At 62.2% G+C, this 54588-nt stretch carries 61 protein-coding genes and 2 pseudogenes (2 of these 63 only partly in view); 32 read left to right on the forward strand and 31 right to left on the reverse strand.

The annotated features are described in order from the left end of the window. Window positions 1-273, forward strand: the 3' portion of a protein-coding gene (locus tag BN1800_RS24560; protein ID WP_087001538.1) for an SRPBCC family protein. Its footprint begins 204 nt before the window's first position; only the last 273 of its 477 coding nucleotides appear in the window; its start codon lies off the left edge, out of view; its stop codon occupies window positions 271-273. Here the strand turns inward: BN1800_RS24560 and BN1800_RS24565 are convergent. The 4 genes from BN1800_RS24565 to BN1800_RS24580 all read right to left on the reverse strand — a co-directional run bounded on the left by BN1800_RS24565 (window position 270) and on the right by BN1800_RS24580 (window position 4206). Further along, window positions 270-1088, reverse strand: coding sequence for an ATP-binding cassette domain-containing protein (locus BN1800_RS24565; protein ID WP_087001539.1), 819 nt, complete (start codon window positions 1086-1088; stop codon window positions 270-272). The two genes, BN1800_RS24560 and BN1800_RS24565, sit on opposite strands and share 4 nt — an antisense overlap. Before the next feature lie 10 nt (window positions 1089-1098). Continuing rightward, complete coding sequence (locus tag BN1800_RS24570; protein ID WP_087001540.1) at window positions 1099-1935, reverse strand: ABC transporter permease subunit; 837 nt, start codon at window positions 1933-1935, stop codon at window positions 1099-1101. A 25-nt stretch (window positions 1936-1960) separates the two neighbouring features. Then, complete coding sequence (locus tag BN1800_RS24575) at window positions 1961-3208, reverse strand: FMNH2-dependent alkanesulfonate monooxygenase (RefSeq protein WP_087001541.1); 1248 nt, start codon at window positions 3206-3208, stop codon at window positions 1961-1963. 32 nt (window positions 3209-3240) lie between these two features. Next, the gene (locus BN1800_RS24580) at window positions 3241-4206 is read right to left on the reverse strand and encodes an aliphatic sulfonate ABC transporter substrate-binding protein (protein ID WP_087001542.1); all 966 of its coding nucleotides are present in this window, start codon (window positions 4204-4206) and stop codon (window positions 3241-3243) included. A 274-nt stretch (window positions 4207-4480) separates the two neighbouring features. Between BN1800_RS24580 and BN1800_RS44420 the strand changes: the two are divergent. Both BN1800_RS44420 and BN1800_RS24590 read left to right on the forward strand, forming a co-directional pair. After that, window positions 4481-5426, forward strand: a pseudogene (locus BN1800_RS44420) (NAD(P)-dependent oxidoreductase). After that, on the forward strand, window positions 5423-6106 hold the full coding sequence (locus BN1800_RS24590) for a DNA alkylation repair protein (protein WP_087001543.1): 684 nt from the start codon (window positions 5423-5425) through the stop codon (window positions 6104-6106). The pseudogene BN1800_RS44420 and the gene BN1800_RS24590 overlap by 4 nt, the downstream one beginning before the upstream one ends. A 185-nt stretch (window positions 6107-6291) precedes the next feature. On the opposite strand, the gene BN1800_RS24595 is transcribed toward BN1800_RS24590, so the two are convergent. From BN1800_RS24595 to BN1800_RS24605, 3 genes are all read right to left on the reverse strand, one after another. Then, the gene (locus tag BN1800_RS24595; RefSeq protein WP_027511876.1) at window positions 6292-6780 is read right to left on the reverse strand and encodes an Lrp/AsnC family transcriptional regulator; all 489 of its coding nucleotides are present in this window, start codon (window positions 6778-6780) and stop codon (window positions 6292-6294) included. Window positions 6781-6848: 68 nt separating this feature from the next. Beyond that, the gene (locus BN1800_RS24600) at window positions 6849-7484 is read right to left on the reverse strand and encodes a uracil-DNA glycosylase family protein (protein ID WP_084606568.1); all 636 of its coding nucleotides are present in this window, start codon (window positions 7482-7484) and stop codon (window positions 6849-6851) included. Further along, a complete protein-coding gene (locus BN1800_RS24605; protein ID WP_027511878.1) occupies window positions 7475-8029 on the reverse strand; it encodes a thermonuclease family protein in 555 nt (184 codons plus the stop codon). The genes BN1800_RS24600 and BN1800_RS24605 overlap by 10 nt, the downstream gene beginning before the upstream one ends. A 105-nt stretch (window positions 8030-8134) precedes the next feature. On the opposite strand from BN1800_RS24605, the gene BN1800_RS24610 reads away from it, so the two are divergent. Both BN1800_RS24610 and BN1800_RS42720 read left to right on the forward strand, forming a co-directional pair. Next, window positions 8135-9670, forward strand: coding sequence for a sensor histidine kinase (locus tag BN1800_RS24610; protein WP_087001573.1), 1536 nt, complete (start codon window positions 8135-8137; stop codon window positions 9668-9670). Between the two features lie 334 nt (window positions 9671-10004). Beyond that, entirely contained in the window at window positions 10005-10229 is a 225-nt protein-coding gene (locus BN1800_RS42720; RefSeq protein ID WP_244564620.1) for a hypothetical protein, read from the forward strand. Window positions 10230-10284: 55 nt separating this feature from the next. Here the strand turns inward: BN1800_RS42720 and BN1800_RS24620 are convergent, their stop codons facing one another. Then, on the reverse strand, window positions 10285-11640 hold the full coding sequence (locus tag BN1800_RS24620) for an ATP-binding protein (protein WP_027511880.1): 1356 nt from the start codon (window positions 11638-11640) through the stop codon (window positions 10285-10287). Further along, window positions 11637-12296, reverse strand: a complete 660-nt coding sequence (locus tag BN1800_RS24625) for a response regulator (protein WP_027511881.1) — start codon at window positions 12294-12296, stop codon at window positions 11637-11639. Before BN1800_RS24625 ends, BN1800_RS24620 begins: the two co-directional genes overlap by 4 nt. A gap of 213 nt (window positions 12297-12509) precedes the next feature. On the opposite strand from BN1800_RS24625, the gene cmoA reads away from it, so the two are divergent. Together cmoA and BN1800_RS24635 are read left to right on the forward strand one after the other, a co-directional pair. Beyond that, window positions 12510-13286: a carboxy-S-adenosyl-L-methionine synthase CmoA gene (gene cmoA, locus BN1800_RS24630; RefSeq protein ID WP_087001544.1), complete on the forward strand. Its 777-nt coding sequence runs from the start codon at window positions 12510-12512 to the stop codon at window positions 13284-13286. A 97-nt stretch (window positions 13287-13383) separates the two neighbouring features. Then, the gene (locus BN1800_RS24635; protein ID WP_342210315.1) at window positions 13384-14055 is read left to right on the forward strand and encodes a methyltransferase family protein; all 672 of its coding nucleotides are present in this window, start codon (window positions 13384-13386) and stop codon (window positions 14053-14055) included. Window positions 14056-14187: 132 nt separating this feature from the next. Here BN1800_RS24635 and BN1800_RS24640 read toward each other — a convergent pair whose 3' ends face one another. From BN1800_RS24640 to cobT, 3 genes are all read right to left on the reverse strand, one after another. After that, the gene (locus tag BN1800_RS24640; RefSeq protein WP_087001546.1) at window positions 14188-14778 is read right to left on the reverse strand and encodes a cation efflux transmembrane domain-containing protein; all 591 of its coding nucleotides are present in this window, start codon (window positions 14776-14778) and stop codon (window positions 14188-14190) included. A gap of 127 nt (window positions 14779-14905) precedes the next feature. Next, entirely contained in the window at window positions 14906-15298 is a 393-nt protein-coding gene (locus BN1800_RS24645) for a diacylglycerol kinase (RefSeq protein WP_027511885.1), read from the reverse strand. A 121-nt stretch (window positions 15299-15419) separates the two neighbouring features. Then, window positions 15420-16436, reverse strand: a complete 1017-nt coding sequence (gene cobT, locus BN1800_RS24650) for a nicotinate-nucleotide--dimethylbenzimidazole phosphoribosyltransferase (RefSeq protein WP_027511886.1) — start codon at window positions 16434-16436, stop codon at window positions 15420-15422. Between the two features lie 157 nt (window positions 16437-16593). On the opposite strand from cobT, the gene BN1800_RS24655 reads away from it, so the two are divergent. The 11 genes from BN1800_RS24655 to BN1800_RS24705 all read left to right on the forward strand — a co-directional run bounded on the left by BN1800_RS24655 (window position 16594) and on the right by BN1800_RS24705 (window position 21963). After that, the gene (locus BN1800_RS24655) at window positions 16594-17376 is read left to right on the forward strand and encodes an adenosylcobinamide-GDP ribazoletransferase (protein ID WP_087001574.1); all 783 of its coding nucleotides are present in this window, start codon (window positions 16594-16596) and stop codon (window positions 17374-17376) included. Window positions 17377-17394: 18 nt separating this feature from the next. Further along, complete coding sequence (locus tag BN1800_RS24660; RefSeq protein ID WP_027511888.1) at window positions 17395-17604, forward strand: DUF1289 domain-containing protein; 210 nt, start codon at window positions 17395-17397, stop codon at window positions 17602-17604. Beyond that, window positions 17601-18302, forward strand: a complete 702-nt coding sequence (locus BN1800_RS24665) for a TIGR02281 family clan AA aspartic protease (RefSeq protein WP_027511889.1) — start codon at window positions 17601-17603, stop codon at window positions 18300-18302. Before BN1800_RS24660 ends, BN1800_RS24665 begins: the two co-directional genes overlap by 4 nt. A 191-nt stretch (window positions 18303-18493) precedes the next feature. Then, window positions 18494-18817: an ArsR/SmtB family transcription factor gene (locus BN1800_RS24670; RefSeq protein WP_087001547.1), complete on the forward strand. Its 324-nt coding sequence runs from the start codon at window positions 18494-18496 to the stop codon at window positions 18815-18817. Beyond that, window positions 18814-19245: an SRPBCC family protein gene (locus tag BN1800_RS24675; protein WP_087001548.1), complete on the forward strand. Its 432-nt coding sequence runs from the start codon at window positions 18814-18816 to the stop codon at window positions 19243-19245. Before BN1800_RS24670 ends, BN1800_RS24675 begins: the two co-directional genes overlap by 4 nt. A gap of 9 nt (window positions 19246-19254) precedes the next feature. Next, window positions 19255-19701 carry an SRPBCC family protein gene (locus BN1800_RS24680; protein ID WP_087001549.1) on the forward strand — a complete coding sequence of 149 codons (447 nt, stop codon included), beginning with the start codon at window positions 19255-19257 and terminating at the stop codon, window positions 19699-19701. Further along, window positions 19698-19925, forward strand: coding sequence for a hypothetical protein (locus BN1800_RS24685; RefSeq protein WP_027511893.1), 228 nt, complete (start codon window positions 19698-19700; stop codon window positions 19923-19925). The genes BN1800_RS24680 and BN1800_RS24685 overlap by 4 nt, the downstream gene beginning before the upstream one ends. Window positions 19926-19930: 5 nt before the next feature. Next, window positions 19931-20398, forward strand: coding sequence for a DUF1801 domain-containing protein (locus BN1800_RS24690; protein WP_087001550.1), 468 nt, complete (start codon window positions 19931-19933; stop codon window positions 20396-20398). A gap of 338 nt (window positions 20399-20736) precedes the next feature. Continuing rightward, window positions 20737-21165: a DUF1801 domain-containing protein gene (locus tag BN1800_RS24695; RefSeq protein ID WP_027511895.1), complete on the forward strand. Its 429-nt coding sequence runs from the start codon at window positions 20737-20739 to the stop codon at window positions 21163-21165. Window positions 21166-21264: 99 nt separating this feature from the next. After that, window positions 21265-21474 (forward strand): hypothetical protein, encoded by a 210-nt coding sequence (locus BN1800_RS24700; protein WP_037142889.1) that lies wholly within the window; start codon window positions 21265-21267, stop codon window positions 21472-21474. A gap of 36 nt (window positions 21475-21510) precedes the next feature. Then, window positions 21511-21963: a hypothetical protein gene (locus BN1800_RS24705; RefSeq protein WP_027511897.1), complete on the forward strand. Its 453-nt coding sequence runs from the start codon at window positions 21511-21513 to the stop codon at window positions 21961-21963. A 302-nt stretch (window positions 21964-22265) separates the two neighbouring features. Here the strand turns inward: BN1800_RS24705 and BN1800_RS24715 are convergent, their stop codons facing one another. From BN1800_RS24715 to BN1800_RS24735, 5 genes and pseudogenes are all read right to left on the reverse strand, one after another. Continuing rightward, the gene (locus BN1800_RS24715; RefSeq protein ID WP_027511899.1) at window positions 22266-23027 is read right to left on the reverse strand and encodes an ABC transporter permease; all 762 of its coding nucleotides are present in this window, start codon (window positions 23025-23027) and stop codon (window positions 22266-22268) included. Continuing rightward, the gene (locus BN1800_RS24720; RefSeq protein ID WP_027511900.1) at window positions 23024-23950 is read right to left on the reverse strand and encodes an ABC transporter ATP-binding protein; all 927 of its coding nucleotides are present in this window, start codon (window positions 23948-23950) and stop codon (window positions 23024-23026) included. The genes BN1800_RS24715 and BN1800_RS24720 overlap by 4 nt, the downstream gene beginning before the upstream one ends. A gap of 249 nt (window positions 23951-24199) precedes the next feature. Further along, a pseudogene (locus tag BN1800_RS24725) lies at window positions 24200-24397 on the reverse strand (sulfite exporter TauE/SafE family protein); the annotation flags it as partial. Window positions 24398-24740: 343 nt separating this feature from the next. Further along, window positions 24741-25091, reverse strand: coding sequence for a VOC family protein (locus BN1800_RS24730; protein ID WP_087001551.1), 351 nt, complete (start codon window positions 25089-25091; stop codon window positions 24741-24743). Window positions 25092-25201: 110 nt separating this feature from the next. Next, on the reverse strand, window positions 25202-25594 hold the full coding sequence (locus BN1800_RS24735; RefSeq protein WP_087001552.1) for a VOC family protein: 393 nt from the start codon (window positions 25592-25594) through the stop codon (window positions 25202-25204). 376 nt (window positions 25595-25970) lie between these two features. Between BN1800_RS24735 and BN1800_RS24740 the strand changes: the two genes are divergently transcribed. Then, window positions 25971-26462 (forward strand): methyltransferase family protein, encoded by a 492-nt coding sequence (locus tag BN1800_RS24740; RefSeq protein WP_244564621.1) that lies wholly within the window; start codon window positions 25971-25973, stop codon window positions 26460-26462. Window positions 26463-26601: 139 nt separating this feature from the next. Continuing rightward, window positions 26602-27045, forward strand: coding sequence for an SRPBCC family protein (locus tag BN1800_RS24745; RefSeq protein WP_027511905.1), 444 nt, complete (start codon window positions 26602-26604; stop codon window positions 27043-27045). A 342-nt stretch (window positions 27046-27387) separates the two neighbouring features. Here BN1800_RS24745 and BN1800_RS24755 read toward each other — a convergent pair whose 3' ends face one another. Both BN1800_RS24755 and BN1800_RS24760 read right to left on the reverse strand, forming a co-directional pair. After that, on the reverse strand, window positions 27388-28671 hold the full coding sequence (locus BN1800_RS24755) for an extensin-like domain-containing protein (RefSeq protein ID WP_087001554.1): 1284 nt from the start codon (window positions 28669-28671) through the stop codon (window positions 27388-27390). Window positions 28672-28781: 110 nt separating this feature from the next. Beyond that, window positions 28782-30596, reverse strand: coding sequence for a methyl-accepting chemotaxis protein (locus tag BN1800_RS24760; protein WP_087001555.1), 1815 nt, complete (start codon window positions 30594-30596; stop codon window positions 28782-28784). 294 nt (window positions 30597-30890) lie between these two features. Here BN1800_RS24760 and BN1800_RS24765 point away from each other — a divergent pair, with 294 nt between their 5' ends. From BN1800_RS24765 to BN1800_RS24775, 3 genes are all read left to right on the forward strand, one after another. Further along, window positions 30891-31277 (forward strand): acyl-CoA thioesterase, encoded by a 387-nt coding sequence (locus BN1800_RS24765; RefSeq protein ID WP_027511909.1) that lies wholly within the window; start codon window positions 30891-30893, stop codon window positions 31275-31277. 4 nt (window positions 31278-31281) lie between these two features. Further along, window positions 31282-31869 (forward strand): hypothetical protein, encoded by a 588-nt coding sequence (locus BN1800_RS24770; RefSeq protein WP_087001556.1) that lies wholly within the window; start codon window positions 31282-31284, stop codon window positions 31867-31869. A 212-nt stretch (window positions 31870-32081) separates the two neighbouring features. Continuing rightward, the gene (locus BN1800_RS24775; RefSeq protein ID WP_027511911.1) at window positions 32082-32555 is read left to right on the forward strand and encodes a VOC family protein; all 474 of its coding nucleotides are present in this window, start codon (window positions 32082-32084) and stop codon (window positions 32553-32555) included. 170 nt (window positions 32556-32725) lie between these two features. Here BN1800_RS24775 and BN1800_RS24780 read toward each other — a convergent pair whose 3' ends face one another. The 6 genes from BN1800_RS24780 to BN1800_RS24805 form a co-directional block, all read right to left on the reverse strand. After that, window positions 32726-33898, reverse strand: a complete 1173-nt coding sequence (locus BN1800_RS24780) for a DUF1501 domain-containing protein (protein WP_087001557.1) — start codon at window positions 33896-33898, stop codon at window positions 32726-32728. Between the two features lie 9 nt (window positions 33899-33907). Continuing rightward, window positions 33908-35431, reverse strand: a complete 1524-nt coding sequence (locus BN1800_RS24785; RefSeq protein ID WP_087001558.1) for a DUF1800 domain-containing protein — start codon at window positions 35429-35431, stop codon at window positions 33908-33910. A 130-nt stretch (window positions 35432-35561) separates the two neighbouring features. Beyond that, window positions 35562-35915, reverse strand: a complete 354-nt coding sequence (locus tag BN1800_RS24790) for a DMT family protein (protein ID WP_027511914.1) — start codon at window positions 35913-35915, stop codon at window positions 35562-35564. Window positions 35916-36068: 153 nt separating this feature from the next. Next, on the reverse strand, window positions 36069-36452 hold the full coding sequence (locus BN1800_RS24795) for a YciI family protein (RefSeq protein ID WP_027511915.1): 384 nt from the start codon (window positions 36450-36452) through the stop codon (window positions 36069-36071). Window positions 36453-36925: 473 nt separating this feature from the next. After that, on the reverse strand, window positions 36926-38092 hold the full coding sequence (locus tag BN1800_RS24800) for a GGDEF domain-containing protein (protein ID WP_087001559.1): 1167 nt from the start codon (window positions 38090-38092) through the stop codon (window positions 36926-36928). Between the two features lie 145 nt (window positions 38093-38237). Beyond that, on the reverse strand, window positions 38238-39488 hold the full coding sequence (locus BN1800_RS24805) for an MFS transporter (RefSeq protein ID WP_087001576.1): 1251 nt from the start codon (window positions 39486-39488) through the stop codon (window positions 38238-38240). 385 nt (window positions 39489-39873) lie between these two features. Here BN1800_RS24805 and BN1800_RS24810 point away from each other — a divergent pair, with 385 nt between their 5' ends. The 4 genes from BN1800_RS24810 to BN1800_RS24825 all read left to right on the forward strand — a co-directional run bounded on the left by BN1800_RS24810 (window position 39874) and on the right by BN1800_RS24825 (window position 44636). Next, entirely contained in the window at window positions 39874-40695 is an 822-nt protein-coding gene (locus tag BN1800_RS24810) for a helix-turn-helix domain-containing protein (protein WP_244564622.1), read from the forward strand. Between the two features lie 147 nt (window positions 40696-40842). Beyond that, a complete protein-coding gene (locus BN1800_RS24815) occupies window positions 40843-41451 on the forward strand; it encodes a (2Fe-2S)-binding protein (RefSeq protein ID WP_087001561.1) in 609 nt (202 codons plus the stop codon). A gap of 3 nt (window positions 41452-41454) precedes the next feature. Next, window positions 41455-42432 (forward strand): FAD binding domain-containing protein, encoded by a 978-nt coding sequence (locus BN1800_RS24820; protein ID WP_087001562.1) that lies wholly within the window; start codon window positions 41455-41457, stop codon window positions 42430-42432. Further along, window positions 42429-44636 (forward strand): xanthine dehydrogenase family protein molybdopterin-binding subunit, encoded by a 2208-nt coding sequence (locus BN1800_RS24825; protein ID WP_087001563.1) that lies wholly within the window; start codon window positions 42429-42431, stop codon window positions 44634-44636. Before BN1800_RS24820 ends, BN1800_RS24825 begins: the two co-directional genes overlap by 4 nt. Window positions 44637-44643: 7 nt before the next feature. Here BN1800_RS24825 and BN1800_RS24830 read toward each other — a convergent pair whose 3' ends face one another. Both BN1800_RS24830 and BN1800_RS24835 read right to left on the reverse strand, forming a co-directional pair. After that, window positions 44644-44970: a hypothetical protein gene (locus BN1800_RS24830; RefSeq protein WP_087001564.1), complete on the reverse strand. Its 327-nt coding sequence runs from the start codon at window positions 44968-44970 to the stop codon at window positions 44644-44646. A 35-nt stretch (window positions 44971-45005) separates the two neighbouring features. Continuing rightward, the gene (locus tag BN1800_RS24835) at window positions 45006-45665 is read right to left on the reverse strand and encodes a dihydrofolate reductase family protein (RefSeq protein ID WP_087001565.1); all 660 of its coding nucleotides are present in this window, start codon (window positions 45663-45665) and stop codon (window positions 45006-45008) included. 202 nt (window positions 45666-45867) lie between these two features. On the opposite strand from BN1800_RS24835, the gene BN1800_RS24840 reads away from it, so the two are divergent. From BN1800_RS24840 to uvrB, 4 genes are all read left to right on the forward strand, one after another. Next, window positions 45868-46431 (forward strand): GNAT family N-acetyltransferase, encoded by a 564-nt coding sequence (locus tag BN1800_RS24840; RefSeq protein WP_210191292.1) that lies wholly within the window; start codon window positions 45868-45870, stop codon window positions 46429-46431. 252 nt (window positions 46432-46683) lie between these two features. Further along, entirely contained in the window at window positions 46684-47130 is a 447-nt protein-coding gene (locus tag BN1800_RS24845; protein WP_027511926.1) for an SRPBCC family protein, read from the forward strand. A gap of 96 nt (window positions 47131-47226) precedes the next feature. Continuing rightward, window positions 47227-48285, forward strand: coding sequence for an adenylate/guanylate cyclase domain-containing protein (locus tag BN1800_RS24850; protein WP_087001566.1), 1059 nt, complete (start codon window positions 47227-47229; stop codon window positions 48283-48285). A gap of 93 nt (window positions 48286-48378) precedes the next feature. Continuing rightward, window positions 48379-51384: an excinuclease ABC subunit UvrB gene (uvrB, locus tag BN1800_RS24855; protein ID WP_087001567.1), complete on the forward strand. Its 3006-nt coding sequence runs from the start codon at window positions 48379-48381 to the stop codon at window positions 51382-51384. A gap of 83 nt (window positions 51385-51467) precedes the next feature. Here the strand turns inward: uvrB and BN1800_RS24860 are convergent, their stop codons facing one another. The 3 genes from BN1800_RS24860 to BN1800_RS43480 all read right to left on the reverse strand — a co-directional run bounded on the left by BN1800_RS24860 (window position 51468) and on the right by BN1800_RS43480 (window position 53398). Then, on the reverse strand, window positions 51468-51779 hold the full coding sequence (locus BN1800_RS24860; RefSeq protein ID WP_027511929.1) for a putative quinol monooxygenase: 312 nt from the start codon (window positions 51777-51779) through the stop codon (window positions 51468-51470). 564 nt (window positions 51780-52343) lie between these two features. After that, window positions 52344-52949 carry a J domain-containing protein gene (locus tag BN1800_RS24865; RefSeq protein WP_027511930.1) on the reverse strand — a complete coding sequence of 202 codons (606 nt, stop codon included), beginning with the start codon at window positions 52947-52949 and terminating at the stop codon, window positions 52344-52346. Window positions 52950-53272: 323 nt separating this feature from the next. Beyond that, the gene (locus BN1800_RS43480; protein WP_280173972.1) at window positions 53273-53398 is read right to left on the reverse strand and encodes a hypothetical protein; all 126 of its coding nucleotides are present in this window, start codon (window positions 53396-53398) and stop codon (window positions 53273-53275) included. A gap of 509 nt (window positions 53399-53907) precedes the next feature. Here BN1800_RS43480 and BN1800_RS24875 point away from each other — a divergent pair. Then, window positions 53908-54120: a cold-shock protein gene (locus BN1800_RS24875; protein WP_027511931.1), complete on the forward strand. Its 213-nt coding sequence runs from the start codon at window positions 53908-53910 to the stop codon at window positions 54118-54120. A 66-nt stretch (window positions 54121-54186) separates the two neighbouring features. Here the strand turns inward: BN1800_RS24875 and dusA are convergent, their stop codons facing one another. Further along, window positions 54187-54588, reverse strand: the 3' end of a protein-coding gene (gene dusA / locus BN1800_RS24880; RefSeq protein WP_087001579.1) for a tRNA dihydrouridine(20/20a) synthase DusA. Its footprint extends 621 nt past the window's final position; the window shows 402 of its 1023 coding nt (coding positions 622-1023); its start codon lies beyond the right edge, outside the window; it ends in the stop codon at window positions 54187-54189.

Raw genomic sequence — 54588 nt, forward strand, 5'->3', positions numbered from 1 at the left:
CTGCTTCACGCCTATGACGCGCATTATCTCGACGTCATTGAAAACGCCCGCATCATCTATGCCTACGAGATGAAGCTCGGCGAAAAACGCATCTCCGCCTCGCTGGCGACCGTCACGTTCGAAGAAGGACCCGCCGGCACGAAGATGGTCTTCACCGAGCAGGTCGTCTTCCTCGACGGCTACGCCGATGACGGCCTGCGCCTGCAGGGCACCGAGATAGCGCTCGATCATTTCCAGGCCTTTGTCGAACGTGAGACAAGCCAGGTCCACTAACGCGCCGATTCCTTACCGAGGATCGCCGCGAGCAGCTTGCCCTCTAGCTCGGCGAGTGTGGAATTGCCGTGCCGGCGCGGATGCGGATAAGGGATCGCCAGGTCGAGCGCGATCCGCCCCTCATCGAGCACGATCACCCGGTCGGCCAGATGCACCGCCTCGCTCACGTCATGCGTCACCAGGACGGCGGTAAAGCCGAGTTCGCGCCAAACGCGGTTGATAAGTTCCTGCATGCTGATGCGCGTCAGCGCATCCAGTGCCCCGAGCGGTTCGTCAAGCGCCAGTACGCCGGGCTTGCTCACCAGCGCCCGGGCAAGCGCCACACGCTGCCGCTGGCCGCCGGAAAGCCGTGACGGCCATTCGGATGCCTTTTCCGCAAGCTGGACTTCGGAGAGCACCGCCGCCGCTTCCGCCAGTCCCAACCGCCTCTCCACCTTGTCGCCGAGCCCGACGGCAACATTCTCCGCGACGCTGAGCCATGGCAGCAGCCGCGGCTCCTGGAAGACGATGCGCGCGTTCGGCTCGCCTGCACCGCCATCTGCGCTGTCGAAACGAATATCGCCCGCTGTCGGCTGATCGAGCCCCATCAGGATGCGCAGCAGCGTGCTCTTGCCGCAGCCGCTCTTGCCGATTACCGCGACGAACTGCCCCGCCGGGATATGTAGGTTGATGCCGCGCAGAACCCGGTTGCCGCCGAAGCTTTTCTCAAGGCCCGTCAGCGTGATCGAAGCGGCACCGGCTTGCGCGTCGGCTGCTTCCGTCTCGTATTCCGGCTCCCGGGCTCCCTGGAAGCGCTCATGCGTGATGACGGTCATCGCGTCTCTCCTATTTCTGATATACCGGGTTCCAGGTCAGCGCCTGCCGCTCCAGCGCCCGCGCCACGACGTCAGCGAGCTTGCCGAGCACGGCATAGATCACAAGCGCCAGCACGACGACATCCGTCATCATGAACTCGCGGGCATTGTTCGCCATATGGCCGATCCCAGAAGACGCGGCGATTGATTCCGAAACGATCAGCGTCAGCCACATAATGCCGAGCGCATAGCGCAGCCCAACGAAGATCGAGGGCAGCGCGCCGGGAAAGATCACCTTGCGGAACAGCGTCCAGCCGCCCATGCCGTAGACCCTGCCCATCTCGATCAGGTCGCGGTCGACATTGCGCACGCCGTGATAGGTGTTGAGATAAACCGGGAAAAGCACGCCCAGCGAAGTGAGGAACAGCTTCGATTCTTCGCCGATCCCGAACCAGAGAATGACGAGCGGGATCATCGCCAGATGCGGGATGGTGCGCAGCATCTGAAGCGTCGTGTCCGTCAGTTGCTCGGAAATCTTCGAGACGCCGTTGGCGATCCCGAGCAGGAAGCCGATCGAACCGCCGACGATGAGGCCCGCGAAGGCCCGGCCGGCACTGACGAGAACGTCATGCGGCAGCTGCCCGGATAGCGTAGTCGACCAGAAGGCGACGGCCACATCCGCCGGCGACGGCATGACGCGCGAGGAGATCAGGCCCGCCGAAGACGCCGCCTGCCAGGCGAGAATGATCGCGAGCGGCACCAGGTAGGGCAGCAGCGCTGCACGGCCTGGAAGCGGAAGGCCGAGTCGGGCCTGACGGCGCTCCCGCCCCGCGATCGTCTCCGTGAACGGCGTTTCGAAAACCGACATGCTTATCTCCTCGCTCGGTTTGACATCAGGAACCGGAAACGACCTTCAGGTTGCCGCCATGGCTGCCGCCGCCGAAGACCCGGTGGCGGCCGAAATCGCTCTTGAAGCCGTGGCGCTGCTCCTCGAGCCCGAGCCCGAGTTCGGGAAACAGAAGTTCGGCGACGCGATAGGCTTCCTCCAGATGCGGGTAGCCGGAGCCGATCACCGTCTCGATGCCGAGGTCCTGATATTCGCGAAGCCGCGCGGCCACCGTCTTCGGTGAACCCACTAGCGCCGTGCCTGCGCCGGCGCGCACCAGGCCGACACCCGCCCAGAGGTTGGGCGAGACTTCCAGCTTGTCCCGGTGACCGCCGTGAAGGGCGGCCATGCGCGCCTGGCCGACGGAATCGGACTCCTTGGCGAAGCGCTGCTGCGCTTCCGCGATCGTCGCATCATCGAGCTTGGAGATCAGCCGGTCGGCCGCAGCCCATGCTTCCTCGTCGGTTTCGCGGACGATGAAATGCAGGCGGATCCCGAAGCTCACTTCGCGGCCCTTCTTGGCCGCAGCCGCGCGCACCTTCTCGATCTTTTCAGCCACCTGCGCCGGAGGCTCGCCCCAGGTCAGATACTTGTCGACGCGGCCGACCGAAAAATCGATCCCGGCATCCGACGACCCGCCGAAATAGAGCGGCGGTCGCGGGTTCTGGACGGACGGAAAGCCGAGCCTAGCCTCGGGCGCCTTGACGNCGCCGAAATAGAGCGGCGGTCGCGGGTTCTGGACGGACGGAAAGCCGAGCCTAGCCTCGGTCGCCTTGACGTACCTGCCATCGAAGCTCGCAACACCTTTCTCCAACAGCTCTTCCCAGATCGTGAAGAACTCGTCGGCATGCGCATAGCGCTCGTCATGGTCCAGATGGATGCCGTCGCCGGCAAGCTCGCCCGGGCTGCCGCCGACGACGATGTTGAGCAGCACGCGGCCGTTCGAGATGCGGTCGAGCGTCGTCGTCAACCGGGCATAATAGGCCGGCGACGCCGTGCCGGGGCGGATCGCGACGAGGAACTTCAGCCTCTCGGTCTTGGCCGAAAGGGCTGCCGCCGTCACGAAGGATTCCTCGCAGGCAACGCCCGTTGGCAGCAGCACGCCGGAATAGCCGAGCCGGTCGGCGGCCTGCGCGATCTGGGTCATGTAGCCAATGTCCGGCGCGCGGGTCAGTTCGCTGGAGCCGAGATAGGCCCCGTCGCCGGAAGTCGGAATGAACCACAGGAAATCGATGGGCTTGGATGAGGCGCTCATTGTGAAATCTCCATTGAGAATGAGAAACTGAATCAGCTCGCCTTCGGCCGCCAGACGATATCGCCCGTCGTCAGCTGCTTCGGCACGATACCGAGCTTGTAGAATTCGTCCGCAAGCGCCTGCTGGTAGGCCGCCGCATCATCTGTGATGGTCGTCACCGCGCCGAGATCGGCACCAGGCCGCGAAAGAGTCACCCGCGTCACCTCGGCCGGCACGCCGGTGATTTCGGAGAGCTCCTTGACCGTATCGTCGAGCTTTCCCTGCGCCGACTTGCCGACCTTGCCGAGTTCGTCGATCACGTCGACGATCACCTGGCCGTTGGCATCGGTAAATTCCTGGTTGGCGAGGAAATAGCTATAGGAAGTAACGATGCCCTCGGCTGTCGTCAGGATGCGGGTGTCCGGATCGACCTCGGCGATCGCAAGATAGGGATCCCAGATCGACCAGGCATCGATACTGCCGTTCTTGAAGGCAGGGGCCGCGTCCGGCGGCGCAAGATCCAGCGGCTGGACATCATCGATCGTCAGCCCTGCCTTGCGTAAGGCCTTTACCGTTACGTTATGTGCGCTTGATCCGCGCTTGAAGGCGACCTTCTTGCCCTTCAGGTCTTCGAGCGTCTTGATCGGAGAGTCCTTGTGTACAAGGATCGCCGAGCCCGCCGGGCTTCCGCGATAGGTTCCGACGTAATAGAGCTGGCCACCTGCCGCCTGCGCAAAGAGTGGCGGCACGTCCCCCGTCGCACCGAAGTCGAGCGCACCGGCACCGAGCGCCTCGAGCAACGGCGGACCGGAGGTGAATTCCGACCAGCTGACCGTGATGCCGCGATCGGCAAGCCGGCTCTCCAGCGCCCCGCGCCGCTTGGCAAGTGCGAGCACGCCGTTCTTCTGCCAGCCGATCCGGAACTCGGTGGTGGCGGCGCGTGCTGGTTTGATGGCAGGCAGAACGGCTGCCGCTGCAGCAGCACCGAAAAGTCCGAGCGTCTGGCGTCGAGAAATCATGGCAATCCCCTTTCCTTCGCGGCAGCTTCCCTGAACCTGCCGGTCGTTGCGATGACTTGATAATGAGAATGTCTATAAATTTTCTCGACAATTATATTTGTGAGTTTTGCCGCTACCGAAATTTTCCTGACCGGAATATTCCCCTTCGGCGAAATTTTATTCCAAAGCGCGCTGCGGAGGATTTTCGCAGCCGAACCGGACCGGCTTCAGTTCGGCTTTCCTGCCGCGGCACTTTCGGCTAATCATGCCGAAATTCAGGAGAAGGATCTGGCATATGGCAAAAGTCGCGTTCATCGGTCTCGGCGTCATGGGCTTCCCCATGGCAGGTCACTTGAAGACGAAGGGCGGCCACGACGTCACGGTCTATAACCGCACGGCATCCAAGGCTGCGGCCTGGGTGTCGAAATTTGGCGGCAAATCCGCACCGACGCCCGCGGAAGCGGCGGCGAATGCCGATTTCGTCTTCACCTGCGTCGGCAATGACGACGACCTGCGTTCGGTCACCATCGGCAAAGGCGGCGTTCTGGAAGGCATGAAGAAAGGCGCCGTGCTGATCGACAACACCACGGCGAGTGCCGAAGTCGCCCGCGAGCTTAATGAAGCCGCCAAGGCAAAGGGCTGCGACTTCATCGACGCCCCGGTTTCCGGCGGCCAGGCGGGTGCGGAAAACGGCGTGCTTACCGTCATGTGCGGCGGCGACGAAGCCGTCTTCCAAAAGACAAGGGCCGTCATCGACGCNGGAAAACGGCGTGCTTACCGTCATGTGCGGCGGCGACGAAGCCGTCTTCCAAAAGACAAGGGCCGTCATCGACGCCTATGCCCGCATGGTCGGCCTCATGGGTCCGGCAGGTTCGGGGCAGCTCACCAAGATGATCAACCAGATCTGCATCGCCGGCATCGTCCAGGGCCTCGCGGAAGGCATCCATTTCGGCAAACGCGCCGGCCTCGACATCGAAAAGGTCATCGACGTCATCTCGAAGGGGGCCGCCGGTTCCTGGCAGATGGAAAACCGCCACAAAACAATGAACCAGGGCAAATACGACTTCGGTTTCGCCGTCGACTGGATGCGCAAGGATCTCGACATCGTGCTCACCGAAGCGCGCGCCAACGGCGCAAAACTGCCGCTGACCGCCCTTGTCGACCAGTTCTACGGCGACGTCCAAGCGATCGGCGGGAGCCGCTGGGATACGTCCTCGCTTCTGGCGCGATTGGAAAAATGATCGGTCCCTCCGCAAGCGCAGCCGAACTCATCGCGCACCTTGAGACGCTGCGCTCGGAGGAGAACGTCGCCGGCATGGCCCGTTTCGGCATCGTCACCGAAACGGCGCTCGGCATCTCCAATCCCGATCTCCAGAAAATCGCCCGCAGCGTAAAGAAGAACCACGCAAGGGCACTCGAACTCTGGGCCGGCGATATCCGCGAGGCGCGCATGCTGGCCCTCTACACCGCCGAGCCGACGAAGCTCACGCCTGCGGAAGCCCGCCGCTGGGCGGAGGATTTCAACTCCTGGGAAATCGTCGATTGCGCCGCAGACCTCTTCGTCGAGGCGAGGCTCGATGACCTGATTCCGCAATTTGCCGCCGACGACCGCGAGTTCGTCCGCCGCACCGCCTTCGCCATGATCGCCGGCGCCGCCGTACACCGCAAGCAGGACTCGGACGAAACCCTCCTCGCCTGGCTCCCCCTGATCGAGGCGCATTCCGCCGACCCGCGCAACTTCGTCCGCAAGGCCGTGAACTGGGCACTCCGCAACATCGGCAAGCGCAGCCGCGCCTGCCACACCCCGGCACTGGCGCTGGCCGAACGCCTTGCCGCAAGCCCCGGCAAGACCGCCCGCTGGATCGGCAAGGACGCCATCAGGGAATTGACGAACGGGAAAGTCATTGGGCGGCTGAAGTAGGAGTTCGGGCCTCGTCCGGGCATGAGCAGCAGGCAGGGTTCCTGTCTCGCGTTACCGATCCTCCAACGTTGCTGTTTTGAGCCGTCATCGCCCCCATCTCCTCATTCCTGTGACGGGGGCAGGAATAAGGGCGATGGGGATTCGGCAGCGCAAACGGCGAACGTCGCTTGTGCTGCTACCTCGACTCAATCATCGCTGGACTTCGCATTGTCGAGCATCATGTAGTCGAGCGGCAGTTGCGTCGAATACTTGATCTGCTCCATCGCGAAAGCAGAGGAGACGTCGCGGATTTCGATCTTGGCGATCAGCCGCTTGTAGAAGGCGTCATAGGCGGCGATATCCGGCACGACCACGCGCAGCAGGTAGTCGACGTCGCCGCTCATGCGGTAGAATTCGACCACTTCCGGAAAGTCGGAGACGACTTCTGAAAAGCGCCTCAACCACTCGATCGAATGCGTCGCCGTGCGGATCGAGACGAAAACCGTGACCTTGGTGTTGACCTTCTCGGGGTCGAGAATGGCGACGCGGCGCTTGATCACGCCGTCCTCTTCCATCTTCTGGATACGGCGCCAGCAGGGCGTTGTCGAAAGCCCCACCTTCTTGGCGAGATCGGCCACGGCCAAAGTCGAATCTTCTTGCAAAAGGCGCAGTATCTTGCGGTCGAGACGGTCCATATGCGAAAGCCCTGTTCGAATTATTTTCTCTATATAACGCGATTCCGGCGCGCGAAAAGAATTTTGTTTCAGGATATGAGCAATTTTACCCTATTGCGCAATACAGGAAGCAGTTCCTCTTCGAACCAGGGATTGCGCTTCAGCCAGCCGCTGTTGCGCCAGCTCGGATGTGGCAGCGGCAACACCGCCGGGCTTAGGTTTGAAAACAGCGTCTCGCGCCACGCCTTCACCGTTTCGGTCATGTTCGGCTGGCGCAAGCCGCCCATGTGCCATGCCTGCGCATATTGCCCGACGGTCAGCACCAGCTCGATCTGCGGCATCCGGTCGATCACCTTCTGGCGCCACAGCGGCGCGCATTCCCGCCGCGGCGGCAAATCGCTGCCCTTGGCGCCGTAGCCCGGAAAGCAGAAGCCCATCGGTACGATCGCGAACCGGTCCGGGTCGTAGAATGTCTCGCGGTCCACTTGCAGCCAACCGCGCAAACGGTCGCCGGAGGCATCGTTGAAGGGAATGCCGCTTTCATGCACCCTGAGCCCCGGCGCCTGGCCCGCAATCAGTATGCGCGCAACAGACGACATCACGACGATCGGGCGCGGCTCGTGCGGCAGCGGATCGTCGGCCCGCAGCGGCGTGTCACGGCAGACGCGACAGCGCGCGATTTCGCCATGCAGATCCGCAAGGATCATGTTGCCCGTCACTCCCATCCCGTCACCTGCCCGATGAGGCGCCTCACATCCTCGAAGCCAGAGCGCTCGCGCTCATGGTCGCGCACGTCGCGCGGCCGCTCGAATGTCCCCGCCCAGAGACCTGCCTTTTCCACGCGCGCCCGCTCCTCTTCCCGCTCGTAGTTCCCATAGGAGACTGCCATGCCTCTGGCGACCATCTCTGCATTGAGATCGATGCCGCCGCTCCGGCAGACGACAAGCAGCCGGTCATACTGGTCCCGTTCGCCGCCGCCGCATCGAGTATCGCTTCCGGCCACCAGCCGCTGCAACGTCTCTCTTGCCTCCCAGCCGCAGGCCCAGCGTGTTCCGCCGCGCTCACAGCTCTGGTTGAGTTCCGGCGCATCGATGCCCCTCAGCCGCATGCGCTCGGCTCCGAGCGTCAGGCTATCGCCGTCTGCCGCATGAAACTGCCCGGCGTGCACGGTATCGGGTGCGTCGTTGAGCTTTGCGGCGATCAGCCAGATCAGGGCGAGCATTGCGAAAGCGGTGACACCGTCGCGTATCGTTCTGAAACCACGCGCCACGCTTTCGCCTCCTTGAAAAACAAACCCTTGGCAAAAATGGCAAACAACTTCTTAAGAATTGCGGGTTACGGTGGAACCATCCGCGGATCAAGCATCATTGTGCACATGAGTACCGGCGTTAGCACATCGACCGATAAGATTATCGTCGACAAATCCCGCAGTCACCGCAACAAGCCTGTCTCCCGGGCTGTGCGGCGGACGCGCGAGCGTCTGCAATCCGGCCATTCCTCCGCCGCCGCCTTCGATCGGGACGCGCTCAGGATGTATATGAGCGCCTTCCTTCAGGGCGCGTCGATCATGCCGCTCTTCGTCATCACCACTGCCGCGCTCGGCATCTATTTCACCGGCAATACGCAGACCTTCCTCTGGGCCGTGCTGACGCTGACGGCCTATGCGGCAAACATCTATCTCGTGCGCCGCGCCCGCAAGAAAGAGATATCTCCGGAAGCGGCGCGCAAATGGCGCCGTGTCCTGCTTTTCGGCCAGTTGATGATCGGCAGTTGCTGGGCCGTCTTCGCACTCCAGGAGTGCGACGCCTGCGATCCTTCCGGCTTCATCCTGTATAAGGGCGCAACGCTGCTGATCGCCCTTTCCGTCACCGCCATGTCGAATTTCATGCTGACGCCCGCCGTGCTCGTTGCCTTCGCACCCTCCGTCGTGGCGCTCGCCGCAAAGGCCGGCATCTCGCGCGACCTGCTCGAGCTGAGCCTCGCAGCCATTTTCACGACGACCGTCATCTTCTTCAACTACATCAGCGACCGGCTCTTCCAGCAAAACCTCAAGATCCTCTCCTTCCAGTCGGAAAAGGATGACCTGATCGCCGAGCTCGAAGTCGCCAAGTCCATGTCAGACGAAGCGCGCCGGCGGGCGGAAGAGGCAAACCTTGCCAAGTCGCGCTTCCTGGCCTCCATGTCGCATGAATTGCGCACGCCGCTGAACGCCATCCTCGGCTTTTCCGAGGTAATGTCGGCCGAGGTCATGGGCCCGCTGAACAACCCGACCTACAAGGAATACACGAACGACATCCACCGCTCCGGCCAGCACCTGTTGAACCTCATCAACGAGATCCTGGACCTTTCGCGCATCGAGGCTGGGAAATACGAACTCATCGAAGAAGCGATCTCGCTCCTCGATATCGCGGAAGATTGCATTGGCATGGTGCAGCTGCGCGCCAGGGGCAAGAACATTTCCATCACCCAGCAGTTCGAACCGGAGCTGCCGTCGGTCTGGGCCGACGAGAAGTCATTGCGGCAGGTGGTGCTGAACCTGCTGTCGAACGCCGTGAAGTTCACGCCGCAAAGCGGCGAAATCCACGTCAAGGTCGGCTGGACGGCAGGCGGCGGCCAGTACATCTCGATCAAGGACAACGGCCCTGGCATCCCCGAGGATGAAATCCCCGTCGTACTCTCCGCCTTCGGCCAGGGCTCGATCGCCATCAAGAGCGCCGAACAGGGCACCGGCCTCGGCCTGCCGATCGTCCAGGCGATCCTTGCCAAGCACGACGGCCAGTTCGTCCTGAAATCCAAGCTGCGCGAAGGCACCGAAGTGATTGCCATCCTGCCCGCCAAACGCGTGCTGCAGAGCCTGCCCGCCGTCGAGGAAGCGCAGGCAGTGTCCCGCAAGCGGAAGAGCTTTGCTTGAATCGGCTGGTCGAGGGTTTGCTTGCGCCGTGCTGGCATGCGACCGGATCTGTCGCTTGAGGGAATGAGAAACGCAATGATCCGCATGCTGTAGGANGCTTGCGCCGTGCTGGCATGCGACCGGATCTGTCGCTTGAGGGAATGAGAAACGCAATGATCCGCATGCTGTAGGACGATGAGCACGCGCAATGGCGTTCGCTGTGGGCACAATATCTCGACTTCGACGGTAGCACACTGGATGCCAGGGTCCATGCTCGCACCTGGACCCGCCTCCTGGATGAAGCCGAACCGGTGCACGGCGCGCTGGCCTTTGCTGGCGGTGAGGCTGTGGGTTCGTGCACTATATCTTCCACCGCTCGACCTGGAGCCTCAGCGATTCCTGCTATTTGCAGGATCTCTTCGTCGCGCCGGTGGTGCGCGGCAAAGAACCGGAGGATTTCGCGATCGGCGGCGTGACACCCGCCCCCTCTGTTTACTTCAGCGACGTTGCCCGGCAGTCGACTGCGAATGGCTGCAGCCGTGATTCCTCGACAAGATCTATCCTTGAATTCGACCGGTAGAGCGGTTGAGCATCGTCTCTAGGATCGGACGAACATTCGCCTGGGAAAACCGCTATTAGGCATACTGGTTCTGGTCACGGTCTGGGATCGTTAAACGGGCTTCGAACCCGGAGCTAGCTTCGAGCGGAGGGGAAAATAGCTCCAGTTCCCCTCCCATCTGCACGGCAATGCTCTCGACAATAGCCAGGCCGACACCGGAGCCGGCGGTATTGGTCTTTCCACGGCGGAAGCGCTTCTTGATGCCCTGCAGTTCCGTCTCCGACAAGGGAGCCCCGCCGTTCACGATCCGGACAATGCCGTTTCGCTCCAGGCTGATCGTCACCGGAACGGCTGAATCCCCGTGAATAAGCGCATTTTCGATGAGATTGCGCATTACGATGCCAAATCCATCGACGTCGGCGTTGCGAACGAGTGTGGCGCCGGGCGCCACCTGATAGCGCAAGCGATCGGCGCTTTGGCTGTCCCGCCGAAAATCGTCGACGATCAGGTCGAGCACCTTGCGAAGATCGGCCGACTTGTCGCTCCCGCCGATCCCGGCCTCGGCGCGCGAAAGCTGCAGTAATTTCTCGGCCAGCCGGCCGAGCCCGACGAGTGAGGCCTCGATCTGGCGAGCGCGCCGGCGCGCGGGTCCATCCTCGAGCTCGATGATCAACCGCTGGGTCTGGGCGAGTGCCCCGGCTATCGGCGTCCTCAGTTCATGCGCACTGTTAGCGGTGAATTCCCGTTCGGCGTCGAGCGCGGATCCGAGCCTTTCGAGCAGCAGATTTATCGAGCGCGCGATCGGCAGCAGCTCCCTTGGCAAATGGCCCGCATCGACGGGCGCTATGTTGCCACCGTCCTTGGTCGCAATCTCCTGCCTCAGCGTATCGATCGGTCGCATCGCCCGCCTGACGATCAGCCAGACGGCCAGCACGCAGGCCGGAGCCAGGACCAGGAGCGGAACGAGCAGGATAAGGGCACTTTCGCGCACGGCCTCGCGGCGCTCGTCCAATCGGTCGGCAACTTGCAGAAAGGAAAGGCCATCGCCGGCTCTCGCGGTATAGATCCGGTATCTGTCCGTGTCGTGGAAACCGTTCGCGAGCGGGGCATCGAACGGTTCGGCGGATGCATCCGCCGAGCGCAGCACCAAGCCACCTTCGGCATCGCGCAGCTGATAGGTCAGATATTCCCGCGAACGGCGAGGGACCGGCCTTTCGGTGTCTTCGGGATCGGCACCGTCAACATGGCGGACATCGTCGACGATGAGTGCGGAAAGCCTTTGCGCCGTTTCCTGCAGCGCGCTGTCGAAGATCTCGTCGAACTCATGGCGCATGACCTGGATGCTGAGCACGACGGCGATGAGCCAGAAGATGATGACAACGCCGGTGATACCAAGGATCAGCGGGCGGATGAGGCTCGGTTCGCGCTTCATCTGTCTTCCAGACTATAGCCGAGGCCGCGCTGCGTCCTGATCCGGTCCTTGCCGAGCTTCTTGCGCAGGCGGCTGACGTAGACCTCGACTGTATTGCTTTCGATTTCCTGCCCAAAGGCGTAGAGAGCGTCTTCGATCCGGTCTTTTGCGACAACCGCTCCGGGCCGGGCCGCCAGAATGTCGAGGATCGCCCACTCCCGGCTCGTCAGCATGACCTTCTCGCCGGAAACGGCAAGCTCACGGTTCGGCCGGTCGATCTCGATGTTGGCGAAACGAAGCAACAGATGCGGCGTGTCGCGATAGCGGCGCGACACCGCCATGATGCGGGCTTCCAGTTCATCAAGGTTGAAGGGCTTTACCAGATAGTCGTCGGCGCCGCCGTTGAGCCCCTCGATCCGGTCGGAGATCTGGTCCCGGGCCGTGAGAATGATCACCGGCGTCGTATCCTCGAGCCGGCGCATATATTTCAGAAAGTCGATGCCGCTGCCGTCCGGCAATTGTAGGTCGAGAAGGATCAGGCCGTATTCGACGGCCTCCCTGACCGCAGCGGCATCGGCGATCGTCCGCACCCAGTCGACCGCGTGCGAAGACGCGGCGACGTGGTCGCGCACCGCCTCGCCGATCGTGCCGTCATCCTCGACTAGAAGAATACGCAAACCATGCTCCCTTCGCCCTGAACGCGCCACCATAGACTAATGCCGCGATTCCGGAATTCGGAAATTTCGCTGCTTTTCAGGTTGCTGTCAGCTTCGGATGCATTGTCACGCGAGCGGGGTGAAGCGTGTTAGCGGCACAGGCGTCTGTCGCGTCCTGACTGGAAACCACCTCCCACCCTCGCGAAACCACGATGCCAGCCAGGGAGCCGTTGAATGGCCAAGCGTGCCGTGAGCCTGTTTCAGACCCACCAAATCCTGCAGTCCGAGAAAAGGGACGAGGTCTTCAGTGAGCACGACCAGCCCGTCGGAGATTTTGCCTTCAATGCCAAGGTCGCCGACGTGTTCGACGACATGGTCAGCCGCTCCGTGCCGCATTACGAAGAAATGCAGCGAATGGTGTGCGAGCTGGCCCAGGATTTTGCCAGGCCCAACACCAATCTCTACGACATCGGCTGCTCGACCGCGACCACATTGCTGACGCTCGATCCCATCCTGGATCCGAGGGTGAAGTTCGTCGGCATCGACAACGCGCCGGACATGCTGGAAAAAGCCCGCCAGAAGGTCGCGTGCAAGAGCGCGCAGCGGCCGATCGATCTCGTGACCGCCGATCTTCACGAGGGGCTTTACATGGAGAACGCCAGCGTCGTCACAATGCTGCTGACCCTGCAATTCATCCGTCCGCTTTACCGGGAACGGGTGATGAAGATGATCTATTCAGGTTTGAACGACCAAGGCTGCCTGCTGCTGATCGAGAAACTGACCAGCGAGGATACGACCTTCAATCGTCTGTTCATCCAGCATTACTACGATTTCAAGCGGCGGAATGGTTATTCGGATATTGAAATTGCCAAAAAACGTGAGGCGCTGGAAAACGTACTAATCCCCTATCGCCTCGAAGAGAACGTCTTGCTTCTGAAGGAAACAGGCTTCCGGCATGTCGAGGTTTTCTTCCGTTGGTACAATTTCTGCGGGATCGTTGCGGTCAAGTAAGAGCGGAAGGCAAGGCACCTACATGAAATCGTCGATGATCCGCATCGGGAACTTTCTGTTCCGATACCGAAACCAGGCTTTTCCGATCATAATTCTCTTGCTGTTCCTCGTTGCGCCGCCGCCGAGTGAGACACTGGGCAGCACGACGCTGGCGCGCGTCGAGGACGTCGTCGCCGTGCTCGTTGCGCTTTCCGGTTTGGCCCTCCGTGCCACCGTCATTGGCTATGCTTATATTCAACGCGGCGGCCTGAACAAGAAAGTCTACGCCAAAAACCTCGTGACCGAGGGTATGTTCGGAATCTGCCGCAACCCCTTGTACGTTGGCAATCTGCTCATCTACGCGGCCGTTTTCCTGATGCACGGCGATCCGCAGGTGGTCACAACCGGCATCGCGTCGTTCCTGTTCATGTACCAGTGCATCATCTATGCGGAGGAAGATTACCTCGAGGGCAAGTTCGGCGAAGGATACCGGGTCTATTGCGCCGATGTGCCGCGCTGGATACCTCGCTTCCGCAAATTCGCCGAAGCCACCGAAGGGATGGCATTCAACCTGAAGCGGGTGATCGGCAAGGATTATTCGACGATTTCGGCCACCCTGATCGCGTTGCTGTCGGTGGAGATCTATGAACACCTCGCCGTCCCGGAACCGACCGCGTACCGGTCATACCTGTTGCTGCTCGCCGCTTTGATCGCGCTTATCGGGCTGATGGCCGGCGTAATCAGAATCCTCAAGAAACGCGGCAACTTCCGCGAAAGTAAAGCGGTTTGAAGATAGACAACGAAGCAGGCATCCGGCTTTGCGAATGATTCGCAGACATCTTTAACCGACGAGGTGCGGCATCGTGAGCGCGTTAAGGCGCCGCGGTAGGCGCAATGAGCTCTTCATCCGACATGACAGGTTCTAAACTGCAGCCTCGTGTTCTTCGTGTGCGGCTCTCCAAACCGCACGCCCGGCATCGACATTCATAACGGCTATGGCAAGGCCGACGATCACGTCAGGCCAGACAGTTTGCCAAACGTAGGCGGTGACGAGGCCGATCAGAAAGATCGCCACATTGGCGACGGCATCGGCGCGGGCGAAAAGAAGGGCGGCCCGGGCGAGGCTGACGCTGTGGAACCGTCCCAGCAGGAAAGCGCAACTCCAGTTAACGATCAGACCGACCGCCCCCGTCAGCCAGAGCGTAGATGGCTCCGGCGGAATCGGATTATTGAATTTGCTCCAAAGTGCCCAGAGCAGCGCCAGAGCGGGCAGGACCAGTATTCCGGCAAGCCCCATGCCCACTCGCGTCCGCGCCTTCATCGACCATCCGAGCGCGAACGCAATCAGGACACTGACAGAAGCGCCCTTTAGGAAATCAATGCTGTCGGCAAAAAGTGAAATTGAACCAATGGAGAGGGCGACGGCGAACTCTACCCCGAAAAAGACGAAGTTGAGCAGCGCCACGATCAGAACGTTACTGCGAAGGCGTGGATCAGAAAGACCGCTTTCCATCCGACACTAGCTATTGGGCGAAGCTGACAGCAACCTGAATGGGCCAGAGCATTAGTAACAACCGAAGAACACTTCGGGAGGCGCGGGCGAGCGCGACAATCGTCGTCTTCTTGATACGGCCGCCGTTCTAAGCGAAAACGATCACAATCAGGTGCGTGCCGATCGCGAAGAGGAGATAGAGCCCGCATGCGGCAATCGCGCAGAGGACGGCAAACGAGCCGAGATCCTTCGCATGCTTGCCGACCATCGAGATTTCCGGCGAGATGCGGTCGATCACCTCTTCGATTGCCGTGTTCAGCGCCTCGACAGCGAAGAGCACCAGAAAAAGCACGACGGCGATCATCACTTCCCACAGCGACGCCCCGACGGCGGCAAGCAGGATCAGCGAAACGGCGGCGAACAGCAGCTCCTGCCGGAAGGCCGATTCCCTGATCAGGCGCTGGAAGCCCGCCCAGGAATAGGCGGCGGCAGCGAAGAAATGGCTCATACCCGTCAGTTTGCCTATGGCAGGTTTGGTCAAGGTGCGCCCTCGTCTTGCAGTCGGCGGCGGCCGCAGCCACCGCCCATCGGTCAAAATGCGAATACCGGTTCCAGGCTTCCGCCGCAAGCATCCGTCACCCGCCTGATAAAAGCTGTAGCACTCAGTGCTTGTTGGTGACGCCCGCCTGCGAGAAGGTCGCCATTCCGGAATGGCAGGCTGCCGCGGCCTTCACGATGCCAGCGGCAAGGGCTGCACCCGTACCCTCGCCGAGCCGCATGCCGAGCGCCAGAAGCGGCGTCTTGCCGAGCATTTCGATCGCCCTGAGATGCCCCGGTTCGCTGGAGACATGGCCGATCAGGCAGTGATCGAGCGCCGACGGATTGGCCGCATGCAGGATGGCGCCCGCCGCCGTCGCCACATAGCCGTCGATTAGCACCGGTATCTTCTCGACGCGCGCCGCAAGGATGGCGCCGGCCATCGCCGCGATCTCGCGGCCGCCGAGGCGGCGCATGATTTCCAGCGGATCGTTCAGATGGTCGCGGTGCAGCTCGACGGCGCGCTCGACGGCCGCAACCTTGCGCTCCAGCATCTCGCCCTCGGAGCCGGTTCCCGGCCCCACCCAGTCGCGTGCCGAACCGCCGTAAAGCGCGTAGTTGATCGCAGCCGCGATCGTCGTGTTGCCGATTCCCATCTCGCCGATGCAGAGCAGATCCGTGCCGCCCGCAATCGCCTCCATGCCGAAGGCCATTGTCGCCGCGCAATCGCGCTCGGAAAGTGCTGCCTCTTCGGTGATATCGCCGGTCGGATAGTCGAGCGCCAGATCGAAGATCTTGAGACCGAGATCGTATGCGACGCAGATCTGGTTGATCGCAGCACCCCCGGCGGCGAAATTCTCCACCATCTGCTGCGTTACCGCCGGCGGAAAGGGCGTGATGCCCTGTCTCGCCACGCCGTGGTTGCCGGCGAAGATCGCAACCAGCGGCCGGTTGACGGAGGGCGCCCTGCCCGTCCAGGCCGCCAGCCAGAAGGCGATCTCCTCGAGCCTGCCTAGCGCGCCCGGCGGCTTCGTCAGCTGCGCGTCGCGCTCGCGCGCGGCCACCAGCGCCCGGGTATCCGGTCCCGGCAGATCGCGCAGCAGCGCACGGAAATCGTCGAACGGCAGGCCTGAAACGCTCATGAATGCGGCTTCCTTGTATTCTGTGTTTTGTCCCAAAGGTCCGGCCTGCTTGTCTTTTGCGGGCAAATCGGCTTCTTTCGTCGCGACTCTATTAAAGGCAGCGGCCAGACGTCACAACTCCAAAAGCGCCGCACCTTTCCGGCATGACATGGGGGACATGATCATCAAGGCCTATGCGCTCGACACTGCCCGCGCCGTCGCTTTCCTGAGCCGGCTTCCCGTGCCGCAATGGGTCTTTTCAGGAGACGACGGTAAGCTCAGCCGCACCGTGCGCGCCTTCCCGCTCGCCGGGATTGTCATCGGGGTCATCCCGGCCCTCGCCTTCCTCATCTTGCTTGCGCTGCGCGCCGACCGGCTGATGGCAGCCCTCGTCGCCCTTGCCGTCCAGTCTCTCATTGCCGGCGCACTGCACGAAGACGGGCTCTCCGATACCGCCGACGGCATCGGCGGCGGACGCGACCGCGATCATGCGCTGGCGATCATGAAGGACAGCCGCATCGGCAGCTATGGCGCAATCGCCCTGATCTTCTCGATCGCACTTCGCGCCGCGGCCCTTGCCGCCATCGCCCGCGAGGTCGCCCCGCTTGCCGCCGCCCTCGCGATCCCCGCAGCCGCCTGCCTCAGCCGCGCCGCCCTCGTCTGGCACTGGCACCGTCTGCCGCCCGCAAAGACGGACGGCATCGCCGCCGCCTCGGGCCAGCCGGGCGAAAGCGCCATGCATGTCGCGCTCGTGTCCGCCTGCCTTTTTTCGGCCCTTCTCGTCTGGCCAGCGCTCGGCCTGCTGGCGCTCGTCTGCAGCCTGCTTGCAACCGGCATCACGGTCATCGCCTTCACCCTCTATATCCGCCGCAAGCTTGCCGGCCATACCGGCGACACGCTCGGCGCCGCCCAGCAGATTTCCGAAATCGCTGCCTTCTGCGCCCTTGCCACCGCCTTGTGAAATCACGATATTCTGCTCATGCAAACGCCCTGCATCCACCTATGCTCGATCGATACAGCCACCGGCTTTTGCATGGGCTGCGGCCGCACGCTTGCCGAGATCGGCGACTGGATGTCCTATTCGGATGAGGAAAGGCAGCGCATCATGACTGTCCTTGCCGCGCGCCTCTTTGCCGAACCGGCGACCCGGCTTCGCGAGACGTCCGCAATGCCGGAGCAACGTTCATGAACCGGCTCGGGCTCTTCCTTCTGATCCTCGGAATCGGCCTTGCCGTCCTCGTCTACAACCACGACAGCGACCGCGTTCTCGGCATGAACATCGACGATTTCGGCCGCATGGTCTATCTCCTGCCGATCGTGCTGATGCTGTCGGCCGGCATCTGGGCAAGCCGACGCAGCGCCGGCGAAACGATGCGCAACCTGATGATCTGGCTGGTCATCATCCTGGCGCTCGCAACCGTCTATCTCTACCGTCAGGACCTCCTCGGCGTCGGCAACCGCCTGCTTGCCGGCCTCGTGCCCGGCCGTGCCGTTGTCGTCACCACCAGCGAAGGCGGCAGCGAGATCATCCTGCACAAGCTGCTGAACGGCCATTTCGAGGCCGACGTCTCCGTCAACGGCCAGACGATCCCGATGCTCGTTGATACCGGCGCCAGCATGGTGGCCTTGTCGCAGGCCGACGCCGAGCGCATCGGCATCATCCCCGAAAATCTCACTTACTCGATGACCGTCATGACCGCGAATGGCCGCGCCCGCGCCGCGCCAGTGACGCTCGACCGCGTCGCCATCGGCCCCATCGTGCGCACCGGCGTCGCCGCCAGCGTCGCCGAAGACGGCGCGCTCGACCAGAGCCTGCTTGGCATGAGCTTCCTCCAAACGCTGGGTTCCCTGCAGATGCAGACGGACGAGCTCAGGATGCGCGACTAGCAGCAGGCGCGTCGCCACAGCGCTACAGCTCTGCATAAGCGATGACGCTAATGCACGACACATAGCCGATGGGATATGCTCGTTTGGAGCGCACTGCGCGGCAATCTCTATGCATGTCCACGCACCTGGTTGACTAACTCATATCTCACGGGATATACGTTTATTCATAGCCAACGGGGTATAGGTCCCATATGTCGAACGCGCCAGATATGCTTTTCCGAACACTGGCCGATCCGACGCGGCGGGCTCTTTTCGAACGGCTGTGCCGCGAAGGAGAAAAGACGGTCGGTGCTCTGACGGCCCAGGCCGGGGTCTCGCAGCCGGTCGTTTCAAAGCATCTTGGGGTCCTGAAGCAGGCCGGGCTGGTGCGCGACCGCCACGAAGGCCGCCACACGCACTATAGCGCGCAGCTCGGCGCCTTGGCCCCGCTGATCGACTGGACAAGCCAGATGGCCGGCTTCTGGCAGAGCCGGTTCGACGACCTCGAAGACTTGCTCAAAAGGATGGACCAATGAACAAACCCGCGACCGAAACGCTTTCCGTCGTTGTCGAACGGGAGATCCCTTATCCACCAGACAGGATCTGGCGCGCGCTCACGCAACCACACCTGATCGAGGAGTGGCTCATGAAGAACGACTTCAAGCCTGACATAGGCCACCGTTTCAATCTTCGCGGAGACTGGGGCGGCGTGCTGGACTGCGAGGTCCTCGCCGTCGAGCCGAACAAAACTCTGTCCTACACCTGGAACTTCGCGCATGACGATGCTGCCTACAATCTGCAAAGCGTGGTGACCTTCACGCTGACGCCAACAAGCGCAGGCACCCACCTGCGTATGGAGCAGTCGGGCTTCCGGCCGGATCAGAAGCAGGCCTACGGCGGCGCAAAGGCAGGCTGGAAGCAGTTCTTTGCGAAACTGGAAGAAGTCGTAGAGCGGACGGAGTGAGGTGATGCCATGACCGAGACCAAAAGCATCGTCGTTGAGCGCAGAATGCAGCATCCTCCGGAGAGGATCTGGCGCGCGCTCACGCAAACCGAACTCATCGCCGAATGGCTGATGCAAAACGACTTCGAGCCGACCGTCGGTCATCGCTTCCAGTTTCGTGCAAAGCCCATGCCCGGCTGGTCGGGCATCACCAACTGCGAAGTGCTGGAAGTGGATGTGCCCAAGCGGCTCGTTTATCGCTGGGGCGACGGAACGGAATCGGACAGTGGCCTGAGCACTGTGGTGACCTGGACTCTGACGCCGGCGGACAACGACACGCTGGTGCGCATGGAGCAGTCGGGATTCCGTCCGCAGGACGAAGCAGGCTACAAGGGCATGGGCAGCGGCTGGCCGCGCATTCTCGAACGGCTGGAGCAGATCATGGAACGTGAAATTCCGCCAAGGAGGTCCCATTGAATTGGAATAATTGCATTCGGCAGTTCCACCGCTGGCTGTCCATCGTCTTCACAGTGACGGTGATCGCAAATTTCGTCGCGATGGGATTGGGGGAACCTCCCGGTTGGATCGTCTATTCGCCGTTGCCGCCGCTGTTTTTGCTTTTGTTCACCGGTCTCTACATGTTCGTTCTGCCCTATATCACCCAGTGGCGCGGCGAACGGCGCATCGGCGGAGAGGCGTGAACGCAATGAACGGCAAGACACCCAGGCAACCAGCAAAGGCGGCGAAGGAGGCCGCGGCCAACCCGGCACTCACAGAGCCGGTACTTCTTTCAGGCGGCAACCCCCAAATCCCGAAGGGCTACGGCGACGCCCCCGTGCAGGCCTACATCGCGGCCATGCCGGGCTGGAAAAGCGACCTCGGACGCCGCCTTGACGCGCTCATCGAGCGCACCGTCCCCGGCGTGCGCAAGGCGGTCAAATGGAACTCGCCCTTCTATGGAGTGGAGGACGATGTCTGGTTCCTCAGCTTTCATTGCTTCACGAAATACGTGAAAGTAACCTTCTTCCGCGGCGTGTCGCTGCAACCCGCACCGAAGGGAAAGTCAAAGTACGAGGCTGTGCGCTATCTCGACATCCATGAGGGCGAACTCGACGAAGCGCAGTTCGCCGATTGGGTGAAGCAGGCCAGCCAATTGCCCGGCGAACGGATGTGAGCGGGTAGTCGCGAGGTGCCCCAAAGATGAGAGTCGACCTATGAACGACGACGTTGGCGAACACCGAGTTCCAACGGCGCATTCGAGCCGCTATTCGTTAATCGGCAGAAACAGGTGTTCGATAGCTCAATAGACATTGGGTTTTGAAGCAGGTTCAAGCGCATGTCGCCGAACTGGCTTGCGGCGTCACAGACACCGTAACGCACATGGGATGGCAGTTTCCGGGTGCGGGCCGGGTAAGCCGATCACGGAGCGACGCTAGACGAGTCTGCTACCAATTTACTAGCTTCGGCGGCACCAAACGTAGCAATTTGACAAGGAAGAAAGCGACAAACACCATGAAGAACAGCGCCTCGAAGGAAGCCGAAGCCTCTCCCTCGCAGTTGATCGATGCAAAGATCGCGGCGCTGGGCGACTGGCGGGGCGAAACGCTTGCACGGATCCGAACCCTCATCAAGGAGGCCGACCCGGACGTGGTCGAGGAGGTGAAATGGAAAAAGCCCTCGAACATATTGGGGGTTCCCGTGTGGGAACACACCGGCATGATCTGCACCGGCGAGACCTACAAGGACAAAGTGAAGCTGACCTTCGCCAAGGGCGCCTCGCTGGAGGACCCTTCAGGCCTCTTCAACTCCAGCCTCGAAGGCAACATGAGGCGCGCGATCGATTTCCACGAGGGCGGCGAGATCGATGACACGGCGTTGAAGGCGCTCATTCGCGCCGCCGTGGCGCTGAACACGTCTCAGAAGAGACCAAAGAGCGCTTGAAGAGCGGCGCATAGCGTCAAGGTCCGGCTCTATATTCTTCAACCCATGGAACCTTGCGTCCCGCATTTGGGTTGAATGGATTGAAAGGAGGCGCTGGTCATGGACAATCCCTCAAAGCAACTTGCGGAAGAATATATCCGCCTGGGCGGCCATCGCCGCGCTGTCATCGACGATAACATCGTATCCACCCGCTGCTGGGAAAAGGATACGCCCGAGGCCGCGCAATTCTGGACAGACCGCATCGATACGCTGGATGCTGCCCGCCGCAGACAGGTCGTGTCCTTTCTGCCGACAATCAACCGGATCTGATTGCAGGCCAGAACATTCTCGGAAAGGAGGCCGATCATGTCGAACAGCGCCAGGACCGGCGGCACGGAGGCATTTAACGGCATCAGCCGCACCCGCTTCGGCAAATCGGTCGAAAGCCGGGCCCAGATTGACGATGCCGCCAGGCAAGCCTCTTTCACACCGGACGACGGCGAAGCCCTCAATGTCTACCGCGTCGTCCCGGTCGCGGCCGCCGACGACCTGAACTGGCAGAATTCGCCCTCGCAAGGCGAAGTCGTGGTCGCGGCGCGCACAGCCGGTGATGCCCGCATCGTTGCAGCAAGCCGCGAACTCGATTTCATGGAGATCGATTCCGCACCTGCCGATGACGTCACCACGATCAACGCCAGCGCCTTCCGCAACGACAAGCTCTATACCGTTATCGAGATCGAGCATGGCAGGCGCGACCTGCGGCGCGGCGTCCTCGAAGGCGACATCGCCGTCAACAACATCCGCCCGACGCAAGGCTGAGCTTCAGGGAATGGCATTGCCATCAGTCAATCATGTCCGGAATCGGCCGCATCAGCCGGGCTTCCTCCTGAAGTGCACATCGGCAACGGACGCCACGATAACGGCCTCGTCACCCAATGACCATTCCGCCGCCCGCGCTGCCATTCTCGCCGGGACGCCTTCCGAGCCGCCCCAATGAAGAAAGAGCCGTCTCCAGCGCGCGATGATCCGGGACTGCATCCGCTCCAGTCATGAACGCCTTTTGGGCGTCGATAACCAGCAAAAGTTCCGCGAAACCCGGCTCCGCCGCTGCCTGCATCTTATCAGTTCCGTAGCCGGTATCCCGTCTTGAAAATCCAGCCGAGCGTCGCGAGGCACATTGCCAGGAACATGGTGATCATCCCGAGGCTGAGCAGAGGGTTAACGTCGGCAATACCGTAGAAGCTCCAGCGGAAGCCGCTCACCAGATAGAGCACTGGATTGAAATGGCTGACAGCCTGCCAGAAGGGCGGCAGCATGTTGATCGAGTAGAAGCTGCCGCCGAGGAAGGTGAGCGGCGGCACGACGAGCATCGGGATCAGGTTCAGCTGCTCGAAGTTGCCGGCCCATATGCCGATCATGAAGCCGAACAGGCTAAAGGTGACCGCCGTCAGCAGGAAGAACAGGATCATCATGAAGGGATGCTCGATCCTGATGTCCACGAAGGCATTGGCCGTCAAAAGGATGATGAGCCCGATCAGCAGTCCCTTGGTCGCCGCAGCCCCGACATAGCCGAGCAGAATCTCCGTCATCGCAACCGGCGCCGACAGCACCTCGTAGATCGTGCCGGTGAATTTCGGAAAGTAGATGCCGAAGGAGCCGTTGCCGATGCACTGGCCGAGCAGCGTCAGCATGATGAGTCCCGGCGTGATGAAGGCGCCGTAGGAAACGCCTTCGACCTCCTGGATGCGCGAGCCGATCGCAGCACCAAAAACGATGAAATAGAGCGAGGTAGAGATCACTGGCGAAAAGACGCTCTGCAGCAGTGTGCGGCGCGTGCGCGCCATTTCGAAGAAATAGATCGACTTGATGGCTTCGAAGTTCATCTTGCGCCTCCCACGAGCGCCACGAAGATATCCTCGAGCGAGCTCTGCCGCGTCGAAAGATCCTTGAAGTGGATGTTCTGCGCCGCAAGCCGGGTGAGCAGCGCGGCGATGCTCTCTTGCTCCTTCTGCGCATCGAAATCGTATATCAGCCGGTTGCCGTCCGGCTCCAGCGACAGGCCGTTGCCGGAGAAACAGTCGGGCAGCCTGTCCAGCGGCTCGGCAAGCTCGAGGATCAACTGCTTGCGGCCGAGCTTCGTCATCAGCGCCGTCTTGTCTTCGACCAGCAGCAGCTCGCCGCCGTTGATGACGCCGACGCGGTCGGCGATCTCTTCGGCCTCTTCGATGTAATGCGTTGTCAGGATGATGGTGGTGCCGGACTCCCGCAGCCTCTCGACGACGCGCCACATATCCTTGCGCAGCGTCACGTCGACGCCCGCCGTCGGCTCGTCGAGGAAGAGGATCTCCGGCTCGTGGCTCAGCGCCTTGGCAATCAGCACGCGCCGCTTCATGCCGCCGGAAAGCTCGCGCAGCATATTGTCCTTCCTGTTCCACAGCGAAAGGTCACGCAGCACTTTTTCGATATGCGCCGGGTTCGGCTTCTTGCCATGCAGCCCGCGCGAGAAGCTCACCGTGTTCCAGACAGTCTCGAACTGGTCGGTCGTCAGTTCCTGCGGCACCAGCCCGATCATCGTCCGCGTCGCCCGGAAGTCCTTGACGACGTCGTGCCCGGCGACGAGCACCTCGCCGCCCGTCGGATTGACGATGCCGCAAACGATCGAGATCATCGTGGTCTTGCCCGCGCCGTTGGGCCCGAGCAGCGCCAGGATCTCGCCCTTCTCGACATCGAGATCGATGCCCTTCAGCGCCACGAATCCATTGGCGTAGCTTTTTGTGAGATTTCGGATGGAAATGATGGGTGCCATTGCGGATTTCTTGAGTATTTCCTCGTTTTTCGTCCGCTATATAACCCCTTTGTTACACTTTGACATCCTGTCAGCGCTGAACAGACTATTCAGCGAAAGCATCCTTATGCGTAGATGCTGATGAGAAACCGCGCGCCTGTGACGATCAGGACGATGCCGAAGCCGATCTCCAATTGACGCTTGCTCATCCGGTGGGTGCGCGCCGATCGGCGCGATATACATCGTCAGCGGAATGATGAGCACCACCGCGATGATCGCAAGCGAAGTGCCAACCGACAGGTGCATGCGCACCACTTCCGGCACATCGAGCCAGCCGAACACCTGATAGAAGACCGGAACGAGGATCGCGCCGCCGCCGATGCCGATGAGACCGGCAAGCAGATCCGCGACCGCACCTGCAGCCGCCAGCATCAGTGCAAAAAGGAAAAGCTCCGAAACAGCCGGCATTGCGACCTACCCACTCCCAAGCAGGCCGGATCATGGGAAAGAAAATCAGCGGCAGGTTTTAATTGTCATCAAGCGGTGATCTTGTTCGGAGATAAGCAGTATCGAGGCAACCAACGGTCTCCGCGCCGCCGCCCATCCCTTTGCGGAACCGCTTCAAGGGCGCTCGTTACGCCCATTTTTCCGCTGCCTCGGCGTATAGTAAGCAGTTATTGCCAGTCACGAAAATCCTTGAATTCCGGCCTCGCGCTTCCCCTGCCCGGCCGGCCCAGATTCAGCCGGCTCCTGAGCCGGCTTTCTTTTTTCCGGCCGGAAAGCATCGGATTCCTGCAGGACCGCGGCGAAATTACGCGTGTCGCAGGATATTCACCAACCGGCCGAAGGGATCACGCACATAGAACCGGCGCACACCCCACGGCTCGTTCGCCGGACCATATTCCACCGCGATACCCTCGCGGATGACCCGCTGATAGACCTCGTCGAAATCATCAACTTCGATGGAGAGGTCGGGCACCGGCGTTCCGGAGCCGCCTTCGGTCGCAAAGCTGACCTGCGGCCTCGCGCTCGCATCCGCCGCATAAGTTGCGATCCACCCATGATCCATGACAACGTCCATGCCAAGGATGCCCCGGTAGAAAGCCTTGGCGGCTGCGATATCGGAAACGGCGATGTTCGCGACGATGCGTTTGACGGTCATGGTCGTCTTCCTCGGCAGGGGGGCAGCATAGCCTGTGCATGATGTCCAGTCGGCAACATCTGGGCAGCTTCTGGCTCGAAGCTGCCGGGCCGGCGCGTTTCACTCCAGGCTCACGGATTCCAGCCGCCACTGCCATAGGGACGCGTGATGATTTCGAGCAGGTGACCGTTCGGGTCTTCGAAATAGAGACCGCGTCCACCGTCGTGGTCGTTGATCTCGCTTGGCTTCCTCTGGCCGGGATCAGCCCAGTAGCCCAGGTTCCGCTCGCGAAGTCGGTTGAAAATCGCGTCGAACTCGGCGTCGCCCACGAGGAAGGCGTAGTGTTGGCGTCCGATCTCCCCTTCGGCATGCATATAGTCGAGATTGGCGCCGTTGTCGGTCGTGACCATGTAGAACGGTCCCCAGCGCCGCGGCGCTGGCAATCCCAGCATCTCAGCCAGGAAATCTGCCGAAGCCTTACTGTCTCTGGCCGACAGGATAGTGTGATTGAAGTTGATGGCCATCTTAGTCTCACGGGAACGAGGCGGAGCTCAAACGCAGCGTTTCGCCCGACTAATACGCTCGGCCGGCTCTTTGTTCCGTACCTCGGGCACACTTTCATCCAAGGCGGAACTTGCACGATCAGGATGCAGGGGTTCGAACCAGGGCGGAGAACGGAAGTTTTCAGGTGGCCGCTGAACCGGAGAACGGGCACCTAAATCAAAATCCGCTTCGCTTTGCATAGGAAAAGGGTCGGCCGACTTCGCTCCTTCGGTGTCCGCGCCGCTCGACCTTCAAATCTCTCTCAAAGCGACGTAAACTCCAACCGGTGGCGTGCTCTGGCAGTTACAAAAGACGCGCTCTCCGTGCATTAGAATTCCGGTGCGGAGAGCAGATCGGATGGGTGGTATGAACGAGGCGACCGGGAATTTTCGCGACAGTTCAGGCGCGGCGGTGCGGCCGCCGATCGCGTGGGCGCTCGCTGTAATTGCCGGGCTCGTGCTCAACTGGCTCTATCCGCTGCCGTTCCTGCCGGCAGCGATGCCGGCCGGCGCGCTCGGCGGCATCGTGTTCCTCGCCGGCCTGGCGCTACTGATCTGGGCGGCGACGACCTTCCGTCGCGCGGGAACGCAGATCCAGACCACCCAGCCGACGGCGACGATTGTCGACGAGGGACCCTACCGCTTCACGCGCAACCCGATCTATATCGGCATGTTCCTCGGCCTCATCGGCGTCGCCATCGCCATCGACAGTCTGTGGCTCATTGCCTTGTTGGTGCCGTTCTATCTCGTCATTCGCTACGGCGTGGTCGCCCGCGAGGAGGCCTATCTCGAACGGAAATTCGGCGGCGTCTATTTGGCCTACAAGGCCCGCGTCAGGCGGTGGGTATAGCGAGACGACGAGGGCACAAGGTTGCGAGGTCTGAGTAATTTTACCTCAGTAACGGATCGATCCGGTGTCGGATTGGCAAAGCCTCGTTCGTCCTTAGGATCGTCAATTCAATTCTGTCAATTCAAAAAGGATCACGACCATGCCGAACACCATACGCCTGCATCGCGTCCTGGCGACCAGCCCTGAGAAGGTCTATCGCGCGTTCATCGAGGCGGACGCGCTCGCCAAGTGGCTTCCCCCTAACGGCTATACCTGCACGGTGCATCACTTTGAGCCGACAGCCGGCGGCAAATTCAAAATGTCCTTCCGCAACTTCACAACGGGCAAAAGCGAAGCGTTCGGCGGCGAATATGTCGAGCTCGTCCCCGGCGAACTCGTGCGCTACACGGACAAGTTCGACAACCCCAACCTGCCCGGCGAAATGGACGTCACTGTGACCTTGAAGAAAGTGCTAGTCGGAACCGAGGTCGACATAACGCAGGCAGGCGTTCCGGACGTCATTCCGCCCGAGGCTTGCTATCTCGGCTGGCAGGAGTCGCTGCGAAACCTGGCAAGGCTTATAGAGCCAGAGATCAACGAGTAGCGCCCAGGATCGAGCAATGATTGTCGGAACCGGATCGCGTTGACGATTTTCGCGATCCGGTCTGAGGACGCCGCCCGAGTCCGCGTTGCCAATGCAAACGGTCCCGTTGGCTCTCGCGGTTGGGCAGCGCTTGTGGCTTTTGCATTGATCGTTGCATATTTTATCGTCTTCGACAGATTTCTGAACGGTACAATTTGGAAGCGTATTCTTAGCGCCAAACGGTGACTGAACCGCCTTGATTCCCCTTCGCGTCAGGGATGAGGTATTGGGACTACCCTTAGCGAGAACGCGACACTGTCACCGTGGCTCGTTTTGGCCCGAAGCAACCATCTACTCCCGCTGCTAATTACAATAAACCCTGCCGCCCTTGCGCGGTCTCAGGTCGAAATGGAAATGGTTCCAGTGCTCCGGATTGCTCCCCGGTCCGAGGACGGTGTTGAAATACTGGCAGCTGTCGGAGCGCACGGCCTTGAGCAGCCTTCCTTCGCGGAAGGAGAAGAGCCCTTTCCGGCGCACGTCGATCTGGTGGCCGTTCTTCAGCACGAACTTGCCGACGTCGATCGCGTTGCCGCGCGCATGTTCGGACATCGGATTGTAGCGCTGGCGGCTGTTGTTCATGCGCCGGCAGGAATAGCCGCCGAGCGGCTGGATCGTCTTGACGCCCGACCAGTAGCGGAAACGGGCGGACGGCGCGAGTTCGTTCTTCACCCATTTCGCAAAGGCAAGCGTCACCTGGCAGTTCAGCGTCACCGCCGGCTTCACGCCGATATTGCCGGAAAGCCCCTGCAGCGAAACCGGATAGGGCACCTGGCAGGCCGGGCCGTCGTTGATCGCCGGCTTGTTGATGAAGGTCACGCCCATGCGCTTCAGCTCGCGGCGGCAGGAAAGCTCGGAGGCCGGCATCACGTTCGGGTCCGGGGCAACCGGCCGGCTCATCATCGGGTCGTTCGGCCTGAGCATCGCCACCTCCTGGCTCTCGTCCTCTTCCGGAACGCGCGACGGCTCGATCACCGAACTGCCGTCGTTCCAGACGGGAGGGCGGCTCATCTCCGCCTGCGCGGTGGGCTGCGGTACCACCGCCCGATTCAGCTGCGTCGGGTTGTCGGTACCGATCCCGTCGATGACCGGCTCGGTGGAATTCCCTTCGGCGATCTGCATTTGCTGCTCCTGCGCCAGCCCGACGACCGGTTGCGCGCCAAGCTCCGCATCCATGTTGACGCCGCCGGAAGGCACTGCAAGCTGCTGGGTACCGCCCCAGTTCTGCGGCTGCCCCTGCCCTAGCGCCTCGTCGCTGTCGATCATCGGCAGCTTCTTCGGCATCGGCTGGCTCGCCGCGCGCACCGGCTGCCCGGTGCTTGCAAGGTTCGGCTTATCGAGATAGTCGGCCGATCCTCCGGCGTTCGAGACCGGCGTGCCGGACACGGGATAGGACGCCTGCACGTCGGCGGGCGCCATGCGCATCGCGCCCTGCCCCGGCATCGGCGAGATCGAACTCACCTTCGTGCCCCGATCGACGCTTGCCGGCGGTATCATACCGTCGCTGATGGAACAGGTCGCAAGGCTGGCGGATATCAGAACCGGCAGCGCGACGCGCCGGAAAAGGGAGGTAGACACAATACTCTCCATCGCTCCCGCAGCCCTGCTTGCATTGAAGAATTTGAATCGAATTTAGCTAAAAACGGTGAATGAAAGCTTACGCCTGAAGAGGAGTCGGAATGATCCGGCTCCATCGCTGATCAAGCTGCACGCCGTGCGTAGTGCTGCGGTGCGCGCGAGCCGAGGCGGAATTTAGAAAGCAGCGTGCGAAGCTGGCTGCTCTCTTCGGCAAGCGTCTGGCTCGCCGCCGTCGTCTCCTCCACCATGGCGGCGTTCTGTTGGGTCATCTGGTCCATATGGTTGACCGAGGTATTGATCTCGTGGAGACCCGTTGCCTGCTCGCGCGCCGCCGTCGCGATCGAATTGACGTGGTCGTTGACTTTATTCACCAGCGTCTCGATCTCGACCAGAGCATCGCCCGTCGAGCGCACCAGCGCCACGCCGGATTCGACTTCCGCCGCCGAGTTGCTGATCAGCGTCTTGATCTCCTTCGCGGCATTGGCCGAGCGCTGGGCAAGTTCGCGGACCTCCTGGGCTACGACCGCGAAGCCACGGCCGGCATCGCCTGCGCGTGCGGCTTCGACGCCCGCATTCAGTGCCAAGAGGTTCGTCTGGAAGGCGATCTCGTCGATCACGCCGATAATCTGACTGATCCGGCTGGACGAGTCCTCGATCCGGCTCATCGCGGTGACGGCGTTCCGCACGATCTCGCCGGACTTTCCAGCGCTCGCCTTGGTCTCGGCGACCATCTCGCGGGCCTCCGTCGCCCGCTCGGATGCAGTCCTCACCGTTGCGGTGATCTCATCGAGCGCAGCAGCCGTCTCTTCGAGCGCGGCGGCCTGCTGCTCTGTGCGCTTCGAAAGGTTGTTGGTGGCTTCGCTGATACCTGAGGCGTTGTCGTGCACGACATTGCTCGATTCGGCGATCGCTTCGATCACGTCGTTGAGCGCGCCCACGGCGGCATTAAAGTCGGAGCGCAGCTTCGAATAATCTTCGCCAAGATCGCCGATCGAAACCGTGAGGTCGCCGGCTGCAAGCTTCTCCAGCCCTGCCCCCAGCGTCTGCATCGCATGATTCTGACGCTCGGCTGCGGCGCGCAGGCTCTCCTCGTTGCCGCGGCGTTCGCTGTCGATCTCGTGCTGGCGCTCGTCTTCGCGGGTGCGCATCTTGCTGCGGTCGAGCATCGAGTCGCGGAGCACCAGCAGGGCCTTCGCCATGTGGCCGATCTCGTCGCGCCGGCCGCTGTCGGAAATTTCGACCGATACATTCTCGGCTGCGATCTCAGTCATCGCCGCGCCGATCCGCGCGACAGGTGCGGTAACGCTCTTGACGATCGCATAGGCAACGGAAACGATGATCGCGGCTCCGATGGCGCAAAGGATCGCCGCCCAGATTGCGTTCTGCCAGTAGAGCGCTGCAAGGTCGTCGGAATAGACGCCGGTGCCGACGATCCAGCCCCAGGGCTCGAAGCCTGCGACGTGCGAATATTTCAGAACCGGCTGCTCAGCACCCGGCTTCGGCCAGTAATAGTCGACAAAACCGTCGCCGTGGGCCCTCACGACATTGACGAATTCCATGAAGAGGAATTTGCCATTCGGGTCCTTGTTCTGCGAAAGGTCGGTACCGTTGAGCTCCGGCTTTATCGGGTGCATCACCATGACCGGGCGCATGTCGTTGATCCAGAAGTAGCCGCTGCCGCCGTAGCGCATGGCGGCAATCACGTCCTTCGCCGCCGCCTGCGCCGCATCGCGCGTCAGCGTACCGGCCTGCTCCATCTTGTAGTATTTCTTCAGGATGTTGACCGCCGTCGCATCCATCTGCGCAAGACCGGATTTTCTTTCCATTTCCAGTTCGGAATAAGAATAGTTCAGAAAGAAAACCATCGTCGCTACAAAAATCGCCAGCGTCAGGCCGACGAGCGAGTAGAGACGCGTTGATATCTTGATATTGCGCATGAATTCCCCCGGCATTCTCATACAGAATCGATGTTCGAATGATGAGGGGCATCCATTACTGGACGGTGAACTAATATTAGAGCGAGATGACATAACGCGGCGGAAGAGTGGTTGCCGGTGGTCCGGCTCCCGTTACAACAAATTGAATTATATCATAATTTTATGTTCAAGAGATTTATTTCAGCTCCTACGGCGCCTGGCGCGAAAACCGCTGGCCGTTTGCATGTTCATTTCGCCTACGCTTTGCATTACCGTGCAGCGGAATCGAAACCGCAAACATCGCGAAGTGGGACCATGACCGACACCCCGAAGCCGAAAGGCGAATTGACGCTCCGCACGCTTGCCATGCCGGGCGACGCCAATCCCGCAGGCGATATCTTCGGCGGATGGGTCATGGCGCAGATGGACTTGGCAAGCGGCATCCGCGCCGCCGAACGCGCCAGGGGCCGGGTGGTGACCGCCGCGGTCAAGGAAATGGCCTTCCAGCTGCCGGTGAAGATCGGCGATACGCTCTCGGTCTTTACCGACATCGACCGCGTCGGCCGCACCTCGATCACGCTCTGCGTCGAGGCCTGGGCGCACCGCTCGCGCTACAACAAGATGGAAAAGGTCACGGCGGGCACCTTCATCATGGTGGCGCTCGACGAAAACGGCGCGCCGAAGCCGGTCCCCGAGGAGTGACACCATGCAGGCGGCGACGACACCGGAGGTCTTCGTCTATATCCGCGCCGTGATGGCGATGATCATCGGCCTCAGCCTCACCCGCCTGCTCACGGGCCTCGCCGGCATCGTCCAGTCGCCCAAGAAGCATCGCGTCTACCACGTCCACCTCGGCTGGGTCGCGTCGATGTTCCTCTTCATCATCCATTTCTGGTGGTGGGAATATCGCCTCGGCTCGCTGGTCGCCGTCACCTTCGGCGTCTACCTCTTCCTCATCAGCTTCTGCTGCCTGTTCTATTTCCTCTGCGTCCTGCTCTTCCCGACCTCGATCGAGGAATACGGTGACTACGAGGACTATTTCATCTCCCGCCGCGCATGGTTCTTCGGCATGCTGGCGCTCGCCTATGCCGTGGACCTCGGCGATACCTGGCTGAAGGGTGAGGCCTATGTCCAGGCGCTCGGCTGGGAATATGTTGTCCGCAACCTCGCCTTCATCGTCCTCTGCCTGATCGCCGCCTGGACGCGGAACCGCCGCTTCCATATCGCCTTCGTTAGCCTCGGCCTAATCTATCAGATCAGTTGGATCTTCCGGCTTTATGACGTGCTCGGGTGAGGTGTGCTTACGGCGCTTCGTCACACCCGTAGATGAGAAGACTTCACTTTTGTGGCAGCGACTGGTTCCGTCCATCCTCGTTCCTGTGCCTGTTCCCCCAAAGCCGACATTTCGATCATTTAGGGGCGTGAAACAGCTTATCTGGACTGGAGAACGACGGTGTGCCTCTTATGTCAGGGGGAAATGGAAACGAAGAGCGAAAGGACCACGCAATGGCAAAGAACACGATCTGCCTATGGTACGACAAAGACGCCGAGGCTGCTGCCCGCTTCTACGCCGAGACTTTTCCCGACAGCACAGTGGGTGCCGTCATTCGTGCACCTGGAAACTATCCATCTGGTCAGCAGGGCGACGTGTTGGTTGTTGAATTCACTGTTGCGGGTATTCCTTGTATCGGCCTGAACGGCGGTCCGGCGTTCAAACACAACGAAGCCTTCTCATTTCAGATCGCAACTGACGATCAGGAAGAAACCGACCGCTACTGGAACGCCATTGTGGGCAATGGCGGTCAGGAAAGTGACTGTGGCTGGTGCAAGGACAAGTGGGGTGTCTCCTGGCAGATCACACCGCGCGTGCTGACCGAAGCGCTCGCCGCAGGCGGCGATCAGGCAAAGCGTGCCTTCGATGCGATGATGACCATGAGGAAGATCGACGTCGGCGTGATCGAAGCGGCGCGGCGCGGCTGAGGTACAACCGCGTCGGGCGGATTTTTTGCCAGAATGTCCGCCCTCGGCGCTGGCGCCTTCGAAGATCCTTCGAGAGCCTTCAAAACGGTTGCCTGGAGGGCGATGAAGACGGCGAGCGTGGATGGGCGGCATGATGTTCGAGGCGCGGCTTCGCCTTCGCCCGACCTTCATCACGCCTTCAAAAACTGCGAGTCCTTGTCGAAGCTCAGCCCCGGGAAAATCTTCCCCGCCAGGTCCGTGGCCGTTACGTCGAACTGGCGGTAGAGCATCGCCGCGGCGATCTCGCGCACGTCGGCCGTCGGCATTAGGTCGCGGTCGTCGAGCAGCTTGCCGTCGCCGAGCCCCGGCCATTTGCCGAGAATGCGTCCGCCATTGATCGCCCCGCCCGCCAGCACCGCGCAGCCGCCCGTGCCATGGTCGGTGCCGCCGGAGCCGTTCTGACGCACGGTGCGGCCGAATTCCGTCATAGCCAGCACGACGGTCTTCGGCCAGACCTCCGGACCAAGCGTCGCCTTCAGCACATTGATCGCCTGCGCCAGACCCTGCGCCGGCCGCTTGAACTGCCCGGCTTGGCCCACATGCGTATCCCAGCCGGTGATCGAGAAGCTCGCGATCCGGTAGTCGCCCTTCAGCATGTTGCCGGCGAGCGTCGCAACGTCGGCGATCTTCTCGCCGCGCTTGCCGTCTGGCTCGGCGATCATTGCCGCATTGTTGGCGCGCGTCGCCTCTTCCATCGCCTTGGCGAAAGCCGGATCGCCGGCATAAAGCCGCATCAGGAACTGCATCTCGTCCTTCGCTATCCCGAGATTGGAATCTGAGGCCCAGACGTCGACATTGTTCGGGCCGGAAAGGATCAGCTCCGTCGAGGTATTCACGTCGATCGCCTTGCGGGCATCCGAGCGCGGGATCACCGAAAGCACCCGGTTCAGCCAGCCTGTCTTCTCCTCGGCCACATGCTCGCCGCCCGATTCTAACATGTCCTGCCCGTCGAAATGGCTGCGCTGGTCGCGGTAGGGCGTCGAGACCGCATGCACGAAGGCAAGCTCCCTGCTCTTCCAGAGCGGCATCAGGTCGGCGGCAGCCGGATTGAGCCCGAAATGCCCGTCGAGGTCGAGAAGGCCGTTGTCCGGCGTCAGCGCCAGCGTCGGCCTGAGCATCGCAAAGCCCGCGTCGCCATAGGGCTGCACGAGGTCGAGGCCGTCCATCGCACCGCGCAGCACGATGGTCACGAAGCGGTTGTCGCCGGGCATGGCGGCGAAGGTAACCGGTGTGAAGATCGGAGCAGCAGCAAGGCAACAAGCGGAAGCAAGAAAGCCGCGGCGGGAAAGCGTAATCCTAGTCATGACCAGCTCCTATCGGCGGTTGAATTCGGGGGAAGCGAGAACCAGCGTCAGGCCGCTGATCTTGTTCGGCGCCTGCGAAACCACGCGGATCGTCTCGTCGCGCGCCGCATCGCCAAGCGTCGATTTCAAAAATTCGCGCGGATCCTCGTCCTTGCCGAACTGGGCGGAAGCGCGCCGCGCCCAGGCAAGCCGCTCGGCAAGCTGGCTCGCCGTGATCCAGGCGGAGAAATTCTCCTCGAAACCTGCCGGGCTTGGCGGCAGCCAGGTCGGCTGACCCATGCGGCGAAGAGCACCCTGCCCTAGCGCACGCGCGGTCTGGAAAGCCTTGCGCCGCTTGGACTTGGCTTCGTTGGCAGGATCGGGCGCCATCGCACCCGCATCACCGCCCATGGCATTGTCCTCACCCGCCATGTCCTTCGGCGGCGCCATCCCATCATCGTCGTCATCCTGGTTGGCTTTCATGAAATCGGCCGCGGCGCCATTGCCGCCGCCGGCGTTCAGTGCCCTCAAGCCCGTCACGATATAGTCGAACGGCTGGCGTGCCTTGGCGCCCTCGTCGCGCCATGCTGCCGGATGGTCGAGCATCGCGCCATAAACGGCCATCAGGTCGCCGTCTGTCTTTTTCCAGATATCCGCCATCACCATCACCATCTCCTCCGGCGGCTGGTCGGAAACGAAATGGACGGCCAGCTTGCGGCTGATGTGCTCAGCCGTCTTCGGATGGACAGCGAGATCGTCGAGCAGCGCCAGATAGTCCTTCCGGGCCCGCCGCGCGCCGCCATAGCTGACGCCGAGAACCGTATGCCTGCCGGGCTCGGAAATGCCGGGACGGAAAACCGCGTCCATCTCCTCGCGATCGATCGTCAGCCCGGTCAGCACCATCGCCGCGGCGCGCACGTCGGCTTGCGTGTAGCCGCTACCGGCGCCCAGCGTATGCAGTTCCAGAAGTTCGCGGCCGAGATTCTCGTTCAGCCCCTTCTTCTGCTTCATGCCGCGGGCTGATTCCGGCCCCTGCGATTGCGCCTGATCGAGATAGATGAGCATCGCCGGATGCTCCGTCGCGGCGCGCAGCAGGTCGGCGAACGACCCGCCGATATTCGGCCGGATCGCCTCCGCCTCGTAAAGCGGCACGATCATCCGTATCGGCAGGCTTTTGTTCGCGCTCGTCGAGAAATGATTGGTCCAGAAGGTGGCAAGCCGCTCGTGGAATCCGTTCGGCGAAAGCACCGCCTGCATCAGCCGCGCATTGGCGTCGCGCTGGAACCCTTGCTGCACCTGCTTCTGGATCGCCTTGCGCCTCTCCCGGCGCGTTTCATCGCCGCCGCTGCTCTGGCGGAGTTCCCGGAGTTGGTCCTGCAGAATGGCAATCTGCCGATGGCGTCCATCAATGCCGCCGGCAGGAAAGGACGGCGTGCTTCGCGCAGCGTCCTTCACCTGACCAAGTAGCTGGTCCTTGCTCTGCGGCGGCGCCTCGCCCGGCCGGAATCCATAGCCGAACCGGATCGCCGCCATCGTCTGGAAAGAGAGGCTCATGGCCGATCACCTCCTGATCACTGAATGGTGACAGCCTCCCAGCCAAATGCGTCGGCAATTCGGCAATTTCCCGAGATGGACTATTTGTAATCCATTGGAAAGATTTTGTAATCTGTTGGAAAGGATGCGTTCATGCGCGGAAGATGAACGAGGCGCCGACCGCGATCAGGGCAAAACCAATCGCGTGGTTCCAGGTCAGGTTCTCGCCGAGCCAGAAGATCGAGAAGCCAGAGAAGACCATCAGCGTGATCACCTCCTGCATCGTCTTCAACTGCGCCGTCGTATAGACCGCCGAGCCGATACGGTTCGCCGGCACCGCCAGACAGTATTCGAAGAAGGCAATGCCCCAGCTCGCGACAATGGCAAGGGCGATCGCACTGCCCTTGTGCTTCAGATGCCCGTACCAGGCGAAGGTCATGAAGATATTGGAGGCGAAAAGCATGCCGACCGGCCAGATGGCGGCGGGGCTGAGGGAAAAATACATGGGCGAATCCGATGAAGAAAACTGGTGCCAGCTTGTATCGGTAAACCCGCCGAGCTCAAGGGCTTACGGGGACATGCCGCAGCTAATCCCCACCGAAAACTTCGGCATTGTTTCGGCATTATAGTGCACATGCCACCAGTGGCAGCGCGTGGCCTAGCCCTCATCCCGGGATGTCAGCGGCGCACCAGGGAGATAAAGCGAAATCGGCCGGATTTCATAGACTGCGGACGGATTGGCGCGGCGCAGGTCGCGCGCTGCTGCGACGGCCGTCTCAAGCGTTGGATAGTCCACGACGTAGAAGCCGAGCAGTTGCTCCTTGGTTTCAGCAAAGGGGCCGTCGGTGATCATGCCGGCACCCGCCCCCCGCAAGGTCACGGCGCGCCCCGTTGGGCCAAGCCGCGCGGCCGGTCCCAAATGTTTCTCCTGGACAAGGCGATCGTTGACCTGGAGTAGTTCGGTCATCAGCGCCGCATCCTCCTCCTTGGTCCAGGATTCGACTACTCCCTCTTCGTGATAGGCCAGGATGGCGTAAAGCATGGATTGTTCCTCCTCGTGCGCCCTTCAGTTTCCGCCACTCGAACCTCATCGCGCACAACCCCGGAGTCCAGCGAATTCGACCGAAGTCATGACCTACTAAACGCGGTTGATTGCACAGGTTTGATACCTGGCGTGCAAGTTCGCCCCATCTTCAGATACCGCAAGACTCTGGCCGATCGCAAGTCGGTCCAATTATACACCATCAAGTTGCGAGCGATTTATTTCAAATCACTTTGAGATATGGATTCCTATGTCTGCTTGAGGGGGCGGCTTCGTTCGACGACCCGGCTTAGCGCAGGGGTTCCGACGGCGTCGGTTTCGTGATCGGCTGGACCGGCCCACCTGACGCTGCTTGGAGGCAACCAGTCGCACACCGTCAAGCAACATTCGAGAGGCTCGGCCAGGATGCGAACGGCAGGAAGACCGCCGAATTCGTCGCCCATCTGATACCGGCTATCGTGTGATGCGGGTCGTCAGCTGCCTGTGGCCACGTGGAGTGCGGGCACTTCCTCGTGCGGCTCGCCTTCCAGCATCACTCTGTTGCGGCCTGCCGCCTTCGCCGCGTAAAGCGCGGCATCCGCCCGGCCGATCACCCCGTGAAGCGATTGATTGCCGACCGCCGCTGCGGCGACACCGAAGCTCGCGGTAACCTTGCCGGTCTCCGCCGTACCGTTGGCTGAGGAAAAGGCCTGCTTGAGCGCGTTGGCAAACGTGCCTGCCTCGGCAAGGCCGGCACCGGGAAAGAAAGCGACGAACTCCTCGCCACCGAAACGTGCGGCGAAGGCGCCTTTTGGCACGCGCTCCAGCAACAGCTGCGCCAGCCCGATGATCACGGTATCGCCTGCCGCATGCCCGAACACGTCGTTGATACGCTTGAAGTGGTCGATATCGCAGACGACGACGGCCCCCGAGGCGCCCTTCAATCCTGTCACCACCCGCTCGAAGCCGCGGCGGTTCAAGAGGCCGGTCAGCGGATCCCGATCCGCGATGTCGCGGTAAGCAGCAATCGTATCGACGGTCACCGCCCCCAGTGCAGAAAGCGCGAAGAACAGCGCCAAAACGGATGCGCCGGCCTGCATGAAGAACGCGTAATCCGACGCCAGGAAACCATCCGCGCCGCCGTATGACGGCACGGCGAAAATCAGGATCGCGTTGCGGGCGATGATCTCCATCACCACGAGACCCGAAACCGCAAGCAGCAGTGCGTCGGCGCGGTGCTTCACATGGCGCGCCGTTTTGAACAGGGTAAAACTCAGCAGCGACGCACAGGCAAAATCGTTCAGCAGCAGTTCCGCCGAAACGCTCTGCGCAACAAGAACTGCGTAAAGGGTCGCAGCATAGATGATCGAGGCGAAGGCGATCCGCAATGCTGCAAAGGAAGGCCGGCTGAAGCGGCAAAGAAGCGCGCCGCCGTAGAAATAAAATGCGGCGAGGAACAGCGCATCGGCAATCAGCGAAGCCATCTGGGCCGGAACCGCAACAGGCGCCAGCGGCATGGAAAACGCAGCAGCGGCAAAGATATAGCCCGCACCCCAATGCCTCGCTTCGCGCGATCCGAACCGGGCAACGATCAGGAACGTGCAGCCGAAGGTCAGCATCATGACCGGCAGCAGAAAAGCGAAATTGTCGGTGGAAGCCATCAAACCCTCGCGGCGGGACGCAGTACATAACCTCCGCACGGGAAACATTAGCGTTCGGCAGTTAAGAAAAGCCTAGGCAAGATCGCTCGGCCGAATAGGAATGAAACAGACGGCCAAGCACGGTGGTGGCCAGCGCCTCTTGCCCTCAGCTTCGTAAAGCGCCCGCCGGCGCTTCGGCCTCCTCCGTGCCGAAACGCACGTCCTTCTTCTCGTAGCCGAACCCGGAAAGGAGCGCGACGGCCACCGTTACCAGGGTGGCGGTGATCAGCAGCGCCGTCGCATAGTCGCCGTTCCAGTGTGCAGCAAGCCCCGCCTGCATCGTCGCGTTGCCGGAAGCGAGCAGGTTGCCGAGCTGATAGGCGAGGCCCGGGAAGGTGCCGCGCACCTCGTCGGGCGACAGCTCGTTAAGGTGCACCGGCACAATGCCCCAGGCACCCTGAACGAAGAGCTGCATCAGGAAGGCGCCGATCGCGAGCAGCACCGGTCCCGGCGCATGGACCCAGAGCGGCGCGACGGGCACGGCAAGCAGCGCGGCGATGACGATCGCCCGCTTCCGTCCGATCCGCTGCGACAGCGCCCCGAAGAACAGCCCGCCGCAGATCGCGCCGATATTGTAGACGATGGCGATCGCGCCGGTCGTATAGCTGTCGTAGTTTCGTTGCATTTCCAGGAAGGTCGGATAGATGTCCTGCGTGCCATGGCTGAGGAAGTTAAACGCAGTCATCAAGAGCACCGACCAGACGAACAGCGGAATGTTCTCCCTGAGCACGGTGAGGAACGGCCGCCGTCCCTCCGCCTGCCGCTTCAGGAAGACCGGGCTTTCCTCGACATTGCGGCGGATATAGAGCACCAGCAGCGCCGGAGCCGCGCCGACGAAGAACATGCCGCGCCAGCCGATCACCGGGAAGAGCAGGAAGAAGACGATCGAGGCGATGAAATAGCCGGAGGGATAACCCGCCTGCAGGATGCCGGAGACGATACCACGGGAATTCTCCGGCACGGTCTCCATGACCAGTGAGGCGCCGACGCCCCATTCGCCGCCCATGGCGATGCCGTAGAGCGCGCGGAGCACCAGGAACATGGTTAGCCCCGTCGAGAAGCCGGTCAGGAATTCGAACAGCGAATAGAGCAGCACGTCCGCCATCAGCGTCACGCGCCGCCCGAACCTGTCGGCCGCCAACCCGAAGACGAGCGCGCCCACCGCCCGCATCGCAAGCGTGAGGAATATCGCTACCGAAACGGCCGGGACGTCGGTGTGGAATTCCTCGGCGATGTATTTAAGAACAAAAACGAGAATGAAGAAATCGAAGGCGTCGAGCGTCCAGCCGAGATAGCTGGCTATGACGGTATTGCGCTGCTGCGGCGTGAGCGCGCGCAGGCGTTCCAATGCGGACATCATGCTTCCTCCGTCCGAAAGCGGCGGCGAGGCGGGCAATGTCCGGATGCCGTCGAAGAGAGGTGGCCCGGAACCGGGGCTGCCGGATGACAGCTGCGAACAGCGACAGCACCGCTGCCCTTGTTCCACGTCTGCGACAGTTTGACCGTCCAAAGGGCCGGCTCCAGCCAAGTGCTGCCCGGGATGCCGCTGCTTCGAAGGCAATGGGAGCGCAAATTAAGCCAAATTGGGTACGCGGCCAACATTCTCAATCGGCGCGGGAAATGCTACGCATTCCAGGAGATAGGGCTCCTGCGGATCGACAAGAGATATCGCCATGGGTGGGAGTGCGCTGGCAAACACGACCGTTCATATTCGCCGTTTGCAGCGAGGCCGAGCGCCACCTGTGATTCCAGAGGTATTTTCCGGCGACACCCGGCTCGTCGGCCGATGGTGGAACGCACCGTTCGAATACAATCTTCCGCCCTTGAAGGATCATGTTCTCTCTGCGAAATATGCCGGGGAAGGCATGGCTTCGGTCAAGATGGGCCAACAGACGATTTCCGCTCCCGCAATGGCGGGGACGATAACATTCGCGCCTAGAGGGCATGATGGCTTGTGGCGAGCGGATGGCGCCGTCGAGGTCTCCAACATCTTTCTGGGCCATAGCCGCCTCCTGGCATGCACCGATCAGGTGGGCACCGGCCGCGAGCCCGAGCTGCTCGACCGCGTGAATTTCAACGATCCCAAACTGTTCGCGATCATGAACCTGATCAACGACGAGATCAGTTCGCAAGACGCGATGTCTCAGCTGTTCATCGAGCAGCTCCTCGATCTTGTGTGCCTCCAGCTTATCAGATCACATTCAGCGGTTCCGGCGCCGATCTCGCCTCCGCCGCGGCGTGGTCTGTCGGGCTGGCAGCTCAAGCGCGTCACCAGCTACATGCGTGAAAATCTCGCGGCCGATATCAGGCTGCAGGAGCTGGCGGATCTCGCCAATTTGAGCCGCTTCCATTTCTGCACGGCCTTCCGAATGGCCACCGGATACACGCCGCATGAATGGCTGACCCGCGAGCGGATCGCATATGCCAAGATGCTGCTCAAGGACCGAACGCTGCGCATCATCGATATCGCTCTCATCGTCGGATACGAGACCTCATCCTCCTTCTCCGCGACCTTTCGCAAAGTGGCGAGCATCACGCCGAGCGAGTTCCGCCGCCGGCTCTGATATTCAACGGCTGTTTCGGCACTGCCTCGGTAAGCAGCCATGCCGATCGCCGCAATATTCGAACAGTTCCGAAAGATCGCGACAGCAACTTCGCGGCATCAGCACTATCCTTCGCGCGCTCAACTGCGTTGAAGAGGATGTTCCTTCATGACAGAGAATTCGTCGGAATCGCATCCGCCAGGCCCCGTCCTATCGCGCCGGGAAGCGCTTCAGGCCACGGCCGGCGCCGTCGCGCTGGCTGCACTGCCGCTTCAGTCTGTAACGGCAGCAAGCTCCCCGGCAGCCGCCATGAACGAGACGGCCTTGACGATAACGGTGAACGGCCGCGCTCACACGCTGACGGTCGATCCGCGTCAGTCCATCCTCGATGTCCTGCGCGAGACGCTCGATCTCACCGGCACGAAGAAGGGCTGCAACCAGGGCGCCTGCGGCACGTGCACCATTCTCGTCGACGGTAGACGTATCGTTTCCTGTCTGACCTTGGCATCGATGCACGACGGCGCCCGGATCGAAACGATCGAAGGCCTCGAGAAGGAGGGCGCGCTTCACCCCCTGCAGGAAGCATTCGTCGAGCACGAGGGCTTGCAATGTGGGTTCTGCACGCCCGGCCAGATCATGTCGGGCCTCGGGTGCATCGCCGAAGGGCACGCGGGTTCGCCGGAAGAGATTCCGTTCTGGATGAGCGGCAATATCTGTCGCTGCGGCGCCTATCCGGGCATCGTCGCGGCGGTCGCCGACATAGGCGGGAGGACCTGATCCATGCTTCCTTTCATCCTGGAAAAGCCACGCAGCACCGAAGACGCTATAGCGGCCGCCGCGGCGGGCGGGCGCTTTATTGCCGGGGGCACCACGCTCATCGACCTGATGCGCGAGGAGGTCGAGCGTCCCGAACGGCTCGTCGACATAAACGCGCTTCCCCTGGGTGGCATCCGTGTGGAGGGCGAGGATCTGGTCATCGGTGCGCTTGCACGCATGGCCGACGTCGCCGCCGATCCGAATGTCCAGCGCCTGCAGCCGCTGATCGCGGAAAGCCTGATCGAGGGCGCCTCGCCGCAACTGCGGAACATGGCCTCGATGGGCGGCAACCTTCTACAGCGGGTTCGATGTCCCTATTTCCGCATGCTCGATGTCGGCTGCAACAAGCGCATGCCGGGATCGGGCTGCGCGGCAATCGATGGGCTGAATGCCGGTCACGCCATCCTCGGCACGAGCGACCATTGCGTGGCAACGCATCCTTCCGATGTCGCCGTCGCTCTGGTCGCGCTCGACGCCACCATGCGTGTCCGGGGTCCGCAAGGCGAACGCAGTTTTCCGGTCGAGGAACTCTTCCGACTGCCGGGCGATACGCCGCAAATCGAACACACATTGCTGCCGGGCGAGCTCATCATGGAGCTGCGCGTGCCCGGCGGCCCCCGCAGCAGCCGCGCCCGCTACCTGAAGGTCCGCGACCGCGCCTCCTATGAATTCGCGCTCGTCTCAGCGGCTGTTGACCTCTTAGTCGAGGATGACGTGATCCGCGAAATCCGTCTCGCGGTCGGCGGGGTCGGCACGCGTCCCTGGCGCCTGCGCGATTGCGAGGCCGCGCTGCTGGGGAAACGACCGGGCCGCCAGGCATTCGAGGACGCTGCGCAACTGGCCACGCAAGGCGCCCGGCCGCTGCACCACAATCACTTCAAGCTCGAACTCTTGCCGCGGACGATTGTCCTGGCACTCGAAATGGCGGGAGAAATCGTATGAGCGTGAACCTCATCGGAGAGCCCCTGACCCGTGTCGACGGCCGCGCCAAAGTCACAGGCGCGGCACGCTACGCCGCCGATTTCAACCAGCCGGACCAGCTCTATGCCGTGATCGTCAGCGCGACCATCGGTCTCGGCCGAGTGACCGGGATCGAAAGCGCGGAGGTCGAGAGGATGCCCGGCGTCGCCGCCGTGATAGCGCACAGCAACGCGCAACGCCTGCCATATCTGCCCCACAGGGCCGTCATTGATCCGGCAGTGGGCGAACGCCTCCACGTCCTGCAGGACGACACCGTGCGTTTTTACGGGCAGCCCGTTGCCGTCGTCGTTGCGGACACCCTCGATCATGCCGAGCGCGCTGCCGCCGCGCTGCGCATTTCCTATGAGGCCCGGCGGCCGCTCGTCGATCCAGCCGATCCGCGCACAGAAAGAATTGCTCCGGAGGCGGCCGACAGATCACGCGGCGATGCGGAAACCGCCATAGCGGATGCTTCCGTCACGATCGACGAAATCTATGAAATCGCCCGCGAAAACCATAATCCCATGGAACCGCATGCGACGGTCGCTGCCTGGAATGGCGAGCGGTTGACGCTCTGGAGCAAGAGCCAGTATCTGGTCAATGAGCAGGCCGAGATGGCAGCAGTTTTTGGCCTGCCTGTGGAGAATATAGAGGTCGTCTGTCCTTTCATCGGCGGCGCCTTCGGAACGAGCCTCAGGACCTGGCCGCATGTGACCCTCGCGGCACTTGCAGCGCGCCATGTCGGACGGCCCGTCAAGCTCGTGCTCACCCGCAGGCAAATGTTCTTCACCACCGGCCACCGGCCGCGCACGCTTCAGAGGATTGCGCTTGGAGCAACGTCCGACGGCAAGCTTCTCGGCGTGGTTCACGAAGGCGCCGGAGAAACAAGCCGCTACGAGCAATTCACGGAAGCCCTGACCACCGTCACGGACTATCTCTATTCCTGCCCCAACGTGCGCACCCAGTACCGGCTGGTGCAGCTCGACACGGGCACGCCCAATCATATGCGCGGTCCGGGCGAAGCAAGCGGCATCTTTGCCCTCGAAAGTGCAATGGACGAGTTGTCCTATAAACTCGGGATCGATCCGATCGAGCTGAGACGCCGCAACGAGCCGCGAGTCGATGAAGCTGAAAACAAGCCGTTTTCCAGCCGCTCGCTGATGCAATGTTACGAACTCGGCGCCGACCGCTTCGGCTGGGCTCAAAGGACGCCCGAACCGCGCTCCATGCGCGACGGGCGTCTTCTGATCGGCATGGGAGCGGCCACAGCCACCTATCCGGCGTTTCACGCGCCTGCCAACGCCAGAGTTCGGCTGCTGACGGATGGCGTTGCCGAGGTGGAGGCGGCCGCCAGCGACATGGGTCCGGGCACCTATACATCGATGACACAAGTGGCGGCGGAATTCCTTGGACTGCCGTTCGAGCAGGTCCGCTTCAGGCTCGGCAGGTCGGACTACCCGCAGACACCCTCGCACGGCGGCTCATGGACGATGGCGTCGGTGGGATCGGCAATTCGGGCCGCCTGTCTTGAGGTGCAGGCGCAGGCCGCCCGCCGTGCGGTAGAGGATGCCGGCTCGCCGGCCTTCGGAGCGTCGTTGGACGATCTTGAGTGGAGCGGCGGGCTCCTTCACCGCCGCGGGGAGCCGTCATCGGGGTTGTCCTATCAGGATATCGTGGGCAGAACCGGTGTTCCGGTCGAAGCCAATGGATCTGCGCAGCGTGATCCGGAGGTGGCGGAACGATATTCGATGCATTCCTTCGGCGCGGTTTTCGCGGAAGTTGCCATCGACGCCGACGTCGGAACGATCCGGGTGCGCCGCATCGTCGGGGCTTATGGCATCGGGCGCGTCGTCAATCCGCTGCTTGCCAGAAGCCAATGCACGGGCGGCATGATCGGGGGCATGGGCATGGCGTTGATGGAGCGCACCGTCCTCGATCCGCGCGACGGCCGGCCGGTCAATTCCCACATGGCCGACTACCTCATGCCTGTGAACCTCGATATTCCGAAGCTGGACGCACTCTTCGTCGACGAGATCGATCCGCATGTGAACCCGCTCGGCGTGAAAGGCTTGGGCGAGATTGCCCTGGTGGGAACCGCTCCAGCGATCGCGAACGCCGTCTTCCACGCAACGGGCAAGCGCCTACGGACCCTGCCGATCCAAATCGAGCACGTCCTGACTGCATGAACAGCGCTCAGCGCTCAGCGGCCAGCTTGTCGCGAATATGGTCCGGCCCACCGGTCATTCGCCGTGCGAACGGCCGGTCAGGGTCCACGACGCGCCAGAAAGGAGCGCTGCCATCCTCGCTGATGCGCACCAGGTGCCGCTGCATGGTCACCGGGCAGCACGCGTCGGCTCCGTATTTTGCCGCGAGTGCACGTCTCAGCCCCGCCAGGTCCGACAGATGGCCCGGTTGGGCCGTCCTCAGTTCGTCGGCGACCATCGTCTCGCTTGGGATCAGCATCCTCTGCGTCAGGCTTTTGCCTTTGCGCCGCATTTTGATGACCGGAACGTCCTCCATGATTCACCTCCCTAAACGGCATCCTTCAGAGAGCCTCAGCTCAGGTTCCTGCGCCGCTCCATTTCGGCCGCGCTTGGCTGGTCGGGTCCGAATGAGCCTGTGACGACGTCGCCGTTGCGAGCGTATTTGTTGATCGTCACGCCGGAGCCGGAGACCCGTGAGCTCACGAGTTTCAGCGCGCCGGGAAAGGCGCCGTCGCCGAACAATTTCTTGCCCTTGCCGAGCACGACCGGAAATAAGAAAACATTGAATTCATCGACTAGGTCGTTTCTGAACAGGGTCTGCAGAAAGTCGGTCGAGCCCTGGGTCAGCAAATCCGGGCCTTCCCCGCTTTTCAACGTCGTGAGTGCGGCGACCGCATCGGTACCGAGCAACCGGCTGTTCTGCCAGCTGAGCTTGAAGTCCGGATTGCGGGTCGCGACATATTTGGTGATGCGGTCGAACAGCGGGCCGATCGAGTCGTCGGCATCGACATATGGCCAATATGCGGCGAAGATATCATAGGTCTTGCGGCCGAGCAGAAGGTCGAACGGCTTGGCGAACATCTCGTCCACGGCCTTCCCCATTGCCTCGTCGAAATAAGGCCAGACCCAGCCGCCATATTTGAAGCCACCGACAGGGTCTTCGTGCGGGCCGCCCGGCGCCTGCATGACGCCATCAAGACTGACGAATGCACCAGTGATAACCTTTCTCATGTCTGCTCTCCTCTGTGCGAGCCCTTGTGGCCTTACTTGCCAAGGACGTGTGGCCGCCGCCTGTCCCGACAACGGCCCCGGAAAAACTTGAAAAGATGCCGGCAGAAACAACATGCCTTCCACAAAGAGCGACCGCAACCGGTGGAAAGCCACTGTGTGGTGCCAGCGTTGAACGCGACAAATCCAGCGAAGGGTATGTTGCATGGAACTCGAGATTCGCCCGCTCACGCCTGACTTGTGGCCTTTCCTTGAGGATCTCTTCGGTAAGACCGGCGCCGCCAGCCGTTGCTGGTGCATGTATGGGCGGATCGGTGCGGCCTATCGCAAGCGGCCGGGCGAGGAAAACAAGGCGGCGTTCCGCGAGATCGTCAAGCGCGGCCCGCCACCGGGCCTTCTTGCCTTCCATGGCAATGTCGCGGTCGGCTGGTGCCAGCTCACGCCACGCGACGCCGTTCCTGCGTTGGACCGGCAGTGGCGGGTGAAGCGGGTAGACGATGCTCCAGTCTGGGCGCTGTCCTGCCTTTATGTGCGCAAGGGCTATCGCCGGCAGGGCGTGACGTTCGAGCTGATCCTGGCGGCCTTGAAGACCGCCAGGATGGCAAAGGCACCGGCCCTTGAAGCCTACCCCTTCGATGCCAGGGTGTCGCCGAGCGCTTCGGGCAGCGGCTATGCGTCGACCTTCGCGCGCGCCGGCTTCAAGGTCGTCGCCCGGCGGATCCGCGCGCGCCCGATCATGCGCCACGATTTGAAGGAGACCGCCGATTGACCGTTCGTCACCGGCAATGGCTCCCGATACCCCCCCGGGGAGACGTCTACAACCATCATCTCCGGCGCTGGCGAGTCCATGGAATCCCGTCACACTTGTCACTCCCATCATTTCGATGGCAAGGGCTAAAGTTGGTGCCATGTTAGGTGCTTGAGGTGCTCTTGTTGAGGGAGAGCTTCCGCCTACATGCTGCGGGGTAGCACTTTGCCATCCTCCGCCCCAGGTGCCATGACAAACACGGGAGAGAGACCGATGCAAGAGTCCCTTGTCGTTCGCCGCGAGACGCATATTCCGGCACCGCCCTCCGCGGTGTTCGCCCTCCTGACCGATCCGGAGAAGATTCTGCGCTGGATGGGAACGGAGGCGGAGATCGAGCCGCAGCCTGGAGGAATCTATCTGGTCAACGTCACCGGTGCCCGCTTTGCCCGCGGCTCCTTTCGCGAGGTGGTGCCGGTGCACCGCCTGGCCTACAGCTTCGGCTGGGACGGCAGCGAAGTGGTGCCGCCGGGGTCGAGCCTGGTCGAGATCGACCTCGTCGAGCAGCCGGATGGAACACTGCTGCGCCTGACTCATACCGGCCTGCCGAGCACCGAACAATGCGAGGGCCATGCGGAAGGCTGGGCTCATTACCTCGACCGATTGGTCGAAGTCGCAGCCGGGCGCGATCCGGGTCCGGATTCCTTCGCCGGCAAAACGTGACAGCGTCCGCTCCCGAAATTGAATATCCCCGCACGGTGACGCAACACCTGGAGCGGCGCGGATGACAGGCGGCGATCGCGGTGGCATGATCGCGGCATGGATCTGCCCCCGCCCCTCGCCTGGCTGGTGGACGAGGCCGGCGCCTCGCCTAGCCCTGAACGATTCTTGTCCGAGCTCGGCGGCCGGCTGCTGGCCGACGGCCTGCCGCTGGCCGGCGCGGCTCTGACGCTCGCAGTACCGCATCCGATCGTCGCCCGCCGCACCTGGCTCTGGCGGGCGGAGACTGGCGTGGTGATCGAGGCGCTGGCTTTCCCCGGCGCGGCGCTCAACCAGGCCGGACGCGACTGGCTGGCCGGGCTCGGCCCGGTAGAGGAGCACATCGCCGGCTCGGCGCCGGACAGTCCGCTGCTCGGCTGGGCCGGGATTCGGCCGTTCGACCAAGCCGAGGCCGGCCGGCTGCGGCAGGCCTCGCGTTTTGCCGCGGCACCCTTGGCAGCACTCGCCGCAAGGGCGGCGCTTTCAGCACTACTCGAAGCCTATCTCGGGCGGCGCAGTGCCGCGCGGGTGCAGGCCGGCGCGCTGCATCGCGGCACCGGGGAGACGATCCGTGCAGCACTGCTCTGTGCTGATTTGCGCGATTTCACTGCCCTCTCCGAAGCGACAGAGCCTGTGGTGATGATCGCCGCGCTCGATGCGTGGTTCGACCGCGTCGCTGGCGCAGTGCACGCCTTCGGCGGCGAGGTGCTGAAGTTCATGGGCGACGGCGTGCTGGCGATTTTCCCGGCTGCCGGCGCGCCGGCCGAAGCCTGCGAGGCGGCGCTGCGGGCCGCCGCCGCCGCCCGCGCCGGCATGGCCCATCTCGACGCGGCGCGGCAGGCGCAGGGATTGCCGCCGCTGCCTTTCGGCGCGGCCCTGCATTTCGGAGAAATGCTGTGGGGCAATATCGGCGCGGCCGACCGGCTGGACTTCACCGCCATCGGCCCCGCCGTCAACCTAGTCAGCCGGCTCGAAGGGCTATGCAAACCCCTTGGCCACAGCGTGCTGATCTCCGGCGCGCTCGCGCGGGAGACGACGGCGGCCTTGACTCCGCTGGGCGAGCACCGGTTGCGCGGCATCGCCGAGCCCTGCGCGGTCTTCACCCTGCCGGAGGATTGAGCCCACTGTTGGCGAAATCCGAACGATTCATTCGTTTCCCTTTTGTACTCTTTGCCTCTTCCCTTTCGCCCTGACTCTCGCCATATTCCGCCCATGGCCAAATCGACGAAGAAATCCCCCGCCCCGAACGGCTTCGAGGAAGCCCCGCAGTCGTCCTTTGAAGGCGCTCCGCTGGAGGGCTCCGTCGCCGACTGGGTGAAGCAATTAGAAGCCGATGCCGAGGCGTCCAGCGTCGAGACGCAACGCGAGATCGCCTCCAAGGCCGGCAAGCACCGCAAGAAGGTGGAGATCGCGGCCTCCAAATCCGCACGGGGAACATCGATGGGCGGCTCGACCGACCCGAAGACCCGCGCCCGCGCCGGCCTCAATCCGGTTTCCGGCATGGACACGACGCTGGAGGAAGCCGCCTCGCTGAATGCCGGCACCGCGGTTACGGCCACAGTCGAGGCGCTCTCGGCGCTCATCGAGTCCGGCAATCCGCTGCACAAGAACGGCAAAATCTGGACGCCGCACCGCCCGGCCCGGCCGGAGAAGTCCGAGGGCGGCATCAAGATCCGCATGGTCTCCGACTACGAGCCCGCCGGCGACCAGCCGACGGCGATCCGCGACCTCGTCGAGGGCCTTGAGAACGATGACCGCTCCCAGGTGCTGCTCGGCGTCACCGGCTCGGGCAAGACCTTCACCATGGCCAAGGTGATCGAGGCGACCCAGCGTCCCGCCGTGATCCTGGCGCCGAACAAGACGCTCGCCGCCCAGCTCTATTCCGAGTTCAAGAACTTCTTCCCCGACAACGCTGTGGAATATTTCGTCTCCTATTACGACTACTACCAGCCGGAGGCCTACGTCCCGCGCTCCGACACCTATATCGAAAAGGAATCGTCGATCAACGAGCAGATCGACCGCATGCGCCACTCGGCGACGCGCTCGCTGCTCGAACGCGACGACTGCATCATCGTCGCCTCGGTCTCTTGCATCTACGGTATCGGCTCGGTCGAAACCTACACCGCCATGACCTTCCAGATGTCGGTCGGCGACCGGCTCGACCAGCGCCAGCTGCTCGCCGACCTCGTCGCCCAGCAGTACAAGCGCCGCGACATGGATTTCCAGCGCGGCTCATTTCGCGTCCGCGGCGACACGATCGAGCTCTTCCCCGCCCACTTGGAAGACGCGGCCTGGCGCATAAGCATGTTTGGCGACGAGATCGACGCCATCACCGAGTTCGATCCGCTGACCGGCCAGAAGACCGGCGACCTGAAATCGGTGAAGATCTACGCCAACTCGCACTATGTCACGCCGCGTCCCACGCTCAACGGCGCCATCAGGGCGATCAAGGAGGAGTTGAAGCTCCGCCTCGCCGAGCTGGAAAAGGCCGGCCGCCTGCTGGAGGCCCAGCGCCTGGAGCAGCGCACCCGCTACGACATCGAGATGCTGGAGGCGACCGGCTCCTGCGCCGGCATCGAGAACTATTCGCGCTACCTCACCGGCCGTGCCCCCGGCGAGCCGCCGCCCACCCTCTTCGAATATATCCCTGACAACGCCCTGCTGTTCATCGACGAGAGCCACGTCACCGTACCGCAGATCGGCGGCATGTACCGCGGCGACTTCCGCCGCAAGGCGACGCTTGCCGAATACGGCTTCCGCCTGCCGTCCTGCATGGACAACCGCCCGCTGCGCTTCGAGGAATGGGACGCGATGCGCCCGGACACCGTCGCCGTCTCCGCCACGCCGGGCGGCTGGGAGATGGAGCAGGCCGGCGGCGTCTTCGCCGAACAGGTCATCCGCCCGACCGGCCTCATCGACCCGCCGGTGGAGGTCCGCTCCGCCCGCTCCCAGGTCGACGACGTGCTCGGCGAAATCCGCGAGACCGCCGCCAAGGGCTATCGCACCCTCGTCACCGTACTCACCAAGCGCATGGCCGAGGACCTCACCGAATACCTGCATGAGCAGGGCGTGCGCGTCCGCTACATGCATTCCGACATCGACACGCTGGAGCGCATCGAGATCATCCGCGATCTGCGCCTCGGCGCCTTCGACGTACTGGTCGGCATCAACCTCTTGCGCGAAGGCCTCGACATCCCCGAATGCGGCTTCGTCGCCATCCTCGACGCCGACAAGGAAGGTTTTCTGCGCTCCGAGACGTCCCTCATCCAGACGATCGGCCGCGCCGCACGCAACGTCGATGGCAAGGTCATCCTCTATGCCGACAATGTCACCGGCTCGATGAAGCGCGCCATGGAGGAAACCGGTCGCCGCCGCGAAAAGCAGGTGGCCTACAACCTCGAACACGGCATCACCCCGGAATCGGTGAAGGCCCGCATCTCCGATATCCTCGATTCCGTCTACGAGCGCGACCACGTCCGCGCCGACATCTCCGGCGTCTCCGGCAAGGGCTTCGCCGACGGCGGCAACCTCGTCGGCAACAACCTGCAGACCCATCTCAACGCGCTGGAAAAACAGATGCGCGATGCAGCCGCCGACCTCGACTTCGAAAAAGCCGCCCGCCTGCGCGACGAAATCAAACGCCTCAAAGCCGCCGAGCTTGCGGTCATGGACGACCCGATGGCGCGCGAGGAGTCCAGGGCTATGGAGGCCGGTGGAAGAAAGAAGATCGGCACGGCAAACGCAACCGACTCCCTCCCCCTTGCGGGGAGGGTTGGGGAGGGGGAACCACGATCCGCAGTGTCAGCCGCAAATATCCCTCCCGGCCCTTCGGGTCACCCTGCCCGCAAGGGCGACGGAAAGAGCGGCACCTACTTCGCCAAACCCACCCTTGACGACATGGGCCCAGGCACGGACGCCGTAAAACCCCTCTTCCGCAAGAACACCCTTGACGAAATGACCGTCGGCCGCACCGAAAAACCGATCACCGGCAAGCTGCCGGAAAAGCCGCAGACGCAGAGCCCCTCCTCGCTCCAACGGGGAGAGGATAGTTCGCCCCGCGCGGCGCAGCCGGGCAATTCGCCGAACTTGGTGAGGGGGAATCCCGACGACCCTCGCCCCCTTGCGCGCGGCAAGACCGGCGCCGGCTCCTACGAGGACCCGGCGGAGCAGAAGCGCAAGGGCCGGACGAAAGGCAAGACCGGACGCCCGGGGCGGTGACCCCTCTCTCCCTCATCCCGACTTGATCCGCGATCCAGCCACCACGCGTCCGCGCGGTGAATGACTCTTTTTCTCCGCCCTCTTCAGTCAAACCTCTCGTCGATATGCTGCACCCGGTCGGAAATCACATTGTCGATCACCACATTCGACAGCAGCTTCGGACCAACGGCCCACAAGGCGCGCATATGATCCGTATCCTCATGCCTGCGATGCGCTTCCTCGCTGGTGAAGGCCTCGGCCAGCAAAATCCTGTCCGGATGGTCCGGCATCGGCACCAGCTCGATATAGAGGCAATCCGGATCGAGCCGGCTCTTCTCCAGATGCTCCCGCGCCGCCTCAAGATAGGCCGCGCGCTGTCCGGGCTTGGTGGTGAAGAATCCGACGATGCATTTCATGGCGGCCTCCGAGCCTTGGTCCGTCCCGAAGCTTCGCCTATGCGCCGGTCGAAGACAAGCGCGACACTCTCTCGTCCTCTCCGTCATCCTCGGACGCCTCCCGGCCTCTCGTCCACGACAAAGACGGGCGCCGGCTCCCACGAGAATCCGGTGAATCAGAAGCGCAAGGGAGGACGAAGGGGGAAACGGGCCGGCCGACGCGGTAATATTTTCCGAACTCGACTTTAAGCTCATTGGTAAATTCCAGAGCTATTCTGCCCTGCTCAATGATCTCGTACGAATTGAGGGTAAACCTCGTTGAGATAGCTGACCGATTGTTTCTCGGTAATAGCCATATCAAGCTGCGTTCTAACGAACTCAAGTCTTGAAATGCAATCGTGGAGCAACTGCCCATGTCTTGATCCAAATCCATTGAATCTCTAGCGTATTTGCGCGCGCCGTTGCATCCGATAGTGTAGCCCTGTGCCCATGGCACTGCCATGAACGGAACAAATATCACGGCCAGCAGCATTGGCGGGATGGCACTCAGCTTAGGTGAAAATCGCGAAGGACCAGGTCAGCCCCCTACTCGGCGGCTTCCCCCCGTCGCTCCGTCACGGCCACCATCGCCACCATCTCCACCTCATACGAATAGCCCTCGAGCATCGTATAGGCATGCTCGATCGCCTCGATTTGCCCTTCCGCCTTGCGGATGGCGTCGGTGATCGACTGGCTGCGGGCGCGCAGCATGGAGCCGAGCACGTCGGTTTCCGGGCGCCGGCCGAGGCGGTCGATGTGCTGGCGCACGCGGTTGCGGTGGCGCTCCAGCTCCAGGATATGGAAGCGATTCTTGACGATGTCATCGGAAAGCCTGCGGCGCATGGCGGCTACGGGATCGAAGCTGCCGGGCTCCCGCTCGTCGAGGATGACGTCGTTGACGAGCTTTTCCAGCATCAGCACGCCTTCGAGGTCCTTGGGGTCGGCAAGCTGCGGATCGTAGCCGGTGTCGTCGTAAACGCGGCGGCGCACCGGGTCCTTCAAGAGCTCGTAGGCGGTCTGCAGCCGGCCGAAATGCTCCGCATCGCCGCCCGAGTCGGGATGCGCCGTCTTGGCGGCCTTGCGCCAGGCGCTACGGATCGCCTGCTCGCCGGCATCGCGGTCAAGTCCGAGCAATACATAGGGATCGATCAAACCGCCCACCTGTCCGTTAGCATTCACCTGTCCCCATTCCCGTGACCTACCCCCTCGGCCCGCCCGCATCAAGCCCGAAGCACCGGCGCCCGCCATATTCGGGTCCAGTCGGGACGAAATTATGGTTTGCCTGCAGGCCACGCTCCCCAACCTGCAATTTCCGGTACGAGCCTCCCGCAATCTCGCGATACGTTGCAATCGCCTCACCTGCAATTTCTAACCCTAAATGTTGAAATTGCTTCCCCTCCCGCAGTGGGGAGGAGCCTTGCTCAGACGTTGCATTATCCCGAACTCGTCTGCCTGACGCGCAGCTGCCGCCGTCATCATCGCTGCGGTCGCGAGGAGAAGACGACCGGCCCCTGCTGCGTTTCGACGACGAGCGCCAGTGCTTCGATACCGCCCTGCCGCTGGCCGGGGAACTTTGCCAGCAGGTCATGGCCGGCGAGCACCCGCGCCGTTGGTGCCGGCGGCAGATGGCGGCGACGCGGTGGAGATAGCGGCCGCGGCGGCGAAGGGTCGCGCGACGGAGGCCAATGTTCCGCAGCGTCCTTCGCGAGCTTGCATCGCCCGCACCGGCGGCGCGGTGCCGTTGTGGTACGGAATCCGCAAATGGCACAGGCCCGGCCGTGGCGTGTAACCTTTCGTCAAGTGTTTGAATCTTTGGCATTTCCGGGCTTGCGGCAGCGCATGCCACAATATTACCGCTTGCTTTTTTCCCTGAATGCTGTCACCAATTGCGGCACTCGGGCATTAGCATGCCGGTGACTGGACAGATGTGGTAAAGCCTTCCGTAGCGGAAGGCGGCGCGGGTAATCCCCGCCTGCGTAGACGTTCTTTCCCCGTACGTGACTTCTCCGACTGACCCTTCGTTCCGGTCTAACGGGACGAAAGCTAAAGCCGTCCGCTTCCTCTCGGGGGCGCGGATACCAGACAGACTAAGGGAAAAGGACTATCCCACATGGCCACCAAGGGCATCGTAAAATTCTTCAACCAGGACAAGGGTTTTGGTTTCATCACTCCGGACGGCGGCGCCAAGGACGTATTCGTCCACATCTCCGCTCTGCAGGCGTCGGGCATCCAGTCGCTGCGCGAAGGCCAGCAGGTCACCTTCGACACCGAGCCGGATCGCATGGGCAAGGGCCCGAAGGCCGTGAACATCTCGGCCAACTAATTCGATTTCTGTGTCAAGCAGGAATGAGAACGGCGCCTCCCCTGGCGCCGTTTTTCGTTTTGATCGTCAGGCGCTCAGCGCCGCCTTGGCACCGGAAAAATCCACCGCCGCAAAGGCCGCCGCGATCACCTCCGGCCCGGCGCCTGCCTTCGCCGCATCGACCGAGAGAACCTGCCGGTAGCGCCGCGCACCGGGCAAGCCGGTAAACAGCCCCACCATATGCCGCGCCACGTGCTGCAGCCGCCCGCCGCTTGCGATATGCCGCGCGGCATAGACCATCATGCGGTCGCGCAGCCCGTCCCAATCCGGCACCGCCGCCGGCGCGCCGAAGAAGCGATGATCGAGATCCGCGAGGATCCCAGCGTTCTGATAGGCCGCCCGCCCGAGCATTACGCCGTCGACATGCTTCAAATGTGCCGCTGCCTCGTCCAGCGTCTGGATGCCGCCGTTGATACCGATGAAGACGTC

The sequence above is a fragment of the Rhizobium sullae genome (assembly GCF_900169785.1).
Classification (GTDB): Bacteria; Pseudomonadota; Alphaproteobacteria; order Rhizobiales; family Rhizobiaceae; genus Rhizobium; species Rhizobium sullae.

Bases quoted from the DNA above. Each gene is read 5' to 3' on its own strand.
- BN1800_RS24565 (WP_087001539.1), bottom strand. From the start codon at position 1,088: ATGACCGTCATCACGCATGAGCGCTTCCAGGGAGCCCGGGAGCCGGAA.
- BN1800_RS24570 (WP_087001540.1), bottom strand. From the start codon at position 1,935: ATGTCGGTTTTCGAAACGCCGTTCACGGAGACGATCGCGGGGCGGGAG.
- BN1800_RS24580 (WP_087001542.1), bottom strand. From the start codon at position 4,206: ATGATTTCTCGACGCCAGACGCTCGGACTTTTCGGTGCTGCTGCAGCG.
- BN1800_RS24590 (WP_087001543.1), top strand. From the start codon at position 5,423: ATGATCGGTCCCTCCGCAAGCGCAGCCGAACTCATCGCGCACCTTGAG.
- BN1800_RS24595 (WP_027511876.1), bottom strand. From the start codon at position 6,780: ATGGACCGTCTCGACCGCAAGATACTGCGCCTTTTGCAAGAAGATTCG.
- BN1800_RS24600 (WP_084606568.1), bottom strand. From the start codon at position 7,484: ATGGGAGTGACGGGCAACATGATCCTTGCGGATCTGCATGGCGAAATC.
- BN1800_RS24610 (WP_087001573.1), top strand. From the start codon at position 8,135: ATGAGTACCGGCGTTAGCACATCGACCGATAAGATTATCGTCGACAAA.
- BN1800_RS24620 (WP_027511880.1), bottom strand. From the start codon at position 11,640: ATGAAGCGCGAACCGAGCCTCATCCGCCCGCTGATCCTTGGTATCACC.
- cmoA (WP_087001544.1), top strand. From the start codon at position 12,510: ATGGCCAAGCGTGCCGTGAGCCTGTTTCAGACCCACCAAATCCTGCAG.
- BN1800_RS24640 (WP_087001546.1), bottom strand. From the start codon at position 14,778: ATGGAAAGCGGTCTTTCTGATCCACGCCTTCGCAGTAACGTTCTGATC.
- cobT (WP_027511886.1), bottom strand. From the start codon at position 16,436: ATGAGCGTTTCAGGCCTGCCGTTCGACGATTTCCGTGCGCTGCTGCGC.
- BN1800_RS24655 (WP_087001574.1), top strand. From the start codon at position 16,594: ATGATCATCAAGGCCTATGCGCTCGACACTGCCCGCGCCGTCGCTTTC.
- BN1800_RS24660 (WP_027511888.1), top strand. From the start codon at position 17,395: ATGCAAACGCCCTGCATCCACCTATGCTCGATCGATACAGCCACCGGC.
- BN1800_RS24665 (WP_027511889.1), top strand. From the start codon at position 17,601: ATGAACCGGCTCGGGCTCTTCCTTCTGATCCTCGGAATCGGCCTTGCC.
- BN1800_RS24670 (WP_087001547.1), top strand. From the start codon at position 18,494: ATGTCGAACGCGCCAGATATGCTTTTCCGAACACTGGCCGATCCGACG.
- BN1800_RS24675 (WP_087001548.1), top strand. From the start codon at position 18,814: ATGAACAAACCCGCGACCGAAACGCTTTCCGTCGTTGTCGAACGGGAG.
- BN1800_RS24680 (WP_087001549.1), top strand. From the start codon at position 19,255: ATGACCGAGACCAAAAGCATCGTCGTTGAGCGCAGAATGCAGCATCCT.
- BN1800_RS24690 (WP_087001550.1), top strand. From the start codon at position 19,931: ATGAACGGCAAGACACCCAGGCAACCAGCAAAGGCGGCGAAGGAGGCC.
- BN1800_RS24695 (WP_027511895.1), top strand. From the start codon at position 20,737: ATGAAGAACAGCGCCTCGAAGGAAGCCGAAGCCTCTCCCTCGCAGTTG.
- BN1800_RS24700 (WP_037142889.1), top strand. From the start codon at position 21,265: ATGGACAATCCCTCAAAGCAACTTGCGGAAGAATATATCCGCCTGGGC.
- BN1800_RS24705 (WP_027511897.1), top strand. From the start codon at position 21,511: ATGTCGAACAGCGCCAGGACCGGCGGCACGGAGGCATTTAACGGCATC.
- BN1800_RS24715 (WP_027511899.1), bottom strand. From the start codon at position 23,027: ATGAACTTCGAAGCCATCAAGTCGATCTATTTCTTCGAAATGGCGCGC.
- BN1800_RS24720 (WP_027511900.1), bottom strand. From the start codon at position 23,950: ATGGCACCCATCATTTCCATCCGAAATCTCACAAAAAGCTACGCCAAT.
- BN1800_RS24730 (WP_087001551.1), bottom strand. From the start codon at position 25,091: ATGACCGTCAAACGCATCGTCGCGAACATCGCCGTTTCCGATATCGCA.
- BN1800_RS24735 (WP_087001552.1), bottom strand. From the start codon at position 25,594: ATGGCCATCAACTTCAATCACACTATCCTGTCGGCCAGAGACAGTAAG.
- BN1800_RS24740 (WP_244564621.1), top strand. From the start codon at position 25,971: ATGGGTGGTATGAACGAGGCGACCGGGAATTTTCGCGACAGTTCAGGC.
- BN1800_RS24745 (WP_027511905.1), top strand. From the start codon at position 26,602: ATGCCGAACACCATACGCCTGCATCGCGTCCTGGCGACCAGCCCTGAG.
- BN1800_RS24755 (WP_087001554.1), bottom strand. From the start codon at position 28,671: ATGGAGAGTATTGTGTCTACCTCCCTTTTCCGGCGCGTCGCGCTGCCG.
- BN1800_RS24760 (WP_087001555.1), bottom strand. From the start codon at position 30,596: ATGCGCAATATCAAGATATCAACGCGTCTCTACTCGCTCGTCGGCCTG.
- BN1800_RS24765 (WP_027511909.1), top strand. From the start codon at position 30,891: ATGACCGACACCCCGAAGCCGAAAGGCGAATTGACGCTCCGCACGCTT.
- BN1800_RS24770 (WP_087001556.1), top strand. From the start codon at position 31,282: ATGCAGGCGGCGACGACACCGGAGGTCTTCGTCTATATCCGCGCCGTG.
- BN1800_RS24775 (WP_027511911.1), top strand. From the start codon at position 32,082: ATGGCAAAGAACACGATCTGCCTATGGTACGACAAAGACGCCGAGGCT.
- BN1800_RS24780 (WP_087001557.1), bottom strand. From the start codon at position 33,898: ATGACTAGGATTACGCTTTCCCGCCGCGGCTTTCTTGCTTCCGCTTGT.
- BN1800_RS24785 (WP_087001558.1), bottom strand. From the start codon at position 35,431: ATGAGCCTCTCTTTCCAGACGATGGCGGCGATCCGGTTCGGCTATGGA.
- BN1800_RS24790 (WP_027511914.1), bottom strand. From the start codon at position 35,915: ATGTATTTTTCCCTCAGCCCCGCCGCCATCTGGCCGGTCGGCATGCTT.
- BN1800_RS24795 (WP_027511915.1), bottom strand. From the start codon at position 36,452: ATGCTTTACGCCATCCTGGCCTATCACGAAGAGGGAGTAGTCGAATCC.
- BN1800_RS24800 (WP_087001559.1), bottom strand. From the start codon at position 38,092: ATGGCTTCCACCGACAATTTCGCTTTTCTGCTGCCGGTCATGATGCTG.
- BN1800_RS24805 (WP_087001576.1), bottom strand. From the start codon at position 39,488: ATGTCCGCATTGGAACGCCTGCGCGCGCTCACGCCGCAGCAGCGCAAT.
- BN1800_RS24815 (WP_087001561.1), top strand. From the start codon at position 40,843: ATGACAGAGAATTCGTCGGAATCGCATCCGCCAGGCCCCGTCCTATCG.
- BN1800_RS24820 (WP_087001562.1), top strand. From the start codon at position 41,455: ATGCTTCCTTTCATCCTGGAAAAGCCACGCAGCACCGAAGACGCTATA.
- BN1800_RS24825 (WP_087001563.1), top strand. From the start codon at position 42,429: ATGAGCGTGAACCTCATCGGAGAGCCCCTGACCCGTGTCGACGGCCGC.
- BN1800_RS24830 (WP_087001564.1), bottom strand. From the start codon at position 44,970: ATGGAGGACGTTCCGGTCATCAAAATGCGGCGCAAAGGCAAAAGCCTG.
- BN1800_RS24835 (WP_087001565.1), bottom strand. From the start codon at position 45,665: ATGAGAAAGGTTATCACTGGTGCATTCGTCAGTCTTGATGGCGTCATG.
- BN1800_RS24840 (WP_210191292.1), top strand. From the start codon at position 45,868: ATGGAACTCGAGATTCGCCCGCTCACGCCTGACTTGTGGCCTTTCCTT.
- BN1800_RS24845 (WP_027511926.1), top strand. From the start codon at position 46,684: ATGCAAGAGTCCCTTGTCGTTCGCCGCGAGACGCATATTCCGGCACCG.
- BN1800_RS24850 (WP_087001566.1), top strand. From the start codon at position 47,227: ATGGATCTGCCCCCGCCCCTCGCCTGGCTGGTGGACGAGGCCGGCGCC.
- uvrB (WP_087001567.1), top strand. From the start codon at position 48,379: ATGGCCAAATCGACGAAGAAATCCCCCGCCCCGAACGGCTTCGAGGAA.
- BN1800_RS24860 (WP_027511929.1), bottom strand. From the start codon at position 51,779: ATGAAATGCATCGTCGGATTCTTCACCACCAAGCCCGGACAGCGCGCG.
- BN1800_RS24875 (WP_027511931.1), top strand. From the start codon at position 53,908: ATGGCCACCAAGGGCATCGTAAAATTCTTCAACCAGGACAAGGGTTTT.